This is a genomic window from Clostridioides sp. GD02404 (assembly GCF_045898275.1).
GTDB classification, from domain to species: domain Bacteria; phylum Bacillota; class Clostridia; order Peptostreptococcales; family Peptostreptococcaceae; genus Clostridioides; species Clostridioides difficile_A.
Genome location: NZ_JBJOCA010000010.1, coordinates 1 through 57,671 on the forward strand (window position 1 = coordinate 1; position 57,671 = coordinate 57,671).

Here is a 57,671-nt window from a genome sequence, read left to right on the forward strand (position 1 = left end):
AGACTTTAATATTTAGTTGGACAGCAACTGTAATTTCAGCAGTAGTGGTGTCTTTTCCTATGATGTACAGAACTTCAAGGTCAGCATTTGAACAGATTGATAATAATATGTTGTCAGCTGCGAGAACATTAGGTCTTAATGAATGGAAAGTGTTTTTTAAGATTGCAGTTCCATTAGCATGGCCTGGAATAATTGGTGGACTGGTGTTGTCATTTGCTAGGGCTCTTGGAGAATTTGGAGCAACACTTATGGTAGCTGGTAATATACCTGGAAAAACTCAAACTATGCCAATAGCTATATTTTTTGCTGTGGAGGGTGGAGATATGAATAAAGCTATGATGTGGGTTATGATTATTGTAGTGATATCTATAGCAATGATTTTATTGTTAAATTATTGGTCTGAATTTCAGCAGAAAATTATAGGAAAGAGGTGTAGATAATTGAGCTTATATGTAGATATTGAAAAAGATTTATCCTCTTTTAAATTAAAGGTAAAAATTGAACAAGAAAAAGGAATTTTAGGTTTTCTAGGAGAATCTGGTTCTGGAAAAAGTATGACACTAAAATGTATAGCAGGGCTTGAAAAACCAACAAAAGGTAAGATCGTATTAAACGATATAGTATTGTTTGATTCTGAAAAAAAGATAAATTTGTCAACTCAAGAAAGAAAAGTAGGCTTTCTATTTCAAAACTATGCTTTGTTTCCACATATGACTGTAAGTCAAAATATTGAGCTTGGACTTTTAAAACTGAGTAAGGATGAAAAAAAGGAAATAGTAGAAAGATACTTAGATATACTTAAATTGAATGGGTTTGAGAGGAGATATCCTTGGCAATTATCTGGCGGTCAGCAACAAAGAGTAGCATTAGCTAGAGCATTGGCAACATCTCCAGATATATTACTTCTAGATGAGCCGTTTTCAGCACTAGACCATCATTTAAGAAGTAATATGGAAAAAGAACTTATGAATATGCTAAAGGATTATAAAGGAGACATATTATTTGTCACTCATGACATTGAGGAAGCTTATAGAGTTTGTGATGATATTATGGTATATAACAAAGGGGAAGGCCTTCCAAAAAGACCTAAAAAAGAGTTATTTGAATCCCCAAGATACCTTATGGAAGCAAAGATAACAGGATGTAAAAATATATCTCAATTAAACAGAATAGATGAAAATACTGTTTATGCTACAGATTGGGGATGCGAGTTGACATTAAATAGAGAAATAGGCGATAATATAGAATATGTGGGAATTAGAGAGCATCATATTAATGTCTTGGATTCTAATGAAGATTTAAGTGGAAAGCTATGTTTTGAATTGATTAACATTATAGAAAATCCATTTACATATACTATATACGTTAGGAAACAGGACTTATCTAACCAGTGTATGCCTATTCAAATAGAATTAGAAAAAAGTAAAATGAGATTTAAAAATGGAGACAGCATTTATTTAGATTTTCCACAGGAATATTTATTTTGCTTTAGAAACAATTATAATGAAAAGGAGCAAATTATATGACTGAAAAAGAAAAAATGTTGTCAGGTAAAGGCTATTATGCAAGTGATAAAATTCTAGTAAAAGAAAGAGAGAAATGTAAAAGATTAACTAGACTATTTAATAATACTTTAGAGGATGAATATGAGAAAAGAGAAGAAATTTTAAGTGAGCTATTTGGTTCAGTAGGTAGTAAAATAAATGTAGAACAAAATATAAGATGTGATTATGGACATAACATCCATGTAGGTGAAAATTTTTTTGCAAATTATGATTGTATCTTTTTAGATGTATGTAAAATAGAAATTGGTGATAATGTAATGCTAGCGCCCAATGTTCAAATCTATACAGCTTATCATCCAATGGATGCACAACTTAGAAATTCTGGTATAGAGTATGGTTCCCCTGTAAAGATAGGCAATAATGTATGGATAGGTGGTGGAGTAATCATAACTCCAGGTATTACTATAGGTGATAATGTAGTAATAGGTGCAGGAAGTGTTGTCACAAAGGATATTCCATCAGATACTGTGGCTGTTGGAAATCCATGCAGAGTAATAAAGAAAATAGAGGACTAAATATTGATTATATAAAGCCTGTAAAAGTAAAGTCTATAAAAATAAATTAAGAATGTTTATACATAATTTTGAATAGAAAAGATACTAAAGTAAAAATATATGCCTGTTTCTTGTTTTAAAAAACTTATAGAAACAGGCATAGTAATTATAGAGAAAATATATTTAATTTTATATCGTTCAAACTAGAGTAGTCAAATTATTTATTTTCAGTCTTAACGTAAACTATATTATTGTTGGAAGGTTTATCTATAGAAAGTGCTTTTAATATATCTTCATTAATAATTAAATTAGTTTCATCCAAACTTGTTATAGGCATATCTGAAACTTTAGATTCTCCTTTTAGTACTTTGACAGCCATCTCACCAGTTTTATAGCCCAATTTTTCGTAATTTATGCCTTGGCAAGCCAATGCTCCTCCTTTTACCATTCCTTCTTCTGCTGCTATTATAGGGATTTTATTTTTAGTAGCAAGTTCAGATACTATAGGCATAGAAGATGCAAGTAAATTGTCTGTAGGAGCATAAATAACATCAACATTTCCCATTAGGCTAGAAGCTGCTTGATTTATTTCGCTAGAAGAACTAATTCCCTTTTCAACAATTTTAAGCCCTTTATTAGTAGCATATTTTTTCAAATTATCAACTTGAACTTTAGAATTTACTTCACTAGTATTGTATATGACACCTATAGTTTTTGCTTTGGGAACTAGTACATCAAGAGCTTCCATACTTTTTTCAATCGGTGTAAAGTTAGAAGTTCCAGAAACATTTTTACCTGGCTTATCTAAAGAATCTGCAAATCCAGCAGAGACAGGGTCAGTTACAGCAGTGATAAGTATAGGTATATCTTTAGTTGCATTATATGCAGCCTGAGCAGATGGTGTAGATATAGCAAATATCAAGTCCTTTTTATCAGATACGAATTTACTTGCTATGGTCTGTGTAGTAGGCATATCATTTTGAGCATTTTGGTAATCTATTTCTATATTTTTACCATCCTTAAAACCATTATCTTCTAAAGCTTTAACAAAGCCTTCTTTAGATGCATCTAAAGCTTGGTGTTCAACTAATTGTGTAATACCAATTTTTTTTATATCATTGTTTTTGCTGGATGATTCATCTAAATCACCTTCATTATTCTTAGAGCAACCTGTAATGGTAGATATACTAAGAACACCAATCAAAGTTAAATTTATTAGTTTACTTCGTTTCATTTTGACCACTCCCTCAAAAAATCTATTATATCTATTCTTGTTTAGTTTTTACATAAGAAATATTATCATTAGAAGGTTTTTCCATGCCTAAAGCTTTTAATATATCTTCATTAACTATGATATCTGTGTCATCCAATGTAGCTACAGGCATATCAGAAACTGATTCTCCATTTAAAATTTTAACTGCCATTTCACCTGTTTTGTAACCTAGTTTTTCATAGTTTATACCTTGACAAGCAAGAGCACCTTTTTCAACTGGACCAGATTCAGCTGCAATAACAGGAATTTTATTTTCAGTAGCTATTTTAGAAACTATAGGCATAGAAGAAGCTACTAAGTTATCTGTAGGAACATATAAGACATCTATTTTACCAACTAAACTAGAAATTCCTTGGTTGACTTCGTTTGAAGTAGTTACACCCTTTTCAACAACTTTAAAACCATTTTTAGATGCATATTCCTTTAAGGCATCAACTTGAACTTTTGAGTTAACCTCACTAGTATTGTACATAACTCCTATAGTTTTTGCCTTAGGAGCAAATATTTTAAGAAGTTCTAAGCCTTTATCTACAGAAACAAAATCTGATGTCCCAGAAACATTTCCACCTGGTTTTTCAAGTGTTTTAACTAATCCAGCAGCAACAGGGTCGCTTACAGCAGTCATAAGTATAGGTATATCTTTAGTGGCATTGAAAGCTGCTTGAGCTGATGGAGTAGATATAGCAAATATTAAATCTTTCTTGTCAGATGCAAATTTACTTGCAATACTTTGTGTAGTAGGCATATCATTTTGAGCATTTTGGAAGTCTATATCAATATTTTCTCCATCTTTAAATCCATTCTTTTCTAATGCTTTTACAAATCCTGCCTTAGTAGCATCTAATGCTGGATGTTCAACCAATTGAGTTATTCCAATTTTTTTAACTTCTTTATTTTTAGAAGCACTTTCTTGTTTTGAATTACCAGAATCTCCACCTTGTGAACATCCTGTAAGCATAGATACACTAAGTGCACCAGCTAAAACTAAACTTGCCAATCTTTTTTTATTAATCATTTTTATATCCCCCTCAAGAATTTTATTATTATATATGTTCATATATTCATATGAATTATTGTAAAGTTAGCATAATTATTATATTTTTGAGCTTATTTTAGAAATAAACTAAACTTAAATTAATATAATAGATATATTTTAAACTGCATATTCGAATTTTTCTAAGATTTCCTCAACTGTTAATTGCTCTTTTTCTTTACCCTTTACATCTAATACAACTTCACCTTTATGAAGCATTATTAATCTATCTCCATATTGAAGAGCATGTTTTAAGTTGTGAGTTACCATAAGTGTAGTTATATTTTTTTCTCTTACAATCTTATTAGTCAACTCAATTACTTCGTTTGATGTTTTTGGGTCAAGTGCCGCTGTATGTTCATCAAGTAATAAGACAGAAGGATTTGTCAAGCATGACATAATTAGTGATAGTGATTGTCTTTGACCTCCTGATAAAAACTGTACTTGAACATCAAGATATTTTTTTAAATCAAGAGACACTCCTTCTAATAAATTTTCTAAGAAATCTCTTTTGTAACGAAGACATTTTCTTAGGTTTAATAATTTCCCTTTATTAAGAGCTAAAGATAAGTTTTCTCTAACTGTCATAGAAGGACAAGTTCCAAGGCTTGGGTCTTGAAAAACTCGACTTACTATTTGAGTTCTTCTGTGTTCTGCTAGGTTAGACAAGTTGTGTTTATTTAATAATACTTGACCAGAAGATTCTTTTATAAGTCCAGATATTATGTTTAGTAAAGTAGACTTACCAGTTCCATTACTACCTATGATACTTACAAATTCACCATCTTCTATATCAATTGATAAATTTTCAAATATAGTATTAGGTTGACCGTATGGATTAGGGAAACTTTTTGAAAGATTTTTAATTTGTAACATCTATAACACCTCTTTTTTCTGATTTATTTTTGGTACTAGCTTTGTGGTTGTTTTTTTTTAGTGAAATATTTAAGTTACCAGTAGCTAAGAAAGCAATTATAACTATTGCAGTTATAAGTTTTAAGTCGGTTGATAACATTCCTAAACTCATTGCAAAGTATATAGTGAATTGGTATATAAAAGAGCCAACGATTATTGCAGTAGTATCTTTAATAAAAGTGAATTTTTTAAATAAAGTAATACCAATTATTATAGATGCAATTCCAAGAACCAAAGTTCCTATACCCATATTTACATCTGAGAATCCTAAGAACTGAGCCATAAGGCTACCAGATAAAGCTATAAGTCCATTTGAAATCATAAGTCCTAGTATCTTTATAGAGCCGATATTTATACCCAAAGATTTAATCATTTGAGAGTTATCACCAACACCTTTTAAAGTGTATCCAAGACCTGTTTTTAAGAATGAGTCTAAGAAGACTTTACAAATAAAAACGAATACTAAGGCTAAAACTATAGGAGATACTTCTCCATTGAATAAGTGCTTGAAACTAAATAGAGGGATGTTTGATTTTCCCATTATTCTTAGATTGATAGAGTATAGCATTCCCATAACTAAAATACCAGAAAGTAAGTTGGAAATCTTAAACTTAATGTGAAGAATTCCAGTAACAAGACCAGCAGTGCAACCACATAAGATAGCCATTAGTGTTGCCACTACAGGGGAAATACCATTAGTAAGAGAAAATGCTACGATAGAAGCACCCATTGTGTAACTACCATCAGCAGACATATCTGGAAAATCTAAGATTTTGTAAGTTATATAAACCCCCAGTGCCATAATCGATAAAATTAAACTTTGCGTCATTACAGATATAATACCTGACATAAATAAAACACTCCTTTGAAAATATTTTTATAATTTTAATTATTTGCTAATTTTGTGTATAAAAAAACCACATAGTATACAAAACTATGTGGTGAAAAACACGAATAAGCCACATAGTTTAATCTATGTGGCTCTTATATAGTTAAATGAAAACTCTATAAACAATATAGCCAACATAGATACAATCCCAAAATTTTACTAGTCTTAAGGGGCCTGTATCTATGTTAAAACGTAGGTACAAACCCTAAAAATAGTGGCTATAATAATAATAATATTTTTTATTGTTTAATAAAGTATTCATAATTATCTCTCCCTTTTAATATTTTAATTAGTCAGAAAATTATATGTATTCTCGACTTGTTATAAATTATAAATTATACAATAATAAAAGTCAACTGCTAAATTTAATTAAAATACTAAATAATGTATACTTAGATAACTTTTAAATTAACGTGATATTTGGAAAAAACGTTATCCTAATATTTTATTGACATGGAAAAATTGTGAAAATATTTACTAAACATAGAGTCTATATGCACATAAATTCATACTATTTTATAAAAAAAGCTGTCTAAAGAATATTAAAATCCTTTTGGACAGCTCAAGTTGTGATTAGAAAGTTATATAACTTTCATAATCAGTCGTCAGTATAGACGACTTTTATGGAAAATGAATAACTTTATATGCAATATTTGAATTGCTGAAATAAGCACAATTTTCAAAGGGTTAGGGTGGATAAGAGTACTTATTATATAAAGTTTTCATATTACCTACTTTGTTAAATTTAATAAGTATTATTCTGCAGATTTTGTATTTTCATCTGACTTTATATACTTTATATTATCGGCTGATAACTTTTGCATGTCAAGTGCTTTTAGTGTATCTTCATTAATTATTATTTCAGTTTCATCTAACATAGTAACTGGGATATCTCCAATAGATTTTCCTTCTAATACTTCAATAGCAAGTTCTCCAGCCTTATATCCTAGCTTTTCATAGTCTATTCCACAACAAGCTAAAGCACCAGAAGATACAGAACCTTCTTCAGAAGCTATTATAGGAATTTTGTTCTCATTAGCAACTTTAGCAACTATTGGCATAGAAGAAACTATTAAATTGTCAGTAGGAACATATAATACATCTATCTTACCAACTAAGCTAGAAATAGCTTGATTAACTTCACTTGAAGAGCTGATTCCTTTTTCAACAACTTCATAATTATTTTTCTTAGCGTAATCATGTAGAGAATCAACTTGGATTTTTGAATTAACTTCACTAGTATTGTATATAACACCTATTCTTTTTGCTTTTGGAGTTAATGTTTTAACTAATTCCAATGTTTTATCAATAGAAAGGTAGTCTGATGTACCAGAAACATTCCCGCCTGGCTTTTCAATAGATTTAACAAGTCCAGCTTCTATAGGGTCTGTAACAGCAGTCATAATTATAGGTATATCTTTAGTAGCATTATAAGCTGCCTGAGCAGATGGAGTAGATATAGCATATATCAAATCTTTTTTATCAGATACAAATTTACTTGCAATACTTTGTGTAGTAGGCATATCATTTTGTGCATTTTGGAAGTCTATTTTTATATTATCTCCATCCTTATAGCCTTTGTCTTCAAGTGCTTTTATGAATCCTTTTTTTGCTTTATCTAGAGATGGATGTTCTACTAATTGAGTTATACCTATATTTTTTTGTTTTTTGTTATCTGCTTTATCCTTTTCGTTTGAAGTACTAGAGCCATCATTTTGAGAACAACCAGTAAGCATTGATACACCAAGTACTCCTGCTATAATTAAACTTAATATTTTTTTACTTTTTATCATTTTATTTTCCTCCCTCAAATTTAATAATTATATTTGTTCATATATTCATATAAAAGATTATAAGTATACTTGATTAAGACTAAGTTTTTTATTTTTTAAACTGCATATTCGAATTTTTCTAAGATTTCTTCAACTGTTAATTGTTCTTTTTCCTTATCTCTTACATCTAAAACAACTTCTCCTTTATGAAGCATTATCAATCTATCACCATATTGAAGAGCATGCTTTAAATTGTGAGTTACCATAAGTGTAGTTATATTTTTTTCTCTTACTATCTTGTCTGTTAGCCCTATAACTTCATTTGATGTTTTAGGGTCAAGTGCTGCTGTATGTTCATCTAACAGAAGAACTTTAGGATTTGCTAGACTAGACATAATTAATGATAGTGACTGTCTTTGACCTCCTGAAAGATATTGTACTTTGATATCTAAATATTTTTTTAAGTCTAAAGAAATTCCTTCAAGCAAGTGTTCTAAGTCATTCGTTTTATGACGAAGACACTTTCTTAGGTTTAATAATTTACCTTTATTAAGAGCTAAAGATAAGTTTTCTCTAACTGTCATAGAAGGACAAGTTCCAAGGCTTGGGTCTTGAAAAACTCTACTTACTATCTGAGTCCTTTTGTATTCTGCTAAATTTGTTATAGCAGTATTATCTAAAGTAATTTCTCCAGAAGATTCTTTTATAAGTCCAGATATTATGTTTAGTAAAGTAGACTTACCAGTCCCATTACTACCTATGATACTTACAAATTCACCATCTTCTATATCAATTGATAAATTTTCAAATATAGTATTAGGTTGACCGTATGGATTAGGGAAACTTTTTGAAAGATTTTTAATTTGTAACATCTATAACACCTCTTTTTTCTGATTTATTTTTGGTACTAGCTTTGTGGTTGTTTTTTTTTAGTGAAATATTTAAGTTACCAGTAGCTAAGAAAGCAATTATAACTATTGCAGTTATAAGTTTTAAGTCGGTTGATAACATTCCTAAACTCATTGCAAAGTATATAGTGAATTGGTATATAAAAGAGCCAACGATTATTGCAGTAGTATCTTTAATAAAAGTGAATTTTTTAAATAAAGTAATACCAATTATTATAGATGCAATTCCAAGAACCAAAGTTCCTATACCCATATTTACATCTGAGAATCCTAAGAACTGAGCCATAAGGCTACCAGATAAAGCTATAAGTCCATTTGAAATCATAAGTCCTAGTATCTTTATAGAGCCGATATTTATACCCAAAGATTTAATCATTTGAGAGTTATCACCAACACCTTTTAAAGTGTATCCAAGACCTGTTTTTAAGAATGAGTCTAAGAAGACTTTACAAATAAAAACGAATACTAAGGCTAAAACTATAGGAGATACTTCTCCATTGAATAAGTGCTTGAAACTAAATAGAGGGATGTTTGATTTTCCCATTATTCTTAGATTGATAGAGTATAGCATTCCCATAACTAAAATACCAGAAAGTAAGTTGGAAATCTTAAACTTAATGTGAAGAATTCCAGTAACAAGACCAGCAGTGCAACCACATAAGATAGCCATTAGTGTTGCCACTACAGGGGAAATACCATTAGTAAGAGAAAATGCTACGATAGAAGCACCCATTGTGTAACTACCATCAGCAGACATATCTGGAAAATCTAAGATTTTGTAAGTTATATAAACCCCCAGTGCCATAATCGATAAAATTAAACTTTGCGTCATTACAGATATAATACCTGACATAAATAAAACACCCCTTTGAAAATATTTTTTAAATAATTTTTTAAATTTAATTTGAAAATTGAATTTTAATATAAAAAAACCACACAGTATATATAACTGTATGGCAAAAACACGAATGAGCCACACAGTATAATCCATGTGGCTCTATATTATGATGATAAAATAAAAACTTTAACAACAATTACTATAGCCAACACAGATACAATCCTTAAAAATCATAATCCTAAGGGGTTTGTATCTATGTCATGACAATTTGTCTTAACTTAGCTACAAACCCTAACTAAATTGGCTATTAAAAAATCGTACTTGTTTGTTTAATAAAGTCTTCATGTTTATCTCTCCTTTTAATTTAATAATTTTGAAAATTTTGTTTTCTATTTTGTATAGTAATTAGTTTAATACAGTAAAAAATAAAAGTCAACTATAAATTTAAGAAAATCATTAAATTATCAGAAAATTTGATTTAAATAAAAAAATTTTTATGTGTGGAATATAGCAATATTCTTAATTATTATTTTCTAAATAAAAATAAAAAATAAAAAATCTTTGGATGATTAGTTCAAATAGGCTTTAAACCAACATAATAACTCAAATTATGTGATATAATAAAATTAAATAATTATTTTAATTCAAAATTTTTTGTTATTTTAGATTACTTTAAAATTTTAGTTTTAGTAATTTTATTATGATATTTATGATATTAAAAAGACTTCAATAGATATTTATCTGTGAATATTTAGGAAGTCTTTAACTTTATAGGAGTGATGATTTATGCTGATAGGTACATCTGATTTAAGTAAAAATGTTGATGCTGCATGTGTGACAGAGTTGGGAATCCCAATGATTGTACTAATGGAAAATGCCGTGATATCTGCAATGAAAAATATGGATATAGATATATATAATAGTTATGTGGTTGTATGTGGTGTTGGTAATAATGGTGGAGATGGTCTTGGGATAGCAAGACATTTAAATACAAAAGGAAAAGATGTAGAAGTATTTTTAATAGGAAATCTTGAAAAGCTAAGTGAATGTTCTAAAATAAACTACAATATACTTTTAAATATGGGTATTAATATTATAAATATTAATAAAAGTGATTTAATTGAAAAAGATGATGAAAATAAAAATAAAGTTGATAAAATTATTAAGAATGAAAAGGAAAATATTATAAAAAATAAAAATTTAACAATGCTTGAAGAAGCAATATCTAAAAGTGATGTTGTAGTAGATGCTATATTTGGGACTGGGTTAAAAAGAGATATAACTGGTATTTTTAAAGAAGTAATCGACATGGTAAATGATAATAGTAAAAATACATATTCTATAGATGTTCCATCTGGTATAAATAGTGATAAAGGAAATGTGTTAGGAACTTGTATTAAAGCAAATAAGACAATTAGTTTTGAGTTTTATAAAAGAGGTTTTTTAAACTATGACACTAGTTCACTTATAGGTAATGTAATTGTAGAAAGAATAGGTGTTCCAGATTTTATTACAAAAAAATACCATGAAGACGAGTTCATAACTGATGAGAATTTTGTGAAAAATAATATTAGAATAAGAGATGTACATGGTTTTAAAAGTGATTTTGGAAAAGTATCTATAGTTGCAGGTTCAAAAGGATTTTATGGTGCAAGTTTTATAGCAACTGAATCTGCTGTTAAGAGTGGAAGTGGACTTGTAACATTGATTAGTGAAGAAGATGTACAAAACAAGGCATCTATTAGGCTTACAGAAGCAATGACTGTAAATTTTGAAGAAGAAAGATTGAATAAAATATTAAGTTCTAGTAATGCAATTGGTTTTGGTCCAGGAATGGGAGATAGTCATCAGACATTTGATAAATTGCTCAAAACAGTGGAAGGTTCTAATTGTCCAATTGTATTAGATGCTGACGGATTAAATGTTATGAAAGATAGATGTTATAGATTTTTAGAGTGGGAAAATAAATTCGTGATTACACCTCATCTGGGAGAAATGGCCAGGTTGACAGGAGACTCAATTGGGTATATAAGAGAACATAGGGTAGATGTAGCAAAAGAATTTGCTCAAAAATATAATGTAGTGGTACTTTTAAAAGGTTATCAAACTGTCATAACAGATGGCAAAAAAACATATATAAATCCTACAGGAAACAGTTGTATGGCAACTGGAGGAATGGGAGACTGTCTTCTTGGCATGATTACTTCATTTATAGGTCAAGGTGTGGATGTATTTGAAGCTACAGTCATGGGAGCGTATATACATGGTTATATAGGAGATAAATTAAGCAAGAAAATGTATACAGTAACTGCAACGGATTTAATAAGTAACATTTCGTTAACAATGAAGGAGTTTTTGCTTATCTAGTGAATGATATTTGATACTACTTTGTAACAACTTTAACAAAGTATGTTGATATAATACTATTAAATTAATTTAAAATTAATTTATTTTATTGGTTTATGGTTTAAATTTACATTTAAAAGCATTGTATAAACATAATATTTATATAGGGTTTTATAATTCATATGAAAAGAGGGAAGATAGTATGAAATTAATATGGTTGATAGTAGCAATCTTATTTGGAATAGCAGAAATGTTGACACCAAGTTTAACTCTGATATGGTTTAGTGTAGGAGCTGTAGTACTTATATTTTTAAGTAGCTTTGTAGAGAGTATATTCTTACAGATTCTAATTTTTGCAGTAATCTCTATAACTATGTTGGTTGTAGCTACTAAAAAAATAGTAAAGAAAGATAAAGGTTATAAGTCTAACACTAATTTACAAGCGATGATGTCTAAAAAAGGTGTTGTTACAGAAGAGATTTCTCCAAATAGCACAGGTTTAGTTGTAGTTGAACATGAAACATGGACTGCTATTTCTATAGATGGTGAAAAGATAGAAAAAGATTCTACAGTAGAAGTATTGAAAATAGAAGGGGTAAAACTAGTTGTTAAAAAAGTAAACTCTACAACTAGTGTGACAAATCAATAGAATAAAGGAGGATTTATAGTATGGGTATTAAAATTGTTTTAAGTATTGTATTAATAGTAGTAGTTGTAGCAATAAGTTTAACTTGTATAAGAGTTATAAAACAATCTAAAGTAGGTATAATAATGAGACTTGGAAAGTTTCAGAAAGTAGCTGATACAGGTGTACATTTCTTAATACCATTTTTAGATCAGATGGCATATGTAATTGATTTGAGAGAAATTGTAATAGATTTCCCACCTCAACCAGTTATAACTAAGGATAATGTAACCATGCAGATTGATACAGTTGTATATTATAAAGTTACAGACCCAGTTAGATATGTGTTTGAAATAGCAAATCCAATAGCTGCTATTGAAAACTTAACAGCTACAACATTAAGAAATATAATTGGTGAACTTGACTTAGATGAAACATTAACATCAAGAGATATAATAAACGTAAAAATGAGAACTATCCTAGATGAAGCAACAGATAAATGGGGAATAAAAGTAAATAGAGTAGAGTTAAAGAATATAATGCCTCCTCATGATATTCAAGTTGCGATGGAAAAACAAATGAGAGCAGAAAGAGAAAGAAGAGAAGCAATACTTCAAGCAGAAGGTAACAAATCAGCTGCGATATTACAAGCAGAAGGAGAAAAACAATCTGCTATACTAACAGCAGAAGCTAGAAAAGAAGCTATGGTACGTGTAGCAGAAGGAGAAAAAGAATCTGCTATCTTGGTTGCAGAAGGTGAAGCTGAAGCTATAAGACAAACAGCTATTGCTAAAGCACAAGGTGAAGCTGAAATGATAAAAAGAACTCAAGTTGCAACAGCAGAAGGTTTAAAATTAGTATTTTCAGCAATGAAAGAGTCTGATATTGACAATAATATTTTAGCATTGAAATCTATGGAAGCACTTGAAAAAATGGCTGAAGGTAAGTCAACAAAACTAGTTTTACCTTCAGAAGCAGTTAACTTCTTAGGAACATTTAAAGGAATAAAAGAAGTTATGAGTGATGATAACAAAGATATGTTAGATGTAAAAGAAGTTTTAGATAATAATGATTCATTAAAAAAATAAAAGAGTTTTGTTATCACAGGAAGGAAATGGAAATTAAAGGTCGAATTAATTAAATATAGCATAAAAATGCACGTTGAAAAGAAGAAGACTTATAGCTTTTTAAGTCTTCTTCTTTGTTTTTATTTAAAAAATAATATTATAAAAACAAATTAACAGAATTTTTATACAATTTATTCTTTACTAATATAAAAAGTGTTATATAATAATATATAAAACATGTAGGTAATGAGAATGATTTTAATTAATCTATTTATATCATTAGCACACATAATTATAAAAATAGCAACATTACTATTAATAAAACTAATAACCTAATTGTAACTTTATAATTTACTGTTTAGATGATGTCAAAAAAGTGTTAATGAAAAAAAGTTAACTATTGATTATTTAAAATTTTTTAGATAATTATTTAACAAATTTATAATTATGTTTTATTATCATGCATTTAATAAATAAAAAAATAAGTATATCTATTATGGTATAAAATATTCATAAAAAATGTTTTTTATATTTGTTAAATAAAATTTGTATTATTTTTTAACTGAGAATTGAATATTAATAAATACTATGGTGTTTATGGAAAATAATGTATACGTCAACAAGCATATTATGGGGTATACATTATATCAATTGTATAGTTGATATTATTTTATTTTTATTAAAGTATCATTTGAGCAAAATTTATACACAACATTTATTGACTGATAGAGTTTATAAAAGTAAAAATGCAATTATAAATATTAATTACTAGATGAGGGGAGTGTCATTAAATGAAAAAAGAGATGTTAGCTATGATTTTGGCAGGAGGGCAAGGTTCAAGGCTAGGCGTTTTTACAAAAAGAATTGCCAAACCAGCAGTGTCATTTGGAGGCAAGTATAGAATTATCGATTTTGTGTTAAGTAATTGTTCAAACTCTGGTATCGATACAGTCGGTGTTTTAACTCAATATAGACCGTTGATATTAAATTCACATATAGGTATGGGAAGTCATTGGGATTTGGACAGAATAAATGGTGGTGTATATGTTTTGCAACCATTTATGAATGAAAAAGAAGGTAATTGGTATAATGGTACAGCACATGCAATATATCAAAATATGGATTTTGTAGATACTTATAATCCAGAATATGTATTAATACTATCAGGTGACCATATATATAAAATGGATTATAGTAAGATGTTAAAATTTCATAAAGAAAAAGGCTCTAAAGCCACAATAGCAGTAATTGAAGTCCCTTGGGATGAGGCTTCTAGATTTGGAATAATGAATACAAATGAAGATTCAAGTATCTATGAATTTGAAGAAAAACCAAGTGAACCAAAGAGTAATTTGGCATCTATGGGAGTATACATATTTGATTGGAAGATGTTGAGAAGTTATTTTAAAGAAGCAGAAAAAAATTCAGAAGTAAATTATGATGATTTTGGAAAGAATTTAATACCTAAAATGTTAGAAGATAATGTTGGAATGTATGCTTATCCATTTAAAGGTTATTGGAGAGATGTAGGAACTATACAAAGTTTATGGGATGCTAATATGGATATAATAAAATCTCCAGAAACTCTTGATTTAGCAGACCCTAAATGGAAAATATATACAAATACTATGGCAATGCCTCCACAATATATAGGTAAAAATGCAAATGTTCATAGATCAATGATAGCAGATGGTTGTAGGATTTTAGGTGAAGTTGGTAATTCTGTATTATCACATGGAGTTGTTGTTGGTAAAGGAAGTAAGGTAATTGATTCAGTAATAATGCCAAATGTTGTAATAGGTGAAAATGTAACTATAGAAAAAGCTATGATAGGTGAGTGTGCAACAATAAATGATAATGTTCAGATAAAAAATGTAAATAATGAAATAAATGTAGTTTCTGAATACGAAAATATTGAACCTAGATGCGTATTAATAGAAGGAGGTCTTTAAGATGAGAAATGAATGTTTAGGCATAATAAATTTAAACAAAAAAGGAGACCCAGCAATAAACAAGCTTAACTATGGAAGGCCAATAGCATCTACGCCAGTAGCTGGAAGATATAGAATAATAGATTTTGCTTTATCTAATATGATAAATTCAGGAATCACTAAAGTTGGAATATTCGCAAAGGAAAAATACAGATCATTGACAGACCATATAGGCAGTGGAAAAGATTGGGATTTAAGTAGAAAAAAAGGTGGCTTATCAATTTTTAGTCCAGAAAATACTAAGTATAGAAATACTTATTCACATAGAGAAGGTGATATATACACTATCTTAGCTAATCTAGATTATATAGAAAAGAGTGAAGAAGAATATATTTTAATAGCACCTAGTTATATGCTATGCAACTTGGATTATTCTAAAGCATTGGAGTATCATAAAAAATCTCATAATGATATAACTATAATATATAAAAATGTAAATAATGCAAATAAAGATTTTGCTGGTAATTTAACTTTGAATTTGGATAGTAACAATAGAGTAATAAATGTTGGAAATAATTTAGGTAAATTCCCTAGAGCTAATATATGTATGGAAACTTATATTATGAAACGTGAAGATTTTGTAGAGTGTATATATAATATTGTAAATAAAGGCAATTATTGTTATTTAGAAGAATTCATTATTGAAGAAGCAGAAAACATGAAAGTAGGAGCTTATGAGTATACAGGATATCTGAAATGTGTAAATTCTGTCGAGTCTTATTTTGAAATGAGTAAAGATTTATTAAATTTAGAAATTGCTGATGAATTATTATATTCTGAAAGAAAGATATTTACAAAAGAAAAGAATGAATCGCCTACAATTTATACAGATAGTGCCAAGGTAGAAAATAGCTTTATAGCATCAGGTTGTCTAATTGAAGGTACTGTAAAAGATAGTATCATATTTAGAAAGGTCAATGTTGAAAAAGGAACAGTTATAGAGAACTCAATAGTAATGCAAAATTGTGTAATAAAATCAAATGCAAAATTATATAATGCAATATTAGATAAAAATACAAATATATCAAATGGAAAAGAATTAAGAGGAGATGAAAAATATCCTCTTGTAGTGGAAAAGAATACAAACATATAAATATATTTTTTAGAAGGGGGAATGACTAGTGAAGGTTTTTTATGTAACAGCAGAGTGTTGGCCCTTTGCAAAAACTGGAGGATTAGGGGATGTATCTTATGCATTACCTAAAGAATTAAAAAAAGAAGGCGTAGATGTAAGGGTTATAATGCCTAAATATTCAACTATACCAAGTTATTTAAAAGATCAACTAAAAGAGATAGCTGTGTTTAGTGTACGTGTTGGATGGAGAAATCAATATTGTGGGCTTTTAGAAATGGAATTGGATGGTGTCAAATTTTACTTTATAGATAATGAATTTTATTTTAGAAGAGAAGACGAAAGAAAGAGTATATATGGATATGGAGATGATGCAGAAAGGTATACTTTCTTTACAGATGCTGTTTTAGAAGCTATAAGTAGAATTGATTTTTATCCAGATGTAATACATATAAATGATTGGCATACAGGAATGTTACCATTGATTTTAAAAGAGAGATATGCAACCCTTGAGGGGTATAAAAATATAAAAACTATGTATACTATACATAATCTGCAATATCAAGGTGTGTTTGATAAGTTTGTTTTAGATGATATATTGGATTTACCTCAAAAATACTTTGATAATGGAGATATAGAATATTATGGCTCAATAAATTTTATGAAAGCTGGAATAAATTTTGCAGATAAAATTATAACTGTTAGTCCTACTTATGCAAATGAAATACAAACATCATTTTATGGTGAACAATTGGATGGTTTGCTTAGAAAAGAATCAGGAAAATTAAAAGGAATATTAAATGGTATAGATTATGACTTAAATGACCCTGCAAAAGATAAAGATATCTTTGTTCATTATGATGTAGATTCTATTGATAAGAAGATAGAAAATAAATTGAGACTACAAGATATTTTAGGTCTGAAAAAAGATTCATCTATTCCATTAATAGGAATAGTTTCAAGATTAGTTTCTCAAAAAGGATTTGATTTAATAGCGTATATGATGCCTGAACTTATGAGAGAAGATTTACAAATTGTTGTTTTAGGAACTGGAGAACATCAATATCAATCAATGTTCAATTATTATGATTCTAATTTTTCTGATAAAGTATCAGCTAGAATTACTTTTAATACATCGTTGGCTCAACAGATATATGCTGCAAGTGATATATTCTTAATGCCATCATTATTTGAGCCTTGTGGTATAGGACAAATGTTAGCTATGAGATATGGTTCTTTGCCAATAGTTAGAGAGACTGGAGGGCTTAAGGATACTGTAATGCCTTACAATAAATTTACTGGTGAAGGCAATGGATTTAGTTTTAAAAATTACAATGCTCATGAGATGTTTTTCTGTTTGAAAAATGCAATCAAAGTATTTAAAGATAAAGAAGAATGGACTAAATTAGTTGAAAATGCAATGAGAACAGATAATAGTTGGAAAAAATCAGCTAAGGAGTATATAGAAACATATAGAGACATATGTGATTAAAGGAGTGGTTTTTTTGGTAACAATAAGCAAAAAGAAATTCAAGCAAAAATTTGAAGTGAAAATGTATAGCTTATATGCACAGTCTATCAAGGAAGCTACTAATGAACAATTGTTAAACGTATTATGTAGTTTATTGAAAGATGAAATAGCAAAAAAGTGGGTTGCAACAAAGTTAGACAAGAAAAAGGAAGTTTATTATTTTAGTCTTGAATTTTTAATAGGAAGACAATTAAAATCAAACTTACTAAATTTGAATATTGAAGAAGAAGTTAGAGAAGGCTTATCTGAATTAGGAATTAACTTGGATGATTTAGTTGAAGCTGAAGTAGACCCAGCCTTAGGAAATGGAGGTCTTGGTAGATTAGCTGCTTGCTTTTTAGATTCTATGGCATCCTTGAATATAAGTGGTCAAGGGTATGGAATAAGATATAAATACGGTTTGTTTGAACAAAAATTTGTAAATGGTTATCAGGTAGAAGTACCTGATAACTGGCTTACAGAAGGACGATATGCTTGGGAAACTGTAAGGCCAAATGAAGCAGCAATGGTGAAGTTTGGTGGAGAGGTAGAATTAGTTAAGGAAGGTAGTCATTTAAAAGTAATGCATAAGAATTACCTTCCTGTAATGGCAATGCCTTATGATATACCAATAATTGGGTATCAAAATCAATGTATAAATACTTTAAGATTGTTTAAAAGTGAGATACCAAAGAGAGATTTTGGTGAACTTACTTCAAACGCTCTAAATTATTCTGGTAGCTATGAAGAGGCTTTAAAACATAAGTATTATACTGAGGAAATATCACAGGTACTATATCCAGATGATTCAAATTATGCAGGAAAGTTATTGAGATTAAAACAAGAATACTTTTTTGTAAGTGCAGGGATACAAGATATAATAAGAAAATATAAAAAGAACAAACTGGATATTAGCAATTTATGTGATAAGGTAGCAATTCATATAAATGATACACACCCTACCTTATGTATACCAGAACTTATGAGAATTCTGCTTGATGAAGAAAACTTATCTTGGGATGAGGCATGGCAAATAACTAAAAAAACAGTATCTTATACTAATCATACTATAATGTCAGAAGCAATGGAAAAATGGCCTGTAGGTATGATGAAAGAGCTATTACCAAGAATTTATATGATAATAGAAGAAATAAATAGAAGATATGTAGAGGAATTAAATAATAAAGGATATGACCAAGATAGAATAAATAGAATGAGTATAATAAGCTGGGATAACATCAACATGGCAAATTTATGTATTGTTACAAGTCACAGTGTAAATGGAGTTGCTAAGCTTCATACTCAAATTCTTAAAACAGAGGTATTGAAAGATTTCTACCAAGATGAGCCAAATAAATTTAATAATAAGACTAATGGAATTGCACATAGGCGATGGCTTATAAGTTCAAATCCTGAACTTAGCAATTTAATTACAGATTTAATTGGTGATTCATGGAAGAAAGATACTTTACAGTTAAAGAATATTGAAAAATTTAAAAATGATTCTTCTGTTTTACAGAGACTTGATGATATAAAATACAATAATAAAGCAAATTTAGCAAAACTTATAAAAGATAAATACGATTTAAATATCGACCCAAATTCAATATTTGATGTTCAGGTTAAGAGATTACATGCTTATAAGAGACAGTTGTTGAATATATTTAATGTACTTCATATGTATCATGAGTTACTTGATAATCCTAATTTAAATATTGACCCAAGAACTTTTATATTTGGTGCAAAAGCTGCACCAGGATATTATTTAGCTAAATGTATAATCAAATTTATAAATTCTGTTGCAAGTACTATAAACAATGATGTCAGAGTAAGGGACAAGTTAAAAGTAGTGTTTTTAGAGAATTATGGAGTATCATTAGCAGAGATAATAATACCAGCGGCAAATGTTAGTGAACAAATATCAACTACAACAAAGGAAGCATCAGGAACAAGTAATATGAAGTTTATGATGAATGGCGCTATAACTTTGGCTACACTAGATGGTGCAAATGTAGAGATATGTGAACAAGTAGGAAAAGAAAACATGTTTTTATTTGGACTTAGTGCAGAGCAAGTATTGAATTATAATAAGTATGGTGGATATTCTTCACTTGACTTATACCATTCTAATATGAATATAAAAAGGGTAGTAGATGATTTAATAAATGGATTTATTCCTAATCTAGGTGAAGAAGGAAGAAGTATTTATAATTCACTTACCACTTACAATGATGAATATTTTGTATTGAGAGATTTTGAGAATTATGGTGAAGCTCAAGCTGATATAAACAGGTTATATAGAGATAAAGAAAAATGGAATACAATGTCTTTAGTTAATATAGCTAACTCAGGATTTTTCTCCTCAGATAGAACAATTTCTGAATACGCAAAAGACATTTGGTTTAAAAGGGTGTGATTAGATGCAAGATATAATAGAATATAACTCTTGGGATAAAAATTTTAAGGCTCCATTTGGAGCTTTAAAATTTGATGAGGGATTGACTATTTATGTTAAAGTAAATGAAGGATATAATGTCAATTCTATTTCCCTAGAAATAAATAAAGAAGAAGAAATGAGAACAATAACTTTAAATGAAGAATTAAGTAATGATAAACTTGGAAAGTGTTTCTGTTGCAAGATGGAAAACTTTGAAGAGACAGGTGTTTATTTTTATTATTTTAAAGTTGATGTTGAAGTGGATGGCAATAAAAAAACTGTATTTTATGGAAAGAATAGAGAAAATGGATATTCTTGTGAGTATGACTACAATGATATAAATAAATATCAAATCACTGTTTATAAAGATTTTAAAGTACCAACATGGTATAAAGAAGGAATACTTTATCATATATTTGTAGACCGATTTAATAATGGCAATCGAAATGGTAAAATTGACAATCCTAAAAAGAATAGCTTTATATATGGGAATTGGGAAGATATACCTATGTACATAAAAGATAGCAAAGGTGATATTATAAGGTGGGACTTCCATGGTGGTAATTTGAGAGGGATAATCAACAAACTTGGATATCTAAAAAAACTAGGAGTAAGTATACTATATTTAAGCCCTATATTTGAAGCATCTAGTAATCATAAGTATGATACAGGTGATTATAAAAAGATTGACCCAATGTTTGGAGATGAAGAGACATTTAAAGAGCTTATCAATAAAGCAAAAGAAAAAGATATGTCAATAGTATTAGATGGTGTTTTTAGCCATACTGGAGCAGATAGTAAATATTTTAATATGTATGGAAACTATAATAGCTTAGGAGCATATCAATCGAAAGAGTCTCCATATTATCCATGGTACATGTTTGAAGACTTTCCTCAAAAGTACAAAAGTTGGTGGGATGTTAAGACATTACCAAATATAAATGAACTAGAAGATAGCTATATGGACTATATAATATATGACAAAGATAGTGTTATAAATAAGTGGATAGATATGGGTGTTAAAGGTTGGAGGTTAGATGTTGCAGATGAACTACCAACTAAGTTTATAAGAGAGTTAAAAAGGGAACTAAAAAAAGCTGACGATGATTCAATTCTCATAGGAGAAGTCTGGGAAGATGCGTCAAATAAGATTAGTTATGGTCAAAGAAGAAGTTATCTATTGGGTGAAGAATTGGATTCTGTTATGGGGTATCCTTTTAGAAACAATATGTTTTCTTTTCTAAAAGGAGAAATTAAATCGTATGAACTTTGCAATAGATATATGCAGATTAAGGAAAATTATCCAAAAGAATCATTTAAGTCTAATTTAAATTTAATTGGCACACATGATGTTACAAGAGCTAAAACTGAATTAAATTATGATGTGGATTTAGTGAAGCTTGCAGTAGCTGTACAGATGACTTTTGAAGGTGTACCATATATATACTATGGAGATGAAGCTGGTCTTTGTGGAGGTGTTGACCCAGATAATAGAAGAACATATCCATGGAAAAATGAAGATGAAGATATGCTTAGTTTCTATAAGGATATTATAAAAATTAGAAATAAAAATACACTTTTAAGCTCAGGAGATACAGACTTTATATATACAGAAAATAATTCTGTGTTTGCTTTTATTAGGTTTAATGAAAATAATGATAGAATATTAATTTTGGTAAATAGAAGTGAGAGTACTGAAAGAATATCATTAAATATAGATGGTAGTTTTATTGAAGAAATACCAATAAAGTATAGCTCTAAAAATGTAAATAATACTACACAAATTGAAAATAATGAATTGAGAATTGATTTAGAAGCAAAATCATTTGGCATCTTTAGAATAAATTAAATACTTGATTTAAAAAATAAAGAAAAAGTAAAAATGTAGAAAGAATTTTGATAAATCAAAACTTTTTCTACATTTTTTGTTTAAATTACTATAAGAATTTTAGTATTTCAAAATATTACAAACAAGTATAAAAAATATGATAATTGTGATATTATATAAATGAGTAAGGTAAAACTGAACCTCTCTACCAAAGTTGGCGGGAGATTTAACTTTTATAATCTTAATATGGAGGAACGTCTTATGAAGGTAGATCCACTTACAACTCAAGTATATGACTATATATCAAAAAAAATCCAAAATGGAGAGTATGAAGCTAATCAGAGAATTACTGAATCTGAGATTTGTAACTCTATAGGAGTTAGTAGAACACCAGCAAGGGAAGCACTAACGAGGTTGGCGGGTGAAAATTTACTAGAAAAGATACCTAATAAAGGATTTGTTGTAAAAGAATTTCAAGAAAAGGAAAAACTAGACACCTATTCTGTAATTGGAGTATTGGATGCTTTAGCAGGTTCTTCAGCAGTACAAAATTTAACTGAATCAGACTTAATAAAAATGGAAGAATTAACAGAAATGATGACTATATCTATAAAGTATAAAAATTACAGTAACTATTTAAAATTAAGTAATGAATTTCACGATATATACATAGCTAAATCAGAAAATCAAGTGTTAATAAATCTATTGAATTCTTTAAGATATAACTTTATGTCAAAGTCATATACTAGTAATAATGAAGATGAGTTATATAAAATGTTGACATACAGTAATAATCAACATATTGAAGTAGTAAAATTTATGAAAGAGAATGATTTAGAAAATGTTGAAAGAATTCTGAGGGAACATTGGAAAACGATACCTGTATCGGAGATGGAATAAAGAGGAGTTTTTATAAAGCTTCTCTTTATTTTTTTATATATATTTATTTTTTTTGTTAATTATTAATAAAAAAAATATGAATAAAATTAATTAAAAATAAAATTAATTTTATGTTGCTGTTTGCATAAGAATATAGTATTATTTTAATGCAAAATATAAAGGGGGGAGATTATATAAAAACATATTTTTCAATAGGTGAAGTATCTAAGCTTTTTGGATTATCAATAAAAACTCTGAGATACTATGATAAAATAGGTATACTAAAACCAGCATATGTAAATCAAGAAAATAAATATAGATATTATTCAAGAGAACAGTTTATGAGTATAGATGTAATTAAGTACTGCAAGATTATGGGAATGACTCTTGAAGATATAAAAAAATTGATTGATTCAGATGGTTCAATAAAATCTATGTTGAATACAATTAATGAGCAGAAAAAAATGATAGAAAATAAAATAAAAGAATTGTCAGATGTAAAAAAATATTTAAATGATATAGAATCTAATGTAAATGAATTATTGGAATATGGTTTAAATCAGGTATTTGTAAAATACAATAAAGAAAGAAAAGTAAGTGTTTATAAATGTGATTCAAAAGATGAAGTTGAGTTTGAGATGTATCTTAGACGTGTTATCTTACATGTTCAGGACAAATACAACGATGTCTATCCTATAATCTCAGGGAGTATTTCTTATGAAAAAGTAATTAAAGAAAGAGATACATTATTATATGATAACATAGTTGATTTTACAAGGAGAGACAATTATGAAAATGAATATATTTTGCCAGAAGGAGAATATCTAACTATATTATATGATGATAATTGGAATAATGCTTATGATTATTATCAAAAAATAATAGATTATGCTAAGGATAACAATATAGAAATTGTTGGTGATTTTAATGAAATATGGATACTCTCTAGAGTAGACTCAGATTCAAAAGAAAAGACATTAGTTCAGTTAGAAATAAGAAAAAAATAGTATACAAAAAAACTTGACTCTCCCCTCAGAGGATAGATTAATATTTTATATAGTGGAATAATAATTATCATAATAATATATAGAGGGGTGATTTATAATGATAAAAAAATTTTTAGAATATGCCATACCATCAGCTCTTGCTATGTTTGTATCATCATTTAATACTATATTAGATGGAATATTTTTGGGGAAAGGACTAGGTGATGCAGCACTTACAGCTGTTAGTATAGTGGTGCCTCTTGTTATGGTGTTTTTAGGGTTATCTAGTTTAATGGCAGTTGGAGGAGGAGCATTAGTATCAAAAAACTTTGGTTCTGGAGATGATGAAAGGGCTATAAATATATTTAGGCAAGTTATAAAAGTTTTAATATTGGGTAGTGTATCTCTTACAATATTTTGTATACTTTTTTCAAATCATATTGTTAGATTTATGGGAGCAACTGAAAACTTGGTTGGATTATCTGCTGAGTACTTAACCTTTTATGCTGTTTTTTGTCTTCCAAACTTACTAGGACTTGTTTTCTGTAGCTTTTTAAGAAATGATGGAAGACCAAAACTTGCAATGATAGCAACTTTGTCAGGGACAATTTTTCATATAGCTTTGAATTATATATTTATATTTAAACTTGGATTTGGTATAAAGAGTGCAGCAATTGCAAGTGGATTAGGTCAGTTATCAACACTAATGATAATGCTACCTCATTTTGTATTTAAGAAAGGTAAATTGTCCTTTGGAACAGCTAAAATAGAAAAAGATGTTTTAAAAGAATTGTTTGCAATAGGGTTCCCTTCATTTTTTGCAGAGTGCGCCTTTTCAATAATAATACTTGCACATAATATAGTTTTAACAAGAGTGGTTGGAGATGTAGGTCTTTCAGCTTATGCTGTAGTGAACTATATAACTACAAATATTTATAATCTTCTAATGGGAATAACTTTGGGTGTTCAGCCACTTATAAGCTATAATTTTGGTTCTAAAGAGACTAATAAAATGTTAAGTTATTATAGTATGGCAACGAAGATGAGTATTTTTGTGTCTGTAATATTTACAATAGTGTGCTTCTTGTTTGGAAGAGAGATTATAAAAATATTTACAGGTGATGAAGAGATTATTTTAATGGCATACGTTGCACTTAATATGGCTAATATAGCTTACCTTATGATTGGAAAAAATTTAACAACAACTATGTATTATCAAGCAATAGAAATGCCAATACATTCTAATGTTATAGGGGCTTTGCGTTCAATTTTACTTTTACCTATTATATTGATTATTTTTTCTAAGTTATTTGGAGCAAATGGAATATGGGTAAGTATGGCTATTTCAGAGCTTTTAACAGTTTTGATTATGAGTAAAGCAGTGAATATAAAGGAATGCACAAAAAATGCTATAAGTTTATAGCATTTAATATTATAAATTATATAAGTAAGAGTTGTCTTAAAGCTGACTTTTTTAATCAAGTTTCAAGTTCAACTCTTTTATATTTTTTATAAAAATTTCCTCATTCATACAACACTCAACAGGAATGTATTATCTGATGATATATTTAAAGATAAGTATAGGTATCTTTTTTCTTAAATATATAAAATACTGCCACAATGAATCCAAGAACTTCTGCTACAGGAACTGCCATCCAAACACCAAATTCTCCAAATATATTAGGAAGAATAAGAATAGCACCTACAATAAAAATGAAAGTTCTTGAAAATGATATAATGGCAGAGGTTTTTCCGTCTGAAAATGCAGTAAACATTGCAGAAGTAAAAACTCCTAATCCCATAATAATAAAAGATAGAGAGTAAATAGAAAATCCATGAAGTGTAATATCATAAACACTACTATTTACTGGAGTGAAAATTGTGATTGCTTTTGTTACTGTCAAATGAATCAAAAAATTTGCTAATACTGTACTTATAAGCAAAAAAATAATACTGTTTTTAAATATACTCTGTAACTGCTCTTTGTCATCATTTCCATATTTGAAACTTATGACAGGTGCAATTCCATTAGAATATCCAAAATAAAGAGCAGTGAATATATATTGAAAATAAAGTATGATTGTAATGGAAGCTACACCATCTTCTCCATAAAATTTTAATAGAACATAATTAAACAAAAAAGTTGTTACAGCATTTGCTAAATTTGTTACCATCTCAGATGAACCATTTGTACAAGCTTTTATAAGTACTTGCCAATCTATTTTAGGTTTTATAAAGCATAATGAATTTTTCTTAGATGTAAAGAAAAATAACAAGCCCACGATTGCAGGAATACAATAACTTATTCCTGTAGCAATTGCTGCACCATTTACACCTAGATTCAAGGGTGCCATAAAAATATAATCTAAGACAATATTTGTAATACCAGCTAATAAAGTAACAGCTAATCCTAATGTCGGTTTTCCTACTGTAACAAAGAATGTTTGAAAAGCCGTTTGAAGAAAGAAAGCAGGAGCAAATGAAAATATAATTTTTGCATAACAGATAGTTAAGGGAGACTGAATGGGACTTACACCTAAAAGTAAAATAATTTCATCAATGAAAACATTCCCTAGAATCGCAATCAAAATTCCTATTAAAACCTCTATAGCAATTAAAAAACTAAGATTTTCCTGTGCCTCTTTCTGTTTACCTTCACCCAATTTTCTTGCAATTATCGCACTACCACCAGTTGCAATCATAATCGCGATTGCCATTTCAAAGCATATTGCAGGATAAAACATATTAACAGCAGATAAAGCAGTCGTGCCAATTAATCGTGATACAAACATTCCATCAACAATAATATACATAGATAAACTAATCATCATCACAATGTTAGGTATTGCAAATTGTAATAATGAACAAAAGGAAAACTTTTTAGCCAAAACATTATCCATTATTGATTTCCTCCTTGAGTAATTCATAATATTTTGTGTTACTTACAATTAGCTGATTTATCAATTCTTCACCTAATTCTTCCATTACATTTTCTTCCATTTGAAGTAATGGCTTTAATATTTCGCAAGCGAAATCACTTCCTTTAGGTGTAAATGTAATCAATCGTTCCCTTTTATTTTCTTCATTTGGGGTAATTAAAATATAACCTTTTTTTTCAAAATCAAATAAAATTCCATGAACTGTTTGTTTAGGTAAAGCCCACCAATCACATATTTGTTTTTGAGTGCATGTCTTAAAATCATACAAGGTATATAGAACAAGCAAAGAATTGTAATTCAATTTATTCTTTTTCGCCCATATCCTATATAAATCCAATGTACTGCTTAAAGCAGAGTTTACAAGTCTAATTTGTTTTCTAATATCCATAATATCCTCCTAATAGTACTAATCGGTACTTTATGCAGTATAGTACTGATTAGTACTATTGTCAATAAGAAATAAAAAGAAACAAAAAATATCTTCCTTAACTATTTGCCATTCTAAATAAGGTTGTTTTGTCATAATAAAGACACTTTTATTCTTTGTAAATCTTTATTTTGTATCTGGTTTTATTTATAAAAATAGAATTTATTTCATCAAATAAAAAAAATTTAATAAATTTTAACAGAAAATAAAAATACAAAAATAGGAAATTTATTTAGTCTAACTAAACCAGAAATTTTGACATGTGAAATCAGAATAATATAAAAGTTTAGTAATAAAATACTTACAACTTAAAAATATTAAACTCAAAAGCTTCGTAAATCTCAAAAAAATAGAAATAATAAAAAAATAAAAAACGAAAAAGTTTATAAATACTAATTTTAAAAAAAATTAATATAAACAACAAAAAATAAAAAAGTTTATAAATATTGACATGACTAATGTGTGAGTTTTTGGATAGAACCAAAAAAACACTTGTAAAAATAGCAGGATGTTAATATAATAAATATCATGAGTTTAATAAAAGTAAAAATAAAAAATAGAAATAATAAATAAGAATACAATAATTATTTGAATATAGAGAGGAGATGAATTCAAAATCATGGATAGTGAGTTCGCAAATGCAGTTGAATTGAGCTATGAATGTGCTCCATTATTAGAGTCTTTAAAGGAATACTCAGAAAAAGATATAGCTTGCTTTGATGTGCCTGGACATGTAAAAAATAGAGGTGTAGATATATTAAATAAATATCTAGGTGAAAATCTCATGAAAATGGATATAAATTCATCACCAACTATGGACAATGTATCTGCTCCAAATGGTGTTATAAAAAATGCACAAGATTTGTTAGCGCAAGCATATATGGCTGATGAAGCATTCTTTATAACTAATGGTACAACTCAGGCAATACATGCAATGATTTTGAGTGTGATAAAACCAGGCGAAAAAGTATTACTTCCAAGGAATATACATAAATCAGTGATAAATGCATTAATACTCTGTGGAGGAATACCAATATTTATACAGCCAGAATTTGATGAGAAATTAGGCATAAGTTTAAATATTACTCTTAAAAAAATTAAAGTGGAGATAGAAAGAAATCGTAATATAAAAGCATTATTTTTCCTTAATCCAACTTATTATGGAGTTTGTGCTGATATTGAAAATATCATCGAGCTATGTCATAAAAATAATATTTTGGTGCTAGTGGATGAAGCTCATGGAGCTCATTTTCCATTTCATTTAGATTTGCCTCCCTCTGCAATAGGACTAGGAGCTGATATGGTAGCTGTAAGCATACATAAAACTGGAGGTGCATTGACACAGTCTTCAGCACTTTTGCTTAATAGAGGCAATGTAAAATTTGAAAAAGTTCTTCAATCAATAAATATGTTACAGTCAACATCAGCATCTTATTTGCTTATGGCAAGTATAGATGGTGCTAGAGCAAACCTAGTTGAAAATGGAGAAAAGCAATTATCAAAAGCACTAAATTTATCCAGGTATGCAAAATCAAGATTAAACAAAATTGATGGAATAAAAGTTTTATCTACTGAAATATTAAAACAAAAAGGTGTCAAATTTATAGATGAAACAAAACTATGTATAAACGTGAAAGAATTAAATTTAACTGGATTTGAAGTCTATGACTTATTATATAAAAATTTTTCGATTCAAGTGGAATTAGGAGATTCGTACAATATTCTTGCACTTGTATCTATTGGAACGAATAAGTCTGATATTGATAGATTAGTAAAAGCACTCTCTATAATTGCAAAGGTCTATAGAAAAGAATCTGCATTAAATGAGTTTAATATGGTTCAAATAAATCCTACTATTAAACTTAATCCTAGAGAAGCTTTTTATGCACCAAAAGAAAGTGTAGAACTTGATTTGTGTATAGATAGAGTTTGTGGAGAATCAATAATGGCATATCCACCAGGGATACCAATTGTTGCTCCAGGAGAATTGATAACAAAAGAAATTATGGAATATATTATTTTCTTAAAAAACAGCAATGTATATCTAACTGATGTGCAAGATAAAAACTTAGATAGAATACTTGTAATAAAATAAATTACTTTATTTAGAAAAGATAAGAATAGATTAAATATGTAGAGGAGTTGGGATTGAAATGAAATTTGAAACACTAGGAAGACATATACTAGTAGAATATTATAATTGTGATGAGAATGTACTTAAAGACCCGCATCTTATAGAAAATTTTATGAATGATTCAGCATTAAATGCAAAAGCTACAATCGTTGATTCTGTATTTCACCATTTTAATCCTTGGGGGGTTTCAGGTGCTGTTATAATTGCAGAATCTCATTTAACAATACATACTTGGCCTGAGTATGGTTATGCAGCAGCAGATTTTTTTACTTGTGGTGATATAGACCCATGGAAAAGTTTTGAATTGTTAGAACAGCTTTTAAAATCAGAAAGAAGTGAGTCTACAGAAATTCCAAGAGGTCTGACTACAAAAATAAAAAAATATTCAAAAAAAGATTTAGGGAAAATTACTCATAAGCCAGAAGCAGTATAAATACAAAATATATAGGAGAAAGTGAGGATTATTATATGGAGCTTTGGTATACAGAAGAATGGACAGAAAATGTAAGATTTTCTATAAAAGTAAATAAACATTTATTTGAGGGGAAGTCTCAATTTCAGAGAATAGATGTATTTGATAGTGATGAATTTGGAAAGTTTCTAACAATAGATGGGTTAATGATGGTAACAGATAAAGATGAATTTATATACCATGAGATGATAACTCATGTTCCTATGTCTATAAATTTAAACATAAAAAAAGTATTAGTAATAGGTGGGGGTGATGGCGGAACTGTAAGAGAATTAAGCCGTTATCCACAAATAGAAAAGATTGATATGGTTGAAATAGATAAAATGGTTGTAGATGTATCTAAAGAGTATATGGATATATGCTCATGCAAATTAGATGATGAAAGAGTTAATTTATATTTTGAAGATGGTGTTAATTTTGTTAAATGTGCCTCTGATAAATCTTATGATTTAATAATAGTAGATTCAACTGACCCAATAGGACCAGGAGAAGGTCTTTTTTCAACTGATTTTTATAGAGATTGTCATAGAATACTGAGTGATGATGGAATTTTGGTAAATCAAAGTGAAAGTCCTTATTTTGATTTTAATGCTAGGGAGATGAAAAGAGCTAATAAGAAGTTAAAAGAAATATTTCCAATATCTGAAGTCTATCAAGCACATATACCAACATATCCATCTGGTCATTGGTTGTTTGGTTTTGCTTCTAAAAAATTTAGTCCAATAGAAAATCAAGATAGGGATGGATGGGAAAAATTAAATTTAAAAACTAAATATTATAATAGTAATATACACTTAGGTTCGTTTATGTTACCTCAATATGTAAAGGAGATGTTAGATGAATAATAATTTCTATCACATGAATACTTTTATGAGTATGGACAAAAATTATGAAGAATCTAATCTTATAGTATTTGGTGTTGGATTCGATGGAACTACTTCAAATAGACCAGGAGCTAGATTTGCAAGTGGTTCTATGAGAAAAGAATTTTATGGCCTTGAAACATATAGTCCGTTTTTAGATTTGGACTTGGAAGATTACAGTATATGTGATTATGGAGACTTAGAAATAAGTGTAGGAAGTACAGAAAAGGTATTAGAAGAAATATATATAGAAACATCTAAGATTGTTAGAGATTCAAAAGTTCCATTTATGATTGGAGGAGAGCATTTAGTTACACTACCAGCTTTTAAAGCAGTGTATGAAAAGTATAATGACATATATGTAATTCATTTTGATGCTCATGCAGATTTAAGAGAAGAGTATAATAATAGCAAAAATTCTCATGCAACAGTAATTAAAAGGGTATGGGATGTTGTAGGAGATAATAAAATATTTCAATTTGGTATAAGGTCTGGCACAAAAGAAGAATTTAAGTTTGCGACAGAACAAAAGCATACATATATGGAAATTGGAGGAATAAACACCTTTGAAAATATAATTAATATGTTGAATGGAAAGAATGTTTATTTAACTATAGATTTAGATATACTAGATGCATCTGTATTTCCAGGAACAGGTACACCAGAACCTGGTGGTATAAATTATAGAGAATTTCAAGAAGTTTTTAGAATCATAAAAAACTCTAATATAAATATCGTTGGTTGTGATATTGTAGAGTTAAGTCCTGATTATGATATTACAGGTGTATCAACAGTTATAGCCTGTAAAATATTGAGAGAGTTATGCTTAGTGATATCTGATAAAATTAAATAGAGTAGTTTTTGATAGTAATATATTATAATAAAAGAAGTTATTTTAAAAAGATGTTTTGAATTGTCTTTTTTAAAGTAACTTCTTGTTTTTGTAATGTATTATAAGTATAATAAACAACAAAAAAGAGCCTACGATAGCTCCTTTTCTAAAATATATATATTTAAATTAAATAATTATATTCTATTTACGTTTTCAGCTTGAGGTCCTCTATTACCTTGAGTTATATCAAAGCTAACCTTTTCGCCTTCTTCTAAAGTTTTGTATCCATCATTTTGTATAGCTGAGAAATGTACGAAAACATCGTCTTCTCCCTCTACAGATATGAATCCAAATCCTTTTTCATTGTTAAACCATTTTACTATTCCGTTTTTCATTATAAGAAAACCTCCGCTTTATTAAAAAATACAAACTAAAAAAATAAGTCTGTTCTATTAATATAGCATAAATTTAAAATAAAAGCAAATAAAATTTTTAAAAAAATTAATTGATTTTAGAATTTAAGAAAAACTGCTAAATCATATAATAACAGATAGTGCAAAATCATACCAAACTATGAATGAATTTAATAGCAAAAAATGTAATAAAAAGGAATGCAAATAAAAAGTAAAATTAAAAAATATAATAAAAAATATTATATATTCGATTAAAAATTCAAGATAAAAATAGTGAAATTTCAGAAATATCAATATTATTATACAATAAAATATAAAAACATTATATATATTCGATAAAATAAAATTTAAACATATAATATTTTATGTATATATTAATAAAAGCAAATATTGTGTTATAATGGTATCGTATAAAATCATTTACGGGGGTGGTATTAAAATGTTTCAATTTGAAACACAAATACACAAATTAAGACATGATGTTTTAACAGCAATAGCTAGGCTTGGAAAAGAAGATAACCTTACAAGAGAAGCAATGGATAATATTCAATATGAAATAATAAAAGGTGAGAAACCTACATACAGATGTTGTGTTTATAAAGAAAGAGCCATAATATCTGAGAGAGTAAATGTAAGTATGGGGTTAGAACCAGGTCAAGATAAAATAGATTTAGATACAATGGATATAGGAGAAGATGAACAAATTATATATATTTTGGAGGCTGCATGTGATAGTTGTCCAATAAATGAATTTACAGTAACTGATATTTGTAGAGGCTGTCTAGCACATAGATGTAAAGAAGCTTGTAAATTTGGTGCTATAACACATGTCGGAGGAATGGCTTATATAAATCACGAATTATGTAAGGCTTGTGGAATGTGTAAAAAAGCTTGTCAATATGATGCCATCTCAGAGGTTGTTAGACCATGCAAGAGCGTATGCCCAACTAATGCATTAGGATTTGATAGAGAGAATATGAAAGCTATGATACATGAAGATAAGTGTCTAAACTGTGGAGCATGTATGTCAGCCTGCCCATTTGGAGCTATATCTGATAAGAGTTTGATTGCTCCTGTAGCTAGACAATTAGTTAAAAATGAAAAAATGTATGCAGTAGTAGCTCCAGCTATAACAGGTCAAGTTGAAGCAAATGTTACATATGGTCAAATAAAGAATGCTATAAAATCATTAGGATTTGTAGATGTACTAGAAGCAGCTTGTGGAGCAGATGCAGTCACAGTGCATGAAAGCTTAGAGTTTGCTGAAAGAATGGAAAAAGGAGAATCTTTTATGACAAATTCTTGTTGTCCAGGATTTGTTGGTTATATAGAAAAGACATTCCCAAATCATGTAGGAAAAATATCATCTACAGTATCTCCTATGATAGCTAGTGGAAGATTTATAAAAAGTTATGAGCCAGATGCTAAGGTTGTATTCATAGGACCATGTACAGCTAAAAAGAGTGAGGCAGCTAAGAAAGAATTAAAAGGTGCAGTGGATTATGTACTGACTTTTGAAGAAATAATGGCATTATTTGAAGCATTTGATATAGACTTAGCTAAGTGTTCAAATGAAGATATAGATGATGCATCAATATTTGGAAGAGGTTTTGGCGCTGCTGGAGGTCTTACAAAAGCCATAGAGAATTACCTTGCTGAAAAAGGCATAGGTGTTAACTTTGAACCTGTAAAGATTTCTGGTGCAAGAGAAATCAAGAAAACTATGACTATGGCAAATTTAGGAAAATTAGAAGGTAACTTTATAGAGGGAATGATGTGTGAAGGTGGATGTATAAATGGTTCTGGTAAGTTCTTATCAGGTGCAAAAGTTAAAGCCACTTTTGATAGAAAAAATTCTCAATCAACTAAGAAGAGTGTCTTAGCAAATACTAAGATAAAAGATTTTAGTAAAATAAATTTAGAAAAATAAAACGAGTATAAAATACATATTATATAGAGTTGTTCTAAGTTGCAATTTGACTTTTGGGCAACTCTATTTTTATTTATATTTTTGTTTATTTAGTAATTTAAATTAAAAACTATATACACTTAAAATAAAAATTACATATATAATATTTTGTATATAACTTAACAAAGTATACGCCTGTGTTATAATGATTTATGGGAATAAATGAAAATACAATGTACATAATGGTAGAAATATAGCAAAAAAGATGTGATTTATGGGGAGGATTACTTATGTTTGAGTTTGAAACGCAACTAAAAAGGTTGAAGCATGAAGTTTTAACAGCAGTAGCTAGATTATCAATTGAAGAAAAATTAACAAAAGAAAATATAGAAAGAATTCCATATGAAATAATCAAAGGAGAAAAAGCAAGATATAGATGTTGTGTTTATAAGGAGAGAGAGGTAGTTCTTGAAAGAGCACAACTTGCATTAAGTTTAACACCAAATAGTAAATATGGAGATATAAATCCAGATTTAGTAAACTTAGATACAGATGAACAAATTATATATATAGTAGAAGCAGCATGTGATAGATGTCCAATAAATGAATTTACAGTTACAGAACTTTGTAGAGGCTGTCTAGCACATAGATGTAAAGAAGCATGTAAGTTTGGAGCGATTTCTTACATAAATGGAAGGGCATATATAAATCATGATTTATGCAAAGCTTGTGGAATGTGCAAAAGTTCTTGTCAATATGATGCTATATCTGAAGTTGTAAGACCTTGCAAGAGTGTCTGTCCAACAGGAGCATTGGATTTTAATAGAGATACTATGAAAGCTATGATACATGAAGATAATTGTATAAATTGTGGAGCATGCATGTCAGCATGTCCATTTGGAGCAATATCTGACAAAAGTTTGATAGCACCTGTTGCGAAAAAACTTGCCAAAAAGGAAAATATGTATGCAATAGTAGCTCCAGCTATAACAGGTCAAATTGATAGTAATATTACATATGGACAGTTAAAAAATGCTATAAAGTCATTGGGATTCGTGGATATGATAGAAGCTTCTTGTGGTGCAGATGCAGTTACAGTTCATGAAAGTAATGAATTTATTGAGAGAATAAAATCTGGAGATGATTACATGACAAATTCATGTTGCCCTGGATTTTTTAAGTATATAGAGAAGATGTTTCCTGATGAAAAAGATAAAATATCATCTACAGTATCTCCTATGGTAGCAACAGGAAGATTGGTAAAAAAAATTGATTCTGATGCTAAAGTTGTATTTATAGGTCCATGTACAGCTAAGAAGAGTGAAGCAACAGATGCATGTCTAAAAGATGCAGTAGATTATGTGCTTACTTTTGAAGAATTAATGGCATTGTTTGAATCCTTTAATATAGATTTATCAAAATGTTCAAATGAAGATATAAATGATGGGTCAATTTTTGGAAGGGGATTTGGAGCATCTGGAGGTCTAACTAAATCCATACAAAACTATATTGCTGAGAAGGGAATTAGTTTTGATTTTGAACCTATAAAAGTATCTGGTCCGAGACAAATTAAAAAGACAATGACAATGGCTAAATTGGGTAGATTAGAAGGTAACTTTATAGAAGGAATGATGTGTGAAGAAGGATGTATTAATGGAGCAGGTAAGTTTTTATCAGGAGTAAAAGCCAAAAATACCTTTGATAGAAAAAATGGACAATCTACTAAAAAGAGTGTCTTATCTAATGATAAAATTAAAGAATTTGAAGATGTGACTTTAGAAAGATAGACTTAATTTTTATAAAAAGAACAGGGCTATCGCACTAGAAAATAGTGCTATGCCCTTTTTTGTACAAAAAAGCAAATCCCAAGTTCAAAAGAACTTGAGATTCTTGTATAATATAATTCAGTTTACAAACTTTCTTGAAAATAATAAAGAGATTTCAAAGAACACTCTATTTATTGATGGTACAAAGATAGAGTCATCTTCCAATAGATATACTAAAAAAGTATTCTAAATTTATTATTTATAATAAAATATTATCTGAAAAAATGCTATTTTTATACCTTTATTTATCATACATAATTTTACTTAGAACATAAACTTTATTTATAATAAACGTACACCTTAAACATTTGATTTAATTTCCAGTACAGGATTTTTTAATAATTGCTCAAAATCATCCTGTGGCATTGGCTTTGCATAAAAATATCCTTGTGCTAAATAACATCCAATTTCTTTTAGTATCCTCACTTGTTCTATACTTTCTACCCCTTCACATATAACTTTCATATTTAATTCTTTTGCTATATTTACCACTCCACACACAACAGCTTGTTCACGACTACCATGCATTCCTGTTTGTATAAATGTACGGTCTAACTTAATTATATCAATAGAAAATTGTTGTAATAAACCAAGAGATGAATATCCAGAACCAAAATCATCTATAGAAATAGGAAATCCTGATTCTTTTAGTTGATTAAAATGACTCGAAATCTGATTAAGATTTTCAATAAAAATGCTTTCTGTGACTTCTATTTCAAGGTATTTATGAGGTATTTTATATGAATCTGCTATTTCTATCAATCTTTCTGAGAAACCTTCATTATTAAAATGAATTCTGGAAAAATTACAAGATACTGGACTAATATTTAATCCTAAATCCATCCATCTCTTTAACATTTTGCAAACTTCCTCATAGATATAAAAGTCAATTTCTACCACAAATCCGTTTTTTTCAAAATAAGGAATGAATTCTCCAGGACTTATTATACCTTTATCTGGATAATTCCATCTTACTAGTGCTTCACTTCCTACCAATCTATTTGTATTCATGTCTACCTTTGGTTGAAAGTATGGAATAAACTCTCCATGTTCTAATGCTACTTGCATCCTATCTGTTAAGTTTCTTTGGTGTAATCCTTCCTCTCTCATAGCCATATCATAAAGCACAATACGACTTCTGTGTGTTATTTCTGTATTTCTTCTCGCATAATTTGCTAGGTCAAGCATGAGAGATATATCATGTTTTTCAACTTCATTTACTATGTATACGCCAAATACAAGAATAAGTTGGTAAGTTTTTCTCATTTTTTCTATCCAATCATTTAGTTGAGTGTCAATCTTGAAGAGACGTTCTTTTAAGCAATCCCAACTATTGTATTTTAATAACATAACAAATTGGTCTGCAGAAACGCGAGCACAAGATTCTTCAGAAGAGACAGTGTTTTGTAAAACTTTAGCTAATGCACAAAGTATTTCATCTCCTTCTGAAAATCCTAAAGTATCATTAATCATTCGAAATTGTTTTATATCTAAATAAACAATCACATATAAACCACCTTCTGCATTTCTTAAACTCTCAATGGCTTCTTTAGAAAATTTATTTAAATTCCAAATTCCTGTAAGACTATCTCGGTATAACAAACTCTCGATACGCTTGTTATTTTTTGACTTTGATAAAAGCAGAAAACTCAAAAGTATAATAATAATAACTGATATTATAATAATTCCTCCAATAATTGCCATCGGATGCTGATGAATAATATCTTGCCAAGTTATATCATATTGATCTATTGTATTTTTTAAAATTATTCTGTCCATTTCTTCTGTTGACATGTATTGAATACATTTATCTAGTATAGAAAACAACCTTGAATCTGCAGAATCAGAAATACCAATACTTATTTCTTCTGCATAGTTTGTCAAAGTTGAAACAGAAAATTTTTCATAACGAGGATTGGATAATAGATAATCTGCAATATAAGTATTTACATAAACAGCATCAACTTTATTCTTTAATACAGCATCAAAACATTCTTTTGGAGAATTATAATATTCTATGGTTCTATCCAGTTTCCCATCTTTAGCAATATTTTCTCCAATCAAAGAACCATTTACAGCTGCCACTTTTTTAATTTCATTTTCATTTTCTTTTTCTCCACTAACTAAAACTACTGGAGCATGCAAATAATACTGTGTTGTTCTTATATTGTTTTTTTGGTTATTGATATAATCGTTTTCCATACCACAAACTACAGATATACTAGAATCTTTTGATAATTGAAGTGCTTCATTATAATTCTTTGCAGAAACAAATCTAAATTTCAAACCAGTGTTATTTGTAATTACCTTGAATAAATCAGCAACCACACCAGAAAACTCCCCTGTTTTGGAATCACTATATTCTAGTGGAATCTTTGTAGCATCATAAACAGCTGAAATTTCACCAGATTGTTGTATATATTCTTGCTCATCTTTTGTAAATACTGGCTTCTGAGCAGTACTTATAGAAAAATACTTATTGTATAATTTTGTTTCATAACTAGAATTCCTAAGTGTCAATGTATTCAAAGCAGAATTTAGTTGAGATAATAAATCTGGCTTATGGTTTGAAACCACAGTGTAAAGTGGCTCTGGAGAAAATTGTGCTACACTTTTAAATGTACTAGTCCGACCAAGATGTGTTATAGCAACACCATCTAAGTTTCCATTTTCTAAATCTCTTAACAAATCATTTGTTTCTTTATAAGATACAATTTGAACTTTAAAATCATTTGTTTTACAATATTTTTTAAAGTTTTCAGCATCTTTACTATTACTAATAACACCTACTTTCATATCTTGAAAAGAATCAAAATCCTCATAATCATAACGAGTATCATCCACTCTTACATTTAAAGTTGTATAAATATTACACATTGGCAGTGTTGGAAAAAGCATTTCTTTTGTACGCTCTTTTGTATAATAGACACTAGGAAGAACATCTATCTCACCTGATTTTAACATTTCAAAAGCATTTTCCCAACTTTTACAATCTACTATTTCATATTTCCAGTCAGTGTATTTATTAATTTCCTGCAAATATTCAAAATTAAACCCTATATACTCACCATTTTCATTCCGACTCATATAATCACCATCATCATAATATCCGACTTTAACTGGAACCTTATCTGAAGCAGAGTCAAGTTCTATTGGAAAAGAAAGAAAAATCATACAAACAATCAGAATCAGTTGAAAGGTTTTTAACTTCAAAATTTTGTCCCCCTCCCTCTTAATAGCTATATTATATCATTTTCAATAAAAAAATAGAATATACTGCCAACTGTTTAACTTTCAGAATATTTCTCGAATTTCAAAAGTTGTATAGGGGTTACTTTATTTCCTCTAATTCGAGAATAAGTCTTATATAATTTTTCTAACTTCATCTCCTCAATAATTTGATTTAATAACCTTACAGAATCATCTTTTGGAATCATATAATCCATATTTAGTGGTAATTTAAATTGATAATTATCACAATAAGTAGCATAATTAATTTGTATAGTATTTTGTTTTTTAATACAAGTATTATACAAGAATCCCAAGCTCTTTTGAACTTGGGATTTACTTTTTTGTATAAAAAAGGGCGTAGCGCTATTTTCTAGCGCGACAACCCCGTTTTTTTAATGCCACAAATATGCCTATAATTTGCCCTGTTTATATGTGTATTTTACTAAGTCAGGATTGTTATACTATAAATATGTAATAAATAAAATTTATAGGAGATTTTGGATGAAGAGAATAATATTAAGAGACATCATGTTTTTTGTTACTACATTGTCTGTAATTGCAATATTATTGATTGTAGTAAATACAACTACTAATGGTAAGATAAAATCAACAAGTGAATCTTATTTAAAGAGTGAAAAAAATAGTGTAAGTCAAAATAATATTCAAGGCAACACAAAAAATACTGCATTTAAGACTACTATACTAAGCACTGGAAAATCAGACTGTATATTAATTGAGATAGGCGATAAAGTTGTAATGATTGATACAGGAGAAGATAAAAATGGAGAACAAATAGTTGATAAATTAAAGGAAAAAGGAGTAAATACACTTGATTATTTGATTTTAACTCATTTAGATAAGGACCATATAGGTGGAGTCGATAGTGTACTATCTAGTGTCAAAGTAAAGAATCTGATACAAGCAAATTATGAGAAAGACAGTAAACAGTATGATGAGTATACAGAGTCACTTAAACAAGTTGGTGTAGAACCAGTAGTACTGAAGGAAAAGATGAATCTTGAAATCAATAATGCAAAAATAAGCATACAACCAGCTTCAAAAAGTGATTATGAAAGTTCGAATGATTATTCAATAATGACTAGTATAAATTATGGGGAACATAGGTTTTTGTTTGCAGGAGATGCAGAGGAAAAAAGGTTGGCAGAGTTTATAAGTGAAAATACCTTAAAATATGATTTTGTTAAAATTCCTCATCATGGAAGGTATGATAAATTAACTGAAGCATTTTTAGAGTCTATTACCCCAGAATATGCTGTTATTACTTGTTCAGATAAAAAAGCTCCTAATGAAGATGTATTAAAAATATTAGAAAAACTGAATGTAAAAACATTTTTGACTTCTGATGGAGATGTAGTCATCAATAGTGATAGCAAGACATTGAGTGTTAGACAATAATTTTTTTTAGAAAATCTTTGAAAAAATTTAAAAAAATCATTAGCAAATATTACCCCTTAAACATAGTATATTTTAGGAGCTGAAACTCCACATACAAAATAACTAGGAGGTAACATATTATGTTGGATAGATTTTTTGGTGAAGGCGGATTTGGCGGATGTGCTTGGTGGATAATAATATTATTCTTCTTATTCTTAGCATTCCAAGATTGTTGGGCTGAGATGGACTTATGTGCATGGATACCTTTCTTAATATTATTATTAATACTTTGTGAATGCGGTGACGTTTTTGATGGAGGATGTGGATGCTAAAAAAATCAATTTAGATGATTTAACAAAGCGTATGGTGGGTATAAGTAAAATACCAAACCAATCACAATCTAGTGTTTGAAGGTAGTCGGAAATCCCCCGCTACCTTCTTTTTTTATGTTTAAAATCTATTTTTGAATTATTTCATTTACATATAATAATTTTTAATATAAAGTCTGTTATAATTAAAAAGAAAATAAACTTTATTTATAGGAGATGTAAAAATGGCTATAGTAGATAAGATTTTCAATGAGATAAAACTTATGGTTGCAAGACTTTTATTGGGAAAGAAATACAGTGAATATGAAGAAAAAGATTTAGTGTATAATACAGAAGAAGAAGTTATACTTATTACCTTGAAACGACTAGTTTTTCAAGGAAAAGTGAATGAAGCAGAAGAGATTTTATTCGATAAGGCTAACACTGTGAATACTGAAAATATGCAGTATATAGCAATAGAATTTTACACTATGCTTATGGAAAAAACTGATGAGGAATTAGAGGCTATGAATTTCTCTAAACAAGAAGTATATCAAGGAATAGAAGATATTAGAAAAGTATTGAACTTGGAGTAAAAGATATATGAGAATATTGAAATAAATTAGTGATAAGGTGAGAATATTATATTTAGATATATAAAATATAATATTCTTATTTTATTAGTTATATGAGTATATCTAATTTACTATAAAACTATCTTGAAAAAAATTAATCTTAATTGTATAATATTACTTTGAGTGAAAAAGTATTAACATTTTTTTATAAGATGTTTTACTAAAAAAATATATATAAATATACTGTTATCAATAAGAAATTTAATTTAGTGAGGTGTTAAGATGAAAATAGGATTTGACCACAAAAAATATTTAGAAGAGCAGTCTAAATATATCTTAGAAAGAGTAAATAATTTTGACAAGCTTTATTTAGAGTTTGGAGGAAAATTAATGGGAGACCTTCATGCAAAAAGAGTACTTCCAGGATTTGATGAAAATGCAAAAATAAAAGTATTACAACATATGAAAGAAAAAGTAGAAGTTGTAATTTGTGTATATGCAGGAGATATAGAAAGAAATAAAATAAGAGGAGACTTTGGTATCACTTATGATATGGAAGTTTTAAGATTAATAGATGATTTAAGAGGTTATGAGTTAGACGTAAATAGTGTAGTAATTACTAGATTTGAAGGACAACCTGCTACAACTGTATTCATAAATAAATTAGAACGTAGAGGAATTAAAGTATATAAGCATTATCCAACAAAAGGATATCCATCAGATGTTGAGACTATAGTTAGTGATGAGGGGTATGGAGCAAATGAGTATATAGAAACTACAAAACCAATAGTAGTAGTGACAGCACCAGGTCCGAATAGTGGGAAACTTGGTACTTGTTTAAGTCAGTTATACCATGAAAATAAAAGAGGAAATGTAGTTGGATATTCTAAGTTCGAGACATTCCCAGTTTGGAATGTACCTGTGAAGCATCCTTTAAATATAGCTTATGAAGCAGCTACGGTTGATTTAAAAGATGTAAATATGATAGACTCATTCCATCTTGAAACTTATGGTGAAATGTCAGTAAACTACAATAGAGATTTAGAATTATTCCCAGTGCTTAAGAAAATAATAGAAAAAATAACTGGAAAAGAATCAATTTACCAATCTCCAACTGATATGGGTGTTAATAGAGTTGGATTTGGAATAATAGATGATGAAGTAATAAGAAAAGCCTCGATAGAAGAAATAATAAGAAGATACTTTAAAACTGCCTGTGAATATAAAAAAGGACAAGTTGATAAAGGTGCTTATGATAGAATGAAAATGATTATGGAAGAACTTAACCTAAAACCAGAAGATAGAAAAGTTGTCTTACCTGCTAGAAATTACAGTAATAAATTAAAAGAAAATGCTGATAAGAATGATACTTGCCCTGTAGTAGCGCTAGAGTTAGAGGATGGAACAATATTAACTGGTAAGGGTTCTGACTTAATGAATGGAACAGCAGCAGCTGTATTAAATGCAATTAAACACTTAGCTAATATATCTGATGATATGCATTTAATATCACCTGTAATATTAGAACCTATTATAAATCTAAAAACAAAAACTTTAGCTAGTAGAAATGTTTCTCTTAGTTGTCAAGAGGTTTTAACTGCACTTAGCATTTGTGCTGTAACTAATCCAACTGCACAATTTGCTATGGAAAAATTGGCATTATTAAAAGGATGTCAAGCTCATTCTACTACTATACTAAATAGAGACGATGAACAAACATTTAGAAAACTTGGCATAGATGTAACTTGTGACCCAGAGTATCCATCACAAAATCTTTACTATAGTTAAAATTATATAAAAAAATATGGGCTGTTTTAAAGTAATAGTTTGAGCAGTCCATTACAATTATAATAAAATCAGTAGGCTGCCTTGTATAAGGCAGTCTTTTGTTTTTAAAACATCCCATTTAAATTAATATATATACTGTTATCCATAAGGAATTTTAAATTTAGTTCCTTGGAATACCTATTGTAAAGCTTTTATATAGTTTTTGCAAGTGTTTTTAAGGATTTTTTATAAATTATATTAAATTAGTTGATTATAAGATGTTTTATATATGGAAAATATCAATATGTAAAGAGAATTAAAAAAAAGAGCATAAAGAAACATAAGTTTGGTATAATTAAAAGGTAATCTAAATAAACTCAATCTGTTTGTATTTTAAAAGGTGATAAGGATGGAACTTCATAGAAAAATAATTCACATAGACATGGATGCTTTTTATGCATCTATAGAACAAAGAGATAATAAAAAATTAAAAGGAAGACCTGTTATTGTTGGAGGAAATCCACAAAGTAGAGGTGTAGTTGCAACTTGTTCTTATGAAGCTAGAAAATTTGGTATACATTCAGCTATGCCATCAGCTGTAGCTTATAATAGGTGCCCATATGCAGTTTTTGTAAGACCTAGATTTGATGTGTACAAGGGTGTATCAAATCAAATAAGAGATATATTTTATAGATATACTGATTTAGTTGAGCCATTGTCTTTAGATGAAGCTTACTTAGATGTAACAAAAAATAAAAAAAATATTGACTCATCAATTGAGATAGCAAAGCAAATAAAAAGAGATATATTTCGAGAAGTTGGTCTTACTTCTTCAGCTGGTGTGTCATACAACAAGTTTCTAGCCAAAATTGCATCAGATTTAAAAAAACCTAATGGTCTGACTGTAATAAATGAAAAAAATGCCCAAGAGTTTTTAGATAAATTACCTGTAAATAAATTTTTTGGTGTTGGAAAAGTTACTTCAAATACCCTTAAAAATTTAGGTATAAAAACAGGATACGATTTAAGGTGTTTAAATTTATTTGAACTTGAAAATATATTTAAGAAAAAAGGTTATGAATTGTATAAATTCGCAAGAGGAATAGATGATAGACCTGTAGAGCCAAATAGAGTTAGAAAATCTGTTGGGGCAGAGACTACATTAAGTCATAATCTGGATATTGATGAAGAAGAAACACGCAACATTCTTGATGAACTTTGTGAAGAGGTATGTCATAGATTAAAAAATTCTGAGAAATTTGGAAAGACGCTTACATTAAAAATTAAATATGAAGATTTCACAAAGATAACTAGAAGTCTTAGTTTAGACCATTATATTGATGAATATAGTGATATAAGAAGTGGCATAGACAATTTATTAAGAAATGTCGAGATGAATAGAAAACAAATAAGGCTATTGGGAGTTACAATATCGAATTTAAGTGATAAAAAAGAAACCTACAAAGATATTACTTTATTTGAGTATATGGATAGTATCCAACTATAGTTTTTTAAAAAATGAAATAACACTAGTTTTGATGTTATATAATTAAGACTAGTGTTATTTTGTGAATATTTTTATTACTTTATTTTTCAACATTATGTATTGTATAACTATATATAAATACTTTATATTTGTAGGAATTTTCAGACAGAAACTGACCTAAAAGGTCTACTTTGTTTACATAAAGAGAATAATATGATATAATTATAAAAACAACTTATAATATTGCTGGAGGTTGCTTGTCGATAAAGGGGATGATAGATTATGATAGAAATAAGAAATGTAACCAAAAAGATAGGAAATAATGTTATATTAGATGATATTTCTCTAGTTGTAGAAACAGGTACATTGGTGGTTTTAATTGGTTCAAGTGGTTGTGGGAAGACTACAACATTGAAGCTTATAAACAAATTAATAAAACCTACATCTGGTGAAATATATATTAATGGCAAACCAATTTCTCAAGAAAATGAAATAGAGCTTAGAAGAAAAATAGGATATGTTATACAGAACACAGGCCTATTTCCTCACCTTACAATAAAAGAAAATATAGAGTTAATTCCACGCCTAAAAAAGGAAAAGTCCATTGAAGAAATTGAGCAAAGAACATTACAACTACTAGAGATGGTAGGTCTTGATAGTGATGAGTTTTTAAATAAGTATCCTTCAGAACTTAGTGGTGGTCAACAACAAAGAATTGGTGTTGCAAGAGCCATCGCAACTGATGCTGAGATAATATTAATGGATGAGCCTTTTAGTGCTTTAGACCCAATAACAAGAACATCTTTACAAGAGCAATTATTTTCTCTTCAAGATGAATTGAAAAAAACTATAATATTTGTAACTCATGATATGGATGAGGCTTTAAAGATAGCTGATAAAATTTGTATTATGAAGGATGGGAGAATAGCACAATATGATACTCCAGAAAATATACTTAGAAAACCTGCAAATGATTTTGTAAAAGATTTTATTGGAGAAGATAGAGTTTGGGATAATCCAGAGTATATAAAAGCAAGGGATATTATGATAAAAAATCCTATTGCTGTAACTTCAACGAGAACTGTAACTCAAGGGATAGAAATTATGAGAACAAGTAAGGTTGACAGTTTGCTAATTATAGACAGAGCTAAAACATTAAAAGGAATTGTTACAGTAAAAGATATGAAAGATATTAATGATAAATCAATATTACTTGCTGATATTATGTCAAAAGAGCCTTTACATGTGAATGAAGGAGATAATTTAGTTGAGATATTGAATGTAATGAACCGTAATTCGGTTGGATATATTCCAGTTGTTTCTGATGAAAATAAACTTGTGGGGCTGATTACTAGAAGTAGTTTACTTTCCGTTTTAAGTGAACAATTCCTAGAAATGGAGGTGAGTGTCCTTGGATAATTTTTTTAACTTTATACTATTACAAAAGGATAAGATTATAGAGCTTTTAATACAACATATGAGTTTAACTGTTACATCTATTTTGATAGCTATAATAGTTGGAGTTCCTCTTGGAATAATTATTTCAAGAATCTCATCTCTTAGAAAAATAATACTTGGATTTGTAAACTTAGTCCAAGCAGTTCCGTCTATGGCACTTTTGGGTCTTCTTGTACCCATACTTGGGATAGGAAGTAAACCAGCCATATTTATGGTAGTAGTCTACTCATTACTACCAATTGTAAAAAATACGTATATAGGTATAACCAGTATTGACCCAGTCGTATTAGAATCAGCTAAAGGTATTGGTCTTACAAGAAATCAGACATTATTTAAAATACAATTTCCTTTAGCACTACCTATAATAATGGGTGGGGTTAGAATTTCTGCTGTTACAGCTGTTGGTTTGATGACTCTTGCTGCGTTTATAGGTGCAGGTGGTCTAGGATATTTAGTATTTTCAGGTGTTCAAACTGTAAACAATAATATGATTTTAGCAGGAGCAATTCCATCATGTATAATTGCACTACTAGTTGATTATTTATTTAGTAAAATTGAAGTTGCAGTTACTCCAAAAGGATTAAATCCAAAAGCACCAAAGAAAAATTATATAGCACTTAAAGTAATATCTGTTGTAGTTGTTGTTTCAATGTTGTTTGTTGTTTTTAGTTCAAGTTTTTCAGGTAAGAAAGATACAATAACTATTGGTTCTAAAGATTATACAGAACAACTTATACTTGGTAATGTTTATGCTGAATTAATAGAAAAAAATACAAATCTTAATGTTAAGAAAAATTTAAATCTAGGTGGTTCATCTGTTGCATTTAATGCAATTAAATCTGGTGAACTAGATATGTATGTGGATTATACAGGTACACTTTTGGTAAATGTAATGAAACATACTCCAATTAAAGATGCTGATGAAGCCTATAAGGTTGTAAAAGATACTATGGAAAAAGAAAATCAGTTAACTTTACTTGACCCTCTTGGATTTAATAATACTTATACATTAGCCATGATGCCTGAGACTGCCGAAAAGTATGGAATAAATACTATTTCTGATTTGACTAAATATGGTAAAGACTTTACTTTCTCGCCAACTTTAGAGTTTGAAAATAGAGAAGATGGTCTTATAGGAATCGCTAGAGATTACGGATTAAAGTTTAAAGATGTAAAAGCAATGAATGGAAGTTTAAGATATACAGCTTTAGCTAATAATGAATCTCAAGTTATAGACGCATTCTTAACTGATGGTCTTATTAAAAAGTTCAATCTTAAGATACTAGAAGATGACAAAAACTTCTTTGTACCATATTATGCAGCTCCATTAGTAAGAGAAGATACTTTAAAGAAATATCCTGAGTTAGAAAAAGTTATGAATATGCTTTCAGGTAAAATAAATGAAGAGACTATGAGAGAACTTAACTATCAAGTTGATGAGCTTGGTAAATCACCAGAGGACGTTGCTCATTCATTCTTAGTTAAAGAAGGTTTAGTATAAAAAATTAATAGTTCCTATCAAAGACTTAAGTTATAGATAATATTTTATATATTGTCTATAACTTATTTTTATGTATATCAAAACAATGACTGAATTTTTTATTTAGAATTAAGTTTCAAATTGAATGAACAAGTACAACCAATTTTGAATATAAATATAATAAATGTGATTATATATAATTTTATTGTCTAGTTAATTAATATTGATACATAGTCTTTTTTCGATTAAATCGAAGGGAGGAGGTAGATTATTATGGATAATTATAAGAAAGTAAAGCAAGTATTATGGATAATTTTATTTGCTAATTTTGCAGTAGCATTATTAAAAATCGTTATTGGTAATCAAATCAAGAGTTATAGCATGACAGCTGATGGATTCCATTCTCTGTCAGATGGAGCATCAAATATAGTAGGACTGATAGGCATTTTCTTTGCGTCTAAACCAAAAGATAAAAATCATCCTTATGGACATAAAAAATTTGAAATTATAACTAGCTTATTTATTAGTGGGATGTTGTTTGTTATAGCAATTAAGATAATTCTTAGTGCAGTGTCAAGAATATCCAATCCAATTACACCTTCTATAACTATAGAAAGTCTAATTGCTTTAGTAATTACACTTTTTATAAATATTTTTGTATGTATGTATGAATATAGGATTGGAACTAAACTGAATAGCTATGTCTTGATTTCAGATTCACTGCATACAAGAAGTGATATTTTTGTATCTCTAGGAGTATTAGTTACTCTAATTGGTGTAAAATTAGGATTCCCAGTAATAATAGAATCTATAGTACCTATTATAATCTCTGCATTTATAATTTACTCAGCTTATGGAATATTTAAGCCATCTATTGGAATTTTAGTAGATAGGGTAGCTGTAGATGAGGATTATATAAGAGAAATTGTGTTTGAATTTAATGAAGTAAGAGATGTCCACAATATCAGAAGTAGGGGAAGTAAAAGTTCTATTTATATTGATATGCATGTGATGGTAGACCCCTTTATAAGTATAGAGCAATCTCATGATTTAACACATAAAATTGAAAAACAAATCCAAGAAGAGATTAATGAAAATGCTCAAGTAATAGTTCATATTGAACCTTTTTATAGCTTTTAATTTGGTTATAAAATGTCAATCGTAAAATTTTATAATTTATAAAAAAAATATTATACCATAAATAATTTATAAAAAATATTTATGGTATAATATTTTTTGTAAAGAAAAGAAGTCTTAATATATCTAAGGAGGAGTTTATAATGAGATACGTTGAATATGGGAAAACAGGGAAAATGGTTTCAGTAGTTGGTTATGGTGGATTAAGGTTTGATTTAGAGAAAAGCAATCAAGAAAATGCCGATTTAGTTAAATATGCATATGAAAAAGGTATTAATTACTTTGATACAGCACCAGGGTACTGTGATGATAGAAGTGAAGATATATTTGGACTAGCTTTTAGACAAATGATGGCGGAAGGTAAAACTGATTTTTATGTATCAACTAAAGAAAAACCAAAAGTGTGTGATACATCAGAAAAAGCTATAGCAGCTGTAAAAAAATCAATAGAGAGATTAGGCGTATCTAAAATAAATTTTTATCATGTATGGAATATTAGAAAGATGGAGCATTACGAACTAGCTATGAGACCTGGAGGTCAATATGAAGGATTATTAAAATGTAAAGAAGAAGGATTGATTGACCATATAGTATTCTCATCACATCAGCCAGGAGACGAAGTTATAGAGATTCTTGATGAAAATAAGTTTGAAGGTGTAACTATGGGAATCAATATATTAAACTTTCCATATAGATTAAAAGGAGCTAAATATGCTATTGATAATGGATATGGTGTTGTAGCTATGAATCCATTAAGTGGTGGAACTATTCCAAAATACAATAAAGAGCTTTCTTTTTTAGCAAAAGAGGATGAAAGCACTATAGAAGCAGCCTTAAGATTTAATATAGGAATTCCACAAATAAGCGTATCTTTGATAGGATTTAATAAAAAGCAAGATATAGATGATGCGTGTAAGATTGCAGACGAAAATAGAATTTATTCAGATGAAGATATACATGACATTGAAACAAGATTAAATCAAAATATGAATGAAATATGTACAGGATGTGGGTACTGTAAGGTATGTCCAAAAGGTATTAATACTCCAGCTTATATGCTTTTTTATAATGAAAAGCAAATGTTTAAAAAGAGTGATGAAGAGATGACAAAATTAGTTTATGGATTAGGACATTGGAATTATACAATGAATAGTGATGCAAAAGCTGAAGAATGTATATCTTGTGGAAAATGTGAAATTGAATGTACTCAGCATTTACCTATAATTGATAGATTAAAAGAGATTAAAAAATGGGAAGAAGATGGAGTTAATAATGTTACAGTGTAATTAATTTATATTATGCTAGAAATTCATTATTTAGGAATACTTTAGAATATGATTTTAGTATCTAAGGAGACAAGCTATAATATTGTCTCCTTAAATTATGTTTTTGTACTTTACTAATGAATACTATATATATAGTATCTATTTAAATATAGCATTAATAAAGTGAATATTGTGGTTGTAAATAAAGACTTATTCAATTAAAATAAAACAAGTAAGGATATTATAAAGGCGACTATTAAAATTGAGGGAATAAATTATAGGTAGTAACAAATCCTATATAATGAATGGATGGTGATATATATTGATGAGTAAAATATTAAAATACAAAAATGAGATGTTGTTGTTTATATTAGTTGTAATAACCTATCTAATAATAACTAAGATATTTTTTTCAAAAACCACTATATTTTATGATTTAAACAATACTTATGATGTGTTATTAGATACAGATACTGGCGTTTTATTCAATTTAAATGTATTTGCTATAAATCAAGATAATAGCAAACACATATTATTTTCAGCAATTATATCAATTTTTGCATATCCAATATACTTATTTTGTACATCAATATCAAATCCAGGAACAGCCGATTTTAATAGCGCTTATGGATTTGGATTGATTTGTCTACAAATAATAACTAGTGCGATGTCTATAACTTTAGTTTTTAATCATATTAAAAAGATAAAAATGCAGAGGTTAACTTTAATTTTACTTACTATGATAATGATATTTTCTTTCCCACAACTATTTATGACTTTGAATGTAGAGAGATTTATATATAGTCAGTTTTCGTTAATATTTTTTATACTTATTGCAAATAAGATGAAAGGAAAAAATTCTTATTTGGTTGAATTAGCTGCTATCCCTTTGTTTGGAATAACTATTAGCAATATATATTTGTATTTTTTTAATATTATATTTGAATTTAAGCTAAAATTAGGAAAGATGTTAAAACATTTAGCTACATTTATCTTAATAGCATATATTTGTGTAGTTTCAACGAAATCTTATGAGAGTTTTATGAACCTTGGCAATGTAATACAGTATGACACGAAATTTATAAGAAGTGGGCCAATTTTAGAAAAAATTGCAATGATTATAGAAAGATTGTTGTATTCAGTTTTTTATTTTCCTGGAGCAGAGCTTAAAAAAGGTCTGTTTTTGCAAAATGGAGAAGTTGCGACAATACCAGTTATTCTTACATTATTAGCATTTTGTTTTTGTGTTTTGTCAGTTATTGAAAACTCAGAAAAAAGAGTTCCTAAACTATGTATGGGAATAATTATATTCAACTTAGTTTTACATGGAATAATAGGATATAATCTAGTTAATTCAAGTATCATGGCTATAAATTTTAGTTTTGCAGTTATAGTCTTATTGGCTTATTTTACTAAAGCACTTAGAAAAAATGAAAAAAATATGTACAATATATTTCTATCATTGTTGTTGGTTACTATAATAATTAGTAATGTAAATGGATTTATAGAAATTTTAAATATAGGGATAAAGTCATATCCTGTTTAAAAAATAATATTGAAAGGGTAGTAAGTTTATGAAACAGACAAATACAAATGTAAAGCTTCTTACTAAAATTTCAGATTATATAAAACTAATGAGAATAAAGCAATATATAAAGAATTTCTTTGTATTTTCGGCTATAATTTTTTCAAATAACATACTAAATACAAATTTACTATTAAAGACATTTATTGCATTTGTATGTTTTTGTCTTATATCATCATCAGTATATGCATTGAATGATGCTATAGATATGGATAAAGATAAAAAACATCCTAAAAAACGTAATAGACCAGTTGCAAGTGGGAGAATAAGTAAAAAAAATGCTAATATACTATTTGTAATATTAGCTTTGATTTCAATTAGTTTATCAATAGTTGTTAATTTCAGATTGACTATAATTCTTGTTCTTTATTTGATAAATAATATATTATATTCTCTTAAATTAAAGAATATAATATTATTAGATGTGTTTTCAATATCTCTTGGATTTATATTTAGGGTTTATGCAGGGTGTGTAGCCATAGATGTAAACTTATCAAATTGGATAATATTATGTACCTTTTTCTTATCTTTGTACTTAGCTTTTGGAAAACGTAAAAAAGAAATAGAGACTTTAAGAGATGATGCAATTGAACATAGAAAGATACTAGAAGATTATGACATAGAAAATCTAAATCAAATGATGGTAGTTATGTTAAGTTCTACAATTGTGTGTTATGCTTTGTATTCTACAAGTAATCCAGAAAAACCACGTATGATATTTACAACAATATTTGTAGTTTATGGTGTACTTAGATATAATTATATAATTAACACTACAAATGAAGGAAATCCTACCGAGATTGTATTAAAAGACTGGACTTTAAAAATAAACGTAATATTGTGGATAATTGCATGTTTAATAATATTAATTTTTTAGTGATAGGATGGGGAAATACTTATGAAAAAAAGTGTATTATTACTCGATGTAGATTATACTGTTATAAATACTGATAGCATGTTAGATTTTTTTATTTATTCTTTAAAAAATAAAACATTTAAAACTATTATAAAGTTGCCATATATTGTTTTTACTCTAGCTATGTACTTACTTAGAATAGTACCTTTGAAAAGAGCAAAAGAGGCAATCTTTCATCCAATAGTAGATTTTAGTGAAGAAGATTTAAAATTTTTTTTTGATGACTGTATTATGAAAAAAATTAACGAGTCTATGAAAAAAATTATTTACAAAAACAAAAGAGAACATAATGTTATAATTATGATAACAGCATCTCCATATGCGTATATGAAATACTTTAAACATTATGGTTTTGCAGATGAGGTCATAGGCACTGAGTTGTTTTATGAAAATTCAAGATATAAAAACCAATTTGTTGGGGAAAACTGTAAGGGAATTGAAAAAATACATAGAATAAAGGCTGTATTAGATAAGCTTGGGATAGAGATTGATTATGAAAATTCATATGCATATTCGGACTCTAAGAGTGATTTACCTATGCTTTCATTAGCTAAAAATGCTTTTTTGGTTAGTAAAAAGAACGGTGAGGTTATAGAACAAATAAATTCATAACTTAATGTCACTTAGAATAGGAGGGAATAGTTTGGGATATTTACACATATTAATTTTATCTATGGTTCCTGTAACAGAATTAAGAGGAGCCATTCCTATAGGTATTGCAATGGGTTTAAATCCTATGTGGGTTTATGTATTTAGTGTAATTGGTTCTACTTTGATATCGATTCCCTTGATATTAACATTTAGGCATGTATTGCAATTTTTAAGAGGGAAAAAATTATTTAAAGGGATTGCAGATACAATTGATAGAAAAATAAATTCAAGAATGAAAAAATTAAAAAGTGTTTCAATGATAGGTATAATACTATTTGTAGGGATACCACTTCCAACTACAGGAACATGGACTGCATCTGCTATAGCTTCTATACTAAAAATGAGAATAAAAGATGCCTTTGTAGGAGTATTTATTGGTAATTTGTTATCAGGAGTTATAGTTTCAGCACTTTCTCTACATATAATATAAAACTATCCAAGCAATATGTTTGGATAGTTTTTTTGTGAGTATCATTTAAATTCATTTTGCTCTAAAATGTTTACTATGGCTAAAGAAATATAGTATAGTATTATTTGTGAGGAAAGTACTAAAAATTTTCCTACTAATAAAATAAATTTTTTATATAGAATAAAATTTCAATCACAATAAATTTTAATTAATAGACTAAGGAGGTTTTAAAGTGGAAAATTCAAGCACTAATTTAGGAAATGAAAGTGTAGGAAAATTGTTATTTAAACTTGCTACGCCCGCTATTATTGCACAAATCGTAAATGTTTTATACAACATAGTGGATAGGATTTTCATTGGAAGAATGGAAAGTGGAGAAGTTGCTATGGCAGGTGTCGGAGTAGCATTTCCGATAATAATTATAATAACTTCATGTAGTTATTTAATTGGTATGGGAGGAGGACCATTAGCTGCTATAAAAATGGGTGAACAAGATAATGATGGTGCAGAGAAAATAATGAGTAATAGTTTTTCTGTATTAGTGATTTTAGCAATACTTTTAACTATAGGTTTTCAGATTGGAAAAGAGCCTTTGCTTTGGATGTTTGGGGCAAGTGAATCTACTATTGGATATTCAATGGATTATTTAAAAATTTATTTAATAGGTACAGTATTTGTTCAAATCTCATTGGGAATGAACACTTTTATAAATACCCAAGGATTTGCTACAACTGGTATGATTACAGTTGCTATAGGTGCTTTGATAAACATAATACTTGACCCAATTTTTATATTTGGTCTTAATATGGGTGTAAAAGGAGCTGCATTAGCTACTATAATTGCACAAGGTGTTTCCGCTATTTGGGTATTGGTGTTTCTATTTGGAAAGAAAAGTATACTTAAGATAAAAAAGAAGTATATGATACCTAAAGCAAGTATTATATTACCAGTCTTGGCGTTAGGGATATCTCCATTTATAATGCAATCTACAGAAAGTCTAGTACTTATAGCGTTAAATAGTAAATTGCAGATGTATGGAGGAGATTTAGCAGTAGGTTCAATGGCTATAATGAGTAGTATAATGCAAATTCTTATGCTTCCTAATATGGGCTTTACACAAGGAGCACAACCAATAATAAGTTACAATTATGGTTCAGGACAACTTGATAGAGTCAAAAAGACATTTAAGTTGTGCCTATTGTCATGTTTTACATATTCTACTATTTTGTGGATTCTACTTATGATGTTCCCTGCATTTTTTGTTGGTATATTTAATAAGAATCCGCAGTTACTTAGCATGACTAGTTGGAGTATAAAAATATATTTTGCAGGTTCTTTTATGTTTGGAATTCAACTAGCTTGTCAACAGACATTTTTAGCACTTGGAAAAGCAAAAATATCTTTGATTTTAGCTCTTCTTAGAAAAGTTGTACTTTTGATACCTTTAATATTTATACTTCCAACATTTTTTAATGAAAAACTTTTTGCAGTACTTTTAGCAGAGCCAATTGCAGATATAACAGCAGCTACTATAACAGCAATCTGTTTCTTTATATTTTATAAAAGCTCTCTATCAAAATCTAAAACGACAGAAGAATAATATATAATATAAAATTTCCATGAAAATATTTTAATAGATAAAAATTAGAATTTGTATTTTAATTTAATAAGATATTTTCTATAATGTATAAAGATAGAAAGTTGAATTAATTTTTAAAATTACAATAAGAAAAATGTAAGTATTTGCAATATTAATGGTATAATATTTACAGATATGATAATTAATAAATGGAAAGGATGTTTATATAATGGAAAATGATTTAACAATGCAAGAATTACTTGACCAGCAAGAACAAGTATTCAGCAAAGTGAAAGTTGGAGAATTAATAACTGGAAAAATAATTGCAGTGAGAAATGATGAAGTACAATTAGGATTAGACTACGGGTTTGATGGGATAATACCTATAAGTGAATTAAACATAGAAAAAAATCAATATATAGAAGATTTATATCATATAGGTGATGAAATAACTGCTGTAATAACAAAAGTATCTCAAAAAGATGGGACAATAACTTTATCTAAATTACAACTTGATAAAAGAAATGATTTTGCAGAATTACAAAAAGCTTATGATGAACATAGAATAATAACTGTAAATGTTGAAAAAAATATAGACAAAGGTGTATTTGCTAATTACAATACATATACATTTTTTATACCAATTTCTCAACTTGATACAAAGTTTATTACAGATACATCTAAATTTGTTGGTCTTAATTTAGAAGTTTATATAAGAGACTTTGATATTAGAAAGAATAGACTTGTAGCATCTCATAGAGATGTATTACAAGAACGTATAAATAAAGAGAAAGAAGAAAGAAGAGCTCAAATTAAAGCAGAAAAAGAAGCTGAAAGAGCTAGAATCAAACAAGAAAGAGAAGAAGAAAAAGCTCGTATTAAAGTAGCAAAAGAAGAATTATTTAATTCTCTTGAAGTTGGACAAAAAAGAGATGGTAAGGTAACGAAGATAATGTCTTATGGAGCATTTGTGGATATTGGTGGAATTGAAGGATTAGCACATATAAATAATTTAGCTTGGGCAAGGGTTGAAAATGTTGAAGATGTTGTTTCAGAAGGTCAAGAAGTAGAAGTTTATGTGTTAGATGTAAATAAAGATACTAAAAAAATTGCATTAGCATTAAAAGACATAAATAATGACCCATGGGATTTAATAGCAAAAGAAGTGAAAATTGATGATGTTGTTAATGCTAAAGTCCTTAGAATAATAGAAAAGGGAGCTTTTGTTCAAATTAAAGAAGGTGTAGATGCTTATTTACCGATATCTGAATTGAGCGATACTAGAGTTGCTAAAGTTACTAATGTTGTCAATATTGGAGATGAAGTTAAAGTTAAAATTCTTGACTTTAAACCAAAGACTAAAAGAATGTTAGTTTCAGTAAAAGAAGCGACTAGAGAGCCAGAAGAAGATATAACAGAATACCTAGAAGTAGAGGAATCTTTAGGAAGTATTGGAGAATTATTTAAAGATAAATTTAAAGATTTAGAAGTATAAAATAATTTAAAATGGGGCTGTTTTAAAACATTACTCTGTCTATTATGACAGCTTTAGTTTTGAAATAGCCCTTTAGCTATCTACAAAAAATTATATAAAATATCAGGAGGAAACTTAATGAAAAAGTCTATTATAGATGTACATTGTCATACCTTAATAAGTGGACATGCACATAGTACTTTTAAAGAAAATGTCGAAGAAGCAGTTCATAAAAATATAAAGTATCTAGGAATATCAGACCATGGGCCTAATATGCCAGGAGGGCCACATCCATTTTATTTTTATAATTTACATCTACTTCCACGAAAAGTACAAGATGTAAGAGTCCTTAGAGGAATAGAAGGAAATATAATGGATTATGATGGAAATTTAGATGTTCAGGAAGATATGTTACAGCATCTAGACTATGTAATTGCAAGTCTTCATAGACCTTGTATAATTTCAGGAACAAAAGAAGAAAATACAAATGCTATTTTGAATGTAATGGATAAACCTAAAGTAAAAATAATTGGTCATCCAGATGATAGTAGATATCCTTTAGATTATGAATCTATAGTAAAGAAAGCTAAAGAAAAAAATATTCTTTTGGAAATAAATAATTCTTCATTAAGTTCAAACTCTCATAGAACTGGAACTTGGGAAAATGCAAGTCACATGTTAATGTTATGTAAAACACATGGGGTAAGAGTGA

At 28.4% G+C, this 57,671-nt stretch carries 47 protein-coding genes (1 of these 47 running past the window's edge); 36 read left to right on the forward strand and 11 right to left on the reverse strand.

Going from position 1 to position 57,671, the window contains the following annotated elements:
- The 3 genes from Q3287_RS07790 to Q3287_RS07800 form a co-directional block, all read left to right on the forward strand.
- The coding region (locus tag Q3287_RS07790) for a molybdate ABC transporter permease subunit (RefSeq protein WP_407963813.1) at positions 1-440 on the forward strand (440 nt) is incomplete at its 5' end.
- Positions 441-1,526: a sulfate/molybdate ABC transporter ATP-binding protein gene (locus tag Q3287_RS07795; protein WP_407963814.1), complete on the forward strand. Its 1,086-nt coding sequence runs from the start codon at positions 441-443 to the stop codon at positions 1,524-1,526. It begins immediately after the preceding gene.
- Positions 1,523-2,080, forward strand: coding sequence for a sugar O-acetyltransferase (locus Q3287_RS07800; protein ID WP_407963815.1), 558 nt, complete (start codon positions 1,523-1,525; stop codon positions 2,078-2,080). The genes Q3287_RS07795 and Q3287_RS07800 overlap by 4 nt, the downstream gene beginning before the upstream one ends.
- A gap of 196 nt (positions 2,081-2,276) precedes the next feature.
- On the opposite strand, the gene Q3287_RS07805 is transcribed toward Q3287_RS07800, so the two are convergent.
- The 7 genes from Q3287_RS07805 to Q3287_RS07835 form a co-directional block, all read right to left on the reverse strand.
- Positions 2,277-3,293 carry an ABC transporter substrate-binding protein gene (locus Q3287_RS07805; RefSeq protein ID WP_054276124.1) on the reverse strand — a complete coding sequence of 339 codons (1,017 nt, stop codon included), beginning with the start codon at positions 3,291-3,293 and terminating at the stop codon, positions 2,277-2,279.
- A gap of 31 nt (positions 3,294-3,324) precedes the next feature.
- Positions 3,325-4,347: a CD0873 family tyrosine ABC transporter substrate-binding lipoprotein gene (locus Q3287_RS07810; RefSeq protein WP_054269496.1), complete on the reverse strand. Its 1,023-nt coding sequence runs from the start codon at positions 4,345-4,347 to the stop codon at positions 3,325-3,327.
- Positions 4,348-4,485: 138 nt separating this feature from the next.
- A complete protein-coding gene (locus Q3287_RS07815; protein WP_021383597.1) occupies positions 4,486-5,241 on the reverse strand; it encodes an ABC transporter ATP-binding protein in 756 nt (251 codons plus the stop codon).
- Complete coding sequence (locus Q3287_RS07820) at positions 5,228-6,130, reverse strand: ABC transporter permease (protein WP_407963816.1); 903 nt, start codon at positions 6,128-6,130, stop codon at positions 5,228-5,230. The genes Q3287_RS07815 and Q3287_RS07820 overlap by 14 nt, the downstream gene beginning before the upstream one ends.
- 794 nt (positions 6,131-6,924) lie before the next feature.
- Positions 6,925-7,962, reverse strand: coding sequence for an ABC transporter substrate-binding protein (locus tag Q3287_RS07825; RefSeq protein WP_054269497.1), 1,038 nt, complete (start codon positions 7,960-7,962; stop codon positions 6,925-6,927).
- A gap of 95 nt (positions 7,963-8,057) precedes the next feature.
- Positions 8,058-8,813, reverse strand: coding sequence for an ABC transporter ATP-binding protein (locus Q3287_RS07830; protein WP_054269498.1), 756 nt, complete (start codon positions 8,811-8,813; stop codon positions 8,058-8,060).
- Positions 8,800-9,702, reverse strand: coding sequence for an ABC transporter permease (locus Q3287_RS07835; RefSeq protein WP_407963816.1), 903 nt, complete (start codon positions 9,700-9,702; stop codon positions 8,800-8,802). Before Q3287_RS07835 ends, Q3287_RS07830 begins: the two co-directional genes overlap by 14 nt.
- Positions 9,703-10,473: 771 nt before the next feature.
- Here Q3287_RS07835 and Q3287_RS07840 point away from each other — a divergent pair.
- The 11 genes from Q3287_RS07840 (at position 10,474) to Q3287_RS07890 (ending at position 25,851) form a co-directional block, all read left to right on the forward strand.
- On the forward strand, positions 10,474-12,054 hold the full coding sequence (locus Q3287_RS07840; RefSeq protein ID WP_407963817.1) for an NAD(P)H-hydrate dehydratase: 1,581 nt from the start codon (positions 10,474-10,476) through the stop codon (positions 12,052-12,054).
- A gap of 181 nt (positions 12,055-12,235) precedes the next feature.
- Positions 12,236-12,682, forward strand: coding sequence for an NfeD family protein (locus Q3287_RS07845; protein ID WP_054269500.1), 447 nt, complete (start codon positions 12,236-12,238; stop codon positions 12,680-12,682).
- A gap of 20 nt (positions 12,683-12,702) precedes the next feature.
- Complete coding sequence (locus Q3287_RS07850) at positions 12,703-13,746, forward strand: SPFH domain-containing protein (RefSeq protein WP_054269501.1); 1,044 nt, start codon at positions 12,703-12,705, stop codon at positions 13,744-13,746.
- A gap of 770 nt (positions 13,747-14,516) precedes the next feature.
- On the forward strand, positions 14,517-15,677 hold the full coding sequence (locus Q3287_RS07855) for a glucose-1-phosphate adenylyltransferase (protein ID WP_054269502.1): 1,161 nt from the start codon (positions 14,517-14,519) through the stop codon (positions 15,675-15,677).
- A gap of 1 nt (position 15,678) precedes the next feature.
- Positions 15,679-16,809, forward strand: a complete 1,131-nt coding sequence (glgD, locus tag Q3287_RS07860) for a glucose-1-phosphate adenylyltransferase subunit GlgD (RefSeq protein ID WP_054269503.1) — start codon at positions 15,679-15,681, stop codon at positions 16,807-16,809.
- 28 nt (positions 16,810-16,837) lie between these two features.
- Complete coding sequence (gene glgA, locus Q3287_RS07865; protein WP_054276132.1) at positions 16,838-18,280, forward strand: glycogen synthase GlgA; 1,443 nt, start codon at positions 16,838-16,840, stop codon at positions 18,278-18,280.
- 13 nt (positions 18,281-18,293) lie between these two features.
- Positions 18,294-20,714, forward strand: coding sequence for a glycogen/starch/alpha-glucan phosphorylase (locus tag Q3287_RS07870; RefSeq protein ID WP_054276133.1), 2,421 nt, complete (start codon positions 18,294-18,296; stop codon positions 20,712-20,714).
- Between the two features lie 4 nt (positions 20,715-20,718).
- Entirely contained in the window at positions 20,719-22,584 is a 1,866-nt protein-coding gene (locus Q3287_RS07875) for a glycoside hydrolase family 13 protein (protein ID WP_407963818.1), read from the forward strand.
- Positions 22,585-22,824: 240 nt separating this feature from the next.
- Entirely contained in the window at positions 22,825-23,463 is a 639-nt protein-coding gene (locus Q3287_RS07880; RefSeq protein WP_054276184.1) for a GntR family transcriptional regulator, read from the forward strand.
- Between the two features lie 146 nt (positions 23,464-23,609).
- Positions 23,610-24,449, forward strand: coding sequence for a MerR family transcriptional regulator (locus tag Q3287_RS07885; RefSeq protein ID WP_407963819.1), 840 nt, complete (start codon positions 23,610-23,612; stop codon positions 24,447-24,449).
- A 97-nt stretch (positions 24,450-24,546) separates the two neighbouring features.
- A complete protein-coding gene (locus Q3287_RS07890) occupies positions 24,547-25,851 on the forward strand; it encodes an MATE family efflux transporter (protein WP_407963820.1) in 1,305 nt (434 codons plus the stop codon).
- A gap of 145 nt (positions 25,852-25,996) precedes the next feature.
- Here Q3287_RS07890 and Q3287_RS07895 read toward each other — a convergent pair whose 3' ends face one another.
- Together Q3287_RS07895 and Q3287_RS07900 are read right to left on the reverse strand one after the other, a co-directional pair.
- A complete protein-coding gene (locus Q3287_RS07895; protein ID WP_407963821.1) occupies positions 25,997-27,355 on the reverse strand; it encodes an MATE family efflux transporter in 1,359 nt (452 codons plus the stop codon).
- Complete coding sequence (locus tag Q3287_RS07900; protein WP_054269511.1) at positions 27,321-27,755, reverse strand: MarR family winged helix-turn-helix transcriptional regulator; 435 nt, start codon at positions 27,753-27,755, stop codon at positions 27,321-27,323. Before Q3287_RS07900 ends, Q3287_RS07895 begins: the two co-directional genes overlap by 35 nt.
- 658 nt (positions 27,756-28,413) lie before the next feature.
- Here Q3287_RS07900 and Q3287_RS07905 point away from each other — a divergent pair.
- The 4 genes from Q3287_RS07905 to speB are packed head-to-tail and all read left to right on the forward strand — an operon-like array spanning position 28,414 to position 32,116.
- Complete coding sequence (locus Q3287_RS07905; RefSeq protein ID WP_054269512.1) at positions 28,414-29,889, forward strand: aminotransferase class I/II-fold pyridoxal phosphate-dependent enzyme; 1,476 nt, start codon at positions 28,414-28,416, stop codon at positions 29,887-29,889.
- A gap of 58 nt (positions 29,890-29,947) precedes the next feature.
- Positions 29,948-30,361, forward strand: coding sequence for an adenosylmethionine decarboxylase (speD, locus tag Q3287_RS07910; RefSeq protein ID WP_054269513.1), 414 nt, complete (start codon positions 29,948-29,950; stop codon positions 30,359-30,361).
- A gap of 35 nt (positions 30,362-30,396) precedes the next feature.
- Complete coding sequence (gene speE / locus Q3287_RS07915) at positions 30,397-31,245, forward strand: polyamine aminopropyltransferase (protein ID WP_407963822.1); 849 nt, start codon at positions 30,397-30,399, stop codon at positions 31,243-31,245.
- A complete protein-coding gene (speB, locus tag Q3287_RS07920; RefSeq protein WP_167640067.1) occupies positions 31,238-32,116 on the forward strand; it encodes an agmatinase in 879 nt (292 codons plus the stop codon). The genes speE and speB overlap by 8 nt, the downstream gene beginning before the upstream one ends.
- Before the next feature lie 173 nt (positions 32,117-32,289).
- Here speB and Q3287_RS07925 read toward each other — a convergent pair whose 3' ends face one another.
- The gene (locus Q3287_RS07925; protein ID WP_003418660.1) at positions 32,290-32,490 is read right to left on the reverse strand and encodes a cold-shock protein; all 201 of its coding nucleotides are present in this window, start codon (positions 32,488-32,490) and stop codon (positions 32,290-32,292) included.
- Between the two features lie 457 nt (positions 32,491-32,947).
- On the opposite strand from Q3287_RS07925, the gene Q3287_RS07930 reads away from it, so the two are divergent.
- Positions 32,948-34,438: a 4Fe-4S dicluster domain-containing protein gene (locus Q3287_RS07930; RefSeq protein ID WP_054269516.1), complete on the forward strand. Its 1,491-nt coding sequence runs from the start codon at positions 32,948-32,950 to the stop codon at positions 34,436-34,438.
- A 269-nt stretch (positions 34,439-34,707) separates the two neighbouring features.
- Positions 34,708-36,204 (forward strand): 4Fe-4S dicluster domain-containing protein, encoded by a 1,497-nt coding sequence (locus tag Q3287_RS07935; protein WP_054276141.1) that lies wholly within the window; start codon positions 34,708-34,710, stop codon positions 36,202-36,204.
- A gap of 339 nt (positions 36,205-36,543) precedes the next feature.
- On the opposite strand, the gene Q3287_RS07940 is transcribed toward Q3287_RS07935, so the two are convergent.
- Complete coding sequence (locus Q3287_RS07940; RefSeq protein WP_054276142.1) at positions 36,544-39,456, reverse strand: EAL domain-containing protein; 2,913 nt, start codon at positions 39,454-39,456, stop codon at positions 36,544-36,546.
- Positions 39,457-39,975: 519 nt separating this feature from the next.
- Between Q3287_RS07940 and Q3287_RS07945 the strand changes: the two genes are divergently transcribed.
- The 16 genes from Q3287_RS07945 to Q3287_RS08020 form a co-directional block, all read left to right on the forward strand.
- The gene (locus Q3287_RS07945) at positions 39,976-40,890 is read left to right on the forward strand and encodes a ComEC/Rec2 family competence protein (RefSeq protein WP_407963823.1); all 915 of its coding nucleotides are present in this window, start codon (positions 39,976-39,978) and stop codon (positions 40,888-40,890) included.
- A 119-nt stretch (positions 40,891-41,009) separates the two neighbouring features.
- The gene (locus Q3287_RS07950) at positions 41,010-41,201 is read left to right on the forward strand and encodes a hypothetical protein (RefSeq protein WP_003418667.1); all 192 of its coding nucleotides are present in this window, start codon (positions 41,010-41,012) and stop codon (positions 41,199-41,201) included.
- A 221-nt stretch (positions 41,202-41,422) separates the two neighbouring features.
- Entirely contained in the window at positions 41,423-41,773 is a 351-nt protein-coding gene (locus Q3287_RS07955; protein WP_021383697.1) for a DUF6483 family protein, read from the forward strand.
- Between the two features lie 261 nt (positions 41,774-42,034).
- Complete coding sequence (locus Q3287_RS07960; RefSeq protein WP_054269520.1) at positions 42,035-43,540, forward strand: DUF1846 domain-containing protein; 1,506 nt, start codon at positions 42,035-42,037, stop codon at positions 43,538-43,540.
- A 388-nt stretch (positions 43,541-43,928) separates the two neighbouring features.
- Entirely contained in the window at positions 43,929-45,026 is a 1,098-nt protein-coding gene (gene dinB, locus Q3287_RS07965; protein WP_054269521.1) for a DNA polymerase IV, read from the forward strand.
- 261 nt (positions 45,027-45,287) lie between these two features.
- Positions 45,288-46,424 carry an ABC transporter ATP-binding protein gene (locus Q3287_RS07970; RefSeq protein ID WP_054269522.1) on the forward strand — a complete coding sequence of 379 codons (1,137 nt, stop codon included), beginning with the start codon at positions 45,288-45,290 and terminating at the stop codon, positions 46,422-46,424.
- The gene (locus Q3287_RS07975; RefSeq protein WP_054269523.1) at positions 46,417-47,964 is read left to right on the forward strand and encodes a glycine betaine ABC transporter substrate-binding protein; all 1,548 of its coding nucleotides are present in this window, start codon (positions 46,417-46,419) and stop codon (positions 47,962-47,964) included. The genes Q3287_RS07970 and Q3287_RS07975 overlap by 8 nt, the downstream gene beginning before the upstream one ends.
- Before the next feature lie 252 nt (positions 47,965-48,216).
- Positions 48,217-49,083, forward strand: a complete 867-nt coding sequence (locus Q3287_RS07980) for a cation diffusion facilitator family transporter (protein WP_054276145.1) — start codon at positions 48,217-48,219, stop codon at positions 49,081-49,083.
- Positions 49,084-49,223: 140 nt separating this feature from the next.
- Entirely contained in the window at positions 49,224-50,366 is a 1,143-nt protein-coding gene (locus Q3287_RS07985) for an aldo/keto reductase (protein WP_407963824.1), read from the forward strand.
- A 304-nt stretch (positions 50,367-50,670) separates the two neighbouring features.
- A complete protein-coding gene (locus tag Q3287_RS07990; protein ID WP_236730056.1) occupies positions 50,671-51,891 on the forward strand; it encodes a DUF6080 domain-containing protein in 1,221 nt (406 codons plus the stop codon).
- 28 nt (positions 51,892-51,919) lie between these two features.
- A complete protein-coding gene (locus Q3287_RS07995; protein ID WP_407963825.1) occupies positions 51,920-52,807 on the forward strand; it encodes a decaprenyl-phosphate phosphoribosyltransferase in 888 nt (295 codons plus the stop codon).
- A 21-nt stretch (positions 52,808-52,828) separates the two neighbouring features.
- Entirely contained in the window at positions 52,829-53,458 is a 630-nt protein-coding gene (locus tag Q3287_RS08000) for an HAD family hydrolase (RefSeq protein WP_407963826.1), read from the forward strand.
- Between the two features lie 31 nt (positions 53,459-53,489).
- Complete coding sequence (locus tag Q3287_RS08005; protein WP_407963827.1) at positions 53,490-53,927, forward strand: COG2426 family protein; 438 nt, start codon at positions 53,490-53,492, stop codon at positions 53,925-53,927.
- Positions 53,928-54,138: 211 nt separating this feature from the next.
- The gene (locus Q3287_RS08010) at positions 54,139-55,506 is read left to right on the forward strand and encodes an MATE family efflux transporter (RefSeq protein WP_054276149.1); all 1,368 of its coding nucleotides are present in this window, start codon (positions 54,139-54,141) and stop codon (positions 55,504-55,506) included.
- A gap of 208 nt (positions 55,507-55,714) precedes the next feature.
- Positions 55,715-56,980: a 30S ribosomal protein S1 gene (locus Q3287_RS08015; RefSeq protein ID WP_054276150.1), complete on the forward strand. Its 1,266-nt coding sequence runs from the start codon at positions 55,715-55,717 to the stop codon at positions 56,978-56,980.
- Between the two features lie 117 nt (positions 56,981-57,097).
- Positions 57,098-57,671: the 5' portion of a phosphatase gene (locus tag Q3287_RS08020; RefSeq protein ID WP_407963828.1), read on the forward strand. 146 nt of this gene lie beyond the right edge of the window; the window shows 574 of its 720 coding nt (coding positions 1-574); it begins with the start codon at positions 57,098-57,100; its stop codon lies off the right edge, out of view.

Excerpts from the sequence above, each read along its gene's own strand:
- Q3287_RS07830 (WP_054269498.1), bottom strand. The coding sequence starts at position 8,813 with ATGTTACAAATTAAAAATCTTTCAAAAAGTTTCCCTAATCCATACGGT.
- speD (WP_054269513.1), top strand. The coding sequence starts at position 29,948 with ATGAAATTTGAAACACTAGGAAGACATATACTAGTAGAATATTATAAT.
- Q3287_RS07960 (WP_054269520.1), top strand. The coding sequence starts at position 42,035 with ATGAAAATAGGATTTGACCACAAAAAATATTTAGAAGAGCAGTCTAAA.
- Q3287_RS07950 (WP_003418667.1), top strand. The coding sequence starts at position 41,010 with ATGTTGGATAGATTTTTTGGTGAAGGCGGATTTGGCGGATGTGCTTGG.
- Q3287_RS07845 (WP_054269500.1), top strand. The coding sequence starts at position 12,236 with ATGAAATTAATATGGTTGATAGTAGCAATCTTATTTGGAATAGCAGAA.
- Q3287_RS07970 (WP_054269522.1), top strand. The coding sequence starts at position 45,288 with ATGATAGAAATAAGAAATGTAACCAAAAAGATAGGAAATAATGTTATA.
- Q3287_RS07995 (WP_407963825.1), top strand. The coding sequence starts at position 51,920 with ATGAAACAGACAAATACAAATGTAAAGCTTCTTACTAAAATTTCAGAT.
- Q3287_RS07990 (WP_236730056.1), top strand. The coding sequence starts at position 50,671 with ATGAGTAAAATATTAAAATACAAAAATGAGATGTTGTTGTTTATATTA.
- Q3287_RS07810 (WP_054269496.1), bottom strand. The coding sequence starts at position 4,347 with ATGATTAATAAAAAAAGATTGGCAAGTTTAGTTTTAGCTGGTGCACTT.
- Q3287_RS07900 (WP_054269511.1), bottom strand. The coding sequence starts at position 27,755 with ATGGATATTAGAAAACAAATTAGACTTGTAAACTCTGCTTTAAGCAGT.
- Q3287_RS08000 (WP_407963826.1), top strand. The coding sequence starts at position 52,829 with ATGAAAAAAAGTGTATTATTACTCGATGTAGATTATACTGTTATAAAT.
- Q3287_RS07840 (WP_407963817.1), top strand. The coding sequence starts at position 10,474 with ATGCTGATAGGTACATCTGATTTAAGTAAAAATGTTGATGCTGCATGT.
- Q3287_RS07820 (WP_407963816.1), bottom strand. The coding sequence starts at position 6,130 with ATGTCAGGTATTATATCTGTAATGACGCAAAGTTTAATTTTATCGATT.
- Q3287_RS07855 (WP_054269502.1), top strand. The coding sequence starts at position 14,517 with ATGAAAAAAGAGATGTTAGCTATGATTTTGGCAGGAGGGCAAGGTTCA.
- Q3287_RS07875 (WP_407963818.1), top strand. The coding sequence starts at position 20,719 with ATGCAAGATATAATAGAATATAACTCTTGGGATAAAAATTTTAAGGCT.
- Q3287_RS07925 (WP_003418660.1), bottom strand. The coding sequence starts at position 32,490 with ATGAAAAACGGAATAGTAAAATGGTTTAACAATGAAAAAGGATTTGGA.
- Q3287_RS07815 (WP_021383597.1), bottom strand. The coding sequence starts at position 5,241 with ATGTTACAAATTAAAAATCTTTCAAAAAGTTTCCCTAATCCATACGGT.
- Q3287_RS07825 (WP_054269497.1), bottom strand. The coding sequence starts at position 7,962 with ATGATAAAAAGTAAAAAAATATTAAGTTTAATTATAGCAGGAGTACTT.
- Q3287_RS07805 (WP_054276124.1), bottom strand. The coding sequence starts at position 3,293 with ATGAAACGAAGTAAACTAATAAATTTAACTTTGATTGGTGTTCTTAGT.
- Q3287_RS07935 (WP_054276141.1), top strand. The coding sequence starts at position 34,708 with ATGTTTGAGTTTGAAACGCAACTAAAAAGGTTGAAGCATGAAGTTTTA.
- Q3287_RS07905 (WP_054269512.1), top strand. The coding sequence starts at position 28,414 with ATGGATAGTGAGTTCGCAAATGCAGTTGAATTGAGCTATGAATGTGCT.
- Q3287_RS07800 (WP_407963815.1), top strand. The coding sequence starts at position 1,523 with ATGACTGAAAAAGAAAAAATGTTGTCAGGTAAAGGCTATTATGCAAGT.
- Q3287_RS07945 (WP_407963823.1), top strand. The coding sequence starts at position 39,976 with ATGAAGAGAATAATATTAAGAGACATCATGTTTTTTGTTACTACATTG.
- glgD (WP_054269503.1), top strand. The coding sequence starts at position 15,679 with ATGAGAAATGAATGTTTAGGCATAATAAATTTAAACAAAAAAGGAGAC.
- Q3287_RS07930 (WP_054269516.1), top strand. The coding sequence starts at position 32,948 with ATGTTTCAATTTGAAACACAAATACACAAATTAAGACATGATGTTTTA.
- Q3287_RS07835 (WP_407963816.1), bottom strand. The coding sequence starts at position 9,702 with ATGTCAGGTATTATATCTGTAATGACGCAAAGTTTAATTTTATCGATT.
- Q3287_RS07985 (WP_407963824.1), top strand. The coding sequence starts at position 49,224 with ATGAGATACGTTGAATATGGGAAAACAGGGAAAATGGTTTCAGTAGTT.
- Q3287_RS07885 (WP_407963819.1), top strand. The coding sequence starts at position 23,610 with ATGCAAAATATAAAGGGGGGAGATTATATAAAAACATATTTTTCAATA.
- dinB (WP_054269521.1), top strand. The coding sequence starts at position 43,929 with ATGGAACTTCATAGAAAAATAATTCACATAGACATGGATGCTTTTTAT.
- speE (WP_407963822.1), top strand. The coding sequence starts at position 30,397 with ATGGAGCTTTGGTATACAGAAGAATGGACAGAAAATGTAAGATTTTCT.
- Q3287_RS07890 (WP_407963820.1), top strand. The coding sequence starts at position 24,547 with ATGATAAAAAAATTTTTAGAATATGCCATACCATCAGCTCTTGCTATG.
- Q3287_RS07880 (WP_054276184.1), top strand. The coding sequence starts at position 22,825 with ATGAAGGTAGATCCACTTACAACTCAAGTATATGACTATATATCAAAA.
- Q3287_RS07895 (WP_407963821.1), bottom strand. The coding sequence starts at position 27,355 with ATGAATTACTCAAGGAGGAAATCAATAATGGATAATGTTTTGGCTAAA.
- Q3287_RS08015 (WP_054276150.1), top strand. The coding sequence starts at position 55,715 with ATGGAAAATGATTTAACAATGCAAGAATTACTTGACCAGCAAGAACAA.
- Q3287_RS07955 (WP_021383697.1), top strand. The coding sequence starts at position 41,423 with ATGGCTATAGTAGATAAGATTTTCAATGAGATAAAACTTATGGTTGCA.
- Q3287_RS07850 (WP_054269501.1), top strand. The coding sequence starts at position 12,703 with ATGGGTATTAAAATTGTTTTAAGTATTGTATTAATAGTAGTAGTTGTA.
- Q3287_RS07980 (WP_054276145.1), top strand. The coding sequence starts at position 48,217 with ATGGATAATTATAAGAAAGTAAAGCAAGTATTATGGATAATTTTATTT.
- speB (WP_167640067.1), top strand. The coding sequence starts at position 31,238 with ATGAATAATAATTTCTATCACATGAATACTTTTATGAGTATGGACAAA.